The organism is Kitasatospora sp. SolWspMP-SS2h (assembly GCF_003259315.1).
GTDB classification, from domain to species: Bacteria; Actinomycetota; Actinomycetes; order Streptomycetales; family Streptomycetaceae; genus Kitasatospora; species Kitasatospora fiedleri.
Genome location: NZ_QLLT01000013.1, coordinates 167,755 through 224,227 on the forward strand (window position 1 = coordinate 167,755; position 56,473 = coordinate 224,227).

General features: G+C 74.9%; 48 protein-coding genes (2 of these 48 running past the window's edge). 20 read left to right on the forward strand and 28 right to left on the reverse strand.

Annotated elements, in window-relative coordinates; translation table 11 throughout:
- A protein-coding gene (locus K353_RS18080; protein ID WP_158585430.1) for a tetratricopeptide repeat protein crosses the window boundary here: on the forward strand, positions 1–695 show its 3' end. Its footprint begins 1,663 nt before the window's first position; 695 of the gene's 2,358 nt are visible here — the last part of the coding sequence; its start codon lies off the left edge, out of view; its stop codon occupies positions 693–695.
- Here K353_RS18080 and K353_RS18085 read toward each other — a convergent pair.
- On the reverse strand, positions 658–885 hold the full coding sequence (locus K353_RS18085) for a phosphopantetheine-binding protein (protein ID WP_111554644.1): 228 nt from the start codon (positions 883–885) through the stop codon (positions 658–660). The genes K353_RS18080 and K353_RS18085 overlap by 38 nt on opposite strands.
- A gap of 76 nt (positions 886–961) precedes the next feature.
- On the reverse strand, positions 962–1,810 hold the full coding sequence (locus tag K353_RS18090; protein ID WP_111554645.1) for a hypothetical protein: 849 nt from the start codon (positions 1,808–1,810) through the stop codon (positions 962–964).
- Positions 1,811–2,450: 640 nt separating this feature from the next.
- Between K353_RS18090 and K353_RS18095 the strand changes: the two genes are divergently transcribed.
- Genes K353_RS18095 through K353_RS18110 form a run of 4 tightly spaced genes read left to right on the forward strand, consistent with a single transcriptional unit; the run spans position 2,451 to position 7,921 of the window.
- On the forward strand, positions 2,451–3,548 hold the full coding sequence (locus tag K353_RS18095) for a phytanoyl-CoA dioxygenase family protein (RefSeq protein ID WP_111554646.1): 1,098 nt from the start codon (positions 2,451–2,453) through the stop codon (positions 3,546–3,548).
- On the forward strand, positions 3,530–4,849 hold the full coding sequence (locus tag K353_RS18100) for a DUF6271 family protein (RefSeq protein ID WP_111554647.1): 1,320 nt from the start codon (positions 3,530–3,532) through the stop codon (positions 4,847–4,849). Before K353_RS18095 ends, K353_RS18100 begins: the two co-directional genes overlap by 19 nt.
- Before the next feature lie 34 nt (positions 4,850–4,883).
- Complete coding sequence (locus K353_RS18105; protein WP_111554648.1) at positions 4,884–6,608, forward strand: condensation domain-containing protein; 1,725 nt, start codon at positions 4,884–4,886, stop codon at positions 6,606–6,608.
- A complete protein-coding gene (locus tag K353_RS18110) occupies positions 6,605–7,921 on the forward strand; it encodes an MFS transporter (protein WP_111554649.1) in 1,317 nt (438 codons plus the stop codon). The genes K353_RS18105 and K353_RS18110 overlap by 4 nt, the downstream gene beginning before the upstream one ends.
- A gap of 105 nt (positions 7,922–8,026) precedes the next feature.
- Here the strand turns inward: K353_RS18110 and K353_RS18115 are convergent, their stop codons facing one another.
- The 3 genes from K353_RS18115 to K353_RS36570 form a co-directional block, all read right to left on the reverse strand.
- A complete protein-coding gene (locus tag K353_RS18115; RefSeq protein ID WP_111554650.1) occupies positions 8,027–9,016 on the reverse strand; it encodes an LLM class flavin-dependent oxidoreductase in 990 nt (329 codons plus the stop codon).
- A gap of 118 nt (positions 9,017–9,134) precedes the next feature.
- Positions 9,135–10,349 (reverse strand): MFS transporter, encoded by a 1,215-nt coding sequence (locus K353_RS18120; RefSeq protein WP_111554651.1) that lies wholly within the window; start codon positions 10,347–10,349, stop codon positions 9,135–9,137.
- A 99-nt stretch (positions 10,350–10,448) separates the two neighbouring features.
- Positions 10,449–12,521 carry an FUSC family protein gene (locus K353_RS36570; protein WP_111554652.1) on the reverse strand — a complete coding sequence of 691 codons (2,073 nt, stop codon included), beginning with the start codon at positions 12,519–12,521 and terminating at the stop codon, positions 10,449–10,451.
- Between the two features lie 179 nt (positions 12,522–12,700).
- Here K353_RS36570 and K353_RS18130 point away from each other — a divergent pair, with 179 nt between their 5' ends.
- Positions 12,701–12,970: an acylphosphatase gene (locus K353_RS18130; protein ID WP_199528150.1), complete on the forward strand. Its 270-nt coding sequence runs from the start codon at positions 12,701–12,703 to the stop codon at positions 12,968–12,970.
- Positions 12,971–13,126: 156 nt separating this feature from the next.
- On the opposite strand, the gene K353_RS18135 is transcribed toward K353_RS18130, so the two are convergent.
- The 5 genes from K353_RS18135 to K353_RS18155 form a co-directional block, all read right to left on the reverse strand.
- Positions 13,127–14,149 (reverse strand): ABC transporter permease, encoded by a 1,023-nt coding sequence (locus K353_RS18135; protein WP_111554653.1) that lies wholly within the window; start codon positions 14,147–14,149, stop codon positions 13,127–13,129.
- Positions 14,146–15,708, reverse strand: coding sequence for a sugar ABC transporter ATP-binding protein (locus K353_RS18140; RefSeq protein ID WP_233533652.1), 1,563 nt, complete (start codon positions 15,706–15,708; stop codon positions 14,146–14,148). The genes K353_RS18135 and K353_RS18140 overlap by 4 nt, the downstream gene beginning before the upstream one ends.
- Before the next feature lie 112 nt (positions 15,709–15,820).
- Complete coding sequence (locus tag K353_RS18145) at positions 15,821–16,873, reverse strand: substrate-binding domain-containing protein (protein WP_111554655.1); 1,053 nt, start codon at positions 16,871–16,873, stop codon at positions 15,821–15,823.
- Positions 16,874–17,125: 252 nt separating this feature from the next.
- Complete coding sequence (locus K353_RS18150; protein WP_111554656.1) at positions 17,126–18,292, reverse strand: SGNH/GDSL hydrolase family protein; 1,167 nt, start codon at positions 18,290–18,292, stop codon at positions 17,126–17,128.
- Between the two features lie 302 nt (positions 18,293–18,594).
- Complete coding sequence (locus K353_RS18155; protein ID WP_111554657.1) at positions 18,595–20,994, reverse strand: ricin-type beta-trefoil lectin domain protein; 2,400 nt, start codon at positions 20,992–20,994, stop codon at positions 18,595–18,597.
- A 776-nt stretch (positions 20,995–21,770) separates the two neighbouring features.
- On the opposite strand from K353_RS18155, the gene K353_RS18165 reads away from it, so the two are divergent.
- The 6 genes from K353_RS18165 (at position 21,771) to K353_RS18190 (ending at position 28,733) form a co-directional block, all read left to right on the forward strand.
- Positions 21,771–24,380 carry a lectin gene (locus K353_RS18165; protein WP_233533653.1) on the forward strand — a complete coding sequence of 870 codons (2,610 nt, stop codon included), beginning with the start codon at positions 21,771–21,773 and terminating at the stop codon, positions 24,378–24,380.
- A gap of 86 nt (positions 24,381–24,466) precedes the next feature.
- Positions 24,467–25,906, forward strand: coding sequence for a glycoside hydrolase family 76 protein (locus K353_RS35730; RefSeq protein WP_111554660.1), 1,440 nt, complete (start codon positions 24,467–24,469; stop codon positions 25,904–25,906).
- 201 nt (positions 25,907–26,107) lie between these two features.
- Positions 26,108–26,575 (forward strand): hypothetical protein, encoded by a 468-nt coding sequence (locus K353_RS18175; protein ID WP_146616500.1) that lies wholly within the window; start codon positions 26,108–26,110, stop codon positions 26,573–26,575.
- Positions 26,562–27,185 carry a DinB family protein gene (locus K353_RS18180; protein WP_111554662.1) on the forward strand — a complete coding sequence of 208 codons (624 nt, stop codon included), beginning with the start codon at positions 26,562–26,564 and terminating at the stop codon, positions 27,183–27,185. The genes K353_RS18175 and K353_RS18180 overlap by 14 nt, the downstream gene beginning before the upstream one ends.
- Positions 27,186–27,308: 123 nt before the next feature.
- Positions 27,309–28,001, forward strand: coding sequence for an IMP cyclohydrolase (locus K353_RS18185; protein WP_233533654.1), 693 nt, complete (start codon positions 27,309–27,311; stop codon positions 27,999–28,001).
- 84 nt (positions 28,002–28,085) lie between these two features.
- Positions 28,086–28,733, forward strand: a complete 648-nt coding sequence (locus K353_RS18190; RefSeq protein ID WP_146616501.1) for a hypothetical protein — start codon at positions 28,086–28,088, stop codon at positions 28,731–28,733.
- Between the two features lie 96 nt (positions 28,734–28,829).
- Here the strand turns inward: K353_RS18190 and K353_RS18195 are convergent, their stop codons facing one another.
- The 4 genes from K353_RS18195 to K353_RS18210 all read right to left on the reverse strand — a co-directional run bounded on the left by K353_RS18195 (position 28,830) and on the right by K353_RS18210 (position 33,740).
- Positions 28,830–30,221 carry an FAD-binding oxidoreductase gene (locus tag K353_RS18195; protein ID WP_111554664.1) on the reverse strand — a complete coding sequence of 464 codons (1,392 nt, stop codon included), beginning with the start codon at positions 30,219–30,221 and terminating at the stop codon, positions 28,830–28,832.
- A 69-nt stretch (positions 30,222–30,290) separates the two neighbouring features.
- Positions 30,291–30,665 carry a cupin domain-containing protein gene (locus tag K353_RS18200; protein WP_111554665.1) on the reverse strand — a complete coding sequence of 125 codons (375 nt, stop codon included), beginning with the start codon at positions 30,663–30,665 and terminating at the stop codon, positions 30,291–30,293.
- On the reverse strand, positions 30,662–32,200 hold the full coding sequence (locus K353_RS18205) for an APC family permease (RefSeq protein WP_111554666.1): 1,539 nt from the start codon (positions 32,198–32,200) through the stop codon (positions 30,662–30,664). The genes K353_RS18200 and K353_RS18205 overlap by 4 nt, the downstream gene beginning before the upstream one ends.
- Before the next feature lie 199 nt (positions 32,201–32,399).
- The gene (locus tag K353_RS18210) at positions 32,400–33,740 is read right to left on the reverse strand and encodes a PHB depolymerase family esterase (RefSeq protein WP_111554667.1); all 1,341 of its coding nucleotides are present in this window, start codon (positions 33,738–33,740) and stop codon (positions 32,400–32,402) included.
- 227 nt (positions 33,741–33,967) lie between these two features.
- Here K353_RS18210 and K353_RS36880 point away from each other — a divergent pair, with 227 nt between their 5' ends.
- The 3 genes from K353_RS36880 (at position 33,968) to K353_RS18225 (ending at position 37,204) form a co-directional block, all read left to right on the forward strand.
- Positions 33,968–35,104: a PP2C family protein-serine/threonine phosphatase gene (locus K353_RS36880; RefSeq protein WP_111554668.1), complete on the forward strand. Its 1,137-nt coding sequence runs from the start codon at positions 33,968–33,970 to the stop codon at positions 35,102–35,104.
- A 177-nt stretch (positions 35,105–35,281) separates the two neighbouring features.
- A complete protein-coding gene (locus tag K353_RS18220; RefSeq protein ID WP_233533656.1) occupies positions 35,282–36,307 on the forward strand; it encodes a 2-dehydropantoate 2-reductase in 1,026 nt (341 codons plus the stop codon).
- A gap of 42 nt (positions 36,308–36,349) precedes the next feature.
- Positions 36,350–37,204: an aminoglycoside phosphotransferase family protein gene (locus K353_RS18225; RefSeq protein ID WP_111554669.1), complete on the forward strand. Its 855-nt coding sequence runs from the start codon at positions 36,350–36,352 to the stop codon at positions 37,202–37,204.
- A gap of 24 nt (positions 37,205–37,228) precedes the next feature.
- Here K353_RS18225 and K353_RS18230 read toward each other — a convergent pair whose 3' ends face one another.
- The 7 genes from K353_RS18230 to K353_RS18260 form a co-directional block, all read right to left on the reverse strand.
- Positions 37,229–38,167, reverse strand: a complete 939-nt coding sequence (locus K353_RS18230; RefSeq protein WP_111554670.1) for a GNAT family N-acetyltransferase — start codon at positions 38,165–38,167, stop codon at positions 37,229–37,231.
- Positions 38,168–38,252: 85 nt separating this feature from the next.
- Positions 38,253–38,957, reverse strand: a complete 705-nt coding sequence (locus K353_RS18235; RefSeq protein WP_111554671.1) for an HAD-IA family hydrolase — start codon at positions 38,955–38,957, stop codon at positions 38,253–38,255.
- A 205-nt stretch (positions 38,958–39,162) separates the two neighbouring features.
- Positions 39,163–39,510 carry a PRC-barrel domain containing protein gene (locus K353_RS18240; RefSeq protein WP_111554672.1) on the reverse strand — a complete coding sequence of 116 codons (348 nt, stop codon included), beginning with the start codon at positions 39,508–39,510 and terminating at the stop codon, positions 39,163–39,165.
- 185 nt (positions 39,511–39,695) lie between these two features.
- Positions 39,696–40,940, reverse strand: coding sequence for a cytochrome P450 (locus K353_RS18245; RefSeq protein ID WP_111554701.1), 1,245 nt, complete (start codon positions 40,938–40,940; stop codon positions 39,696–39,698).
- Positions 40,941–41,224: 284 nt separating this feature from the next.
- Positions 41,225–41,764 carry a GNAT family N-acetyltransferase gene (locus K353_RS18250; RefSeq protein ID WP_233533657.1) on the reverse strand — a complete coding sequence of 180 codons (540 nt, stop codon included), beginning with the start codon at positions 41,762–41,764 and terminating at the stop codon, positions 41,225–41,227.
- Positions 41,765–41,865: 101 nt separating this feature from the next.
- A complete protein-coding gene (locus tag K353_RS18255) occupies positions 41,866–43,299 on the reverse strand; it encodes an MFS transporter (RefSeq protein ID WP_111554673.1) in 1,434 nt (477 codons plus the stop codon).
- Positions 43,300–43,370: 71 nt separating this feature from the next.
- The gene (locus K353_RS18260) at positions 43,371–43,880 is read right to left on the reverse strand and encodes a MarR family winged helix-turn-helix transcriptional regulator (RefSeq protein WP_233533658.1); all 510 of its coding nucleotides are present in this window, start codon (positions 43,878–43,880) and stop codon (positions 43,371–43,373) included.
- Positions 43,881–44,150: 270 nt separating this feature from the next.
- Between K353_RS18260 and K353_RS18265 the strand changes: the two genes are divergently transcribed.
- Positions 44,151–44,906, forward strand: a complete 756-nt coding sequence (locus K353_RS18265) for an alpha/beta hydrolase (protein WP_111554675.1) — start codon at positions 44,151–44,153, stop codon at positions 44,904–44,906.
- A 48-nt stretch (positions 44,907–44,954) separates the two neighbouring features.
- Here K353_RS18265 and K353_RS18270 read toward each other — a convergent pair whose 3' ends face one another.
- From K353_RS18270 to K353_RS18290, 5 genes are all read right to left on the reverse strand, one after another.
- On the reverse strand, positions 44,955–45,593 hold the full coding sequence (locus K353_RS18270; protein WP_233533659.1) for a hypothetical protein: 639 nt from the start codon (positions 45,591–45,593) through the stop codon (positions 44,955–44,957).
- Positions 45,594–45,781: 188 nt separating this feature from the next.
- The gene (locus K353_RS18275) at positions 45,782–46,546 is read right to left on the reverse strand and encodes a DUF4239 domain-containing protein (RefSeq protein WP_111554676.1); all 765 of its coding nucleotides are present in this window, start codon (positions 46,544–46,546) and stop codon (positions 45,782–45,784) included.
- Between the two features lie 143 nt (positions 46,547–46,689).
- Positions 46,690–47,607 (reverse strand): hypothetical protein, encoded by a 918-nt coding sequence (locus K353_RS34400; protein WP_158585431.1) that lies wholly within the window; start codon positions 47,605–47,607, stop codon positions 46,690–46,692.
- Between the two features lie 259 nt (positions 47,608–47,866).
- On the reverse strand, positions 47,867–49,273 hold the full coding sequence (locus tag K353_RS18285; protein ID WP_111554677.1) for a family 2B encapsulin nanocompartment shell protein: 1,407 nt from the start codon (positions 49,271–49,273) through the stop codon (positions 47,867–47,869).
- A gap of 526 nt (positions 49,274–49,799) precedes the next feature.
- Positions 49,800–50,744, reverse strand: coding sequence for a triacylglycerol lipase (locus K353_RS18290; RefSeq protein WP_111554678.1), 945 nt, complete (start codon positions 50,742–50,744; stop codon positions 49,800–49,802).
- A 445-nt stretch (positions 50,745–51,189) separates the two neighbouring features.
- On the opposite strand from K353_RS18290, the gene K353_RS18295 reads away from it, so the two are divergent.
- On the forward strand, positions 51,190–52,365 hold the full coding sequence (locus K353_RS18295; protein WP_111554679.1) for a helix-turn-helix domain-containing protein: 1,176 nt from the start codon (positions 51,190–51,192) through the stop codon (positions 52,363–52,365).
- Here K353_RS18295 and K353_RS18300 read toward each other — a convergent pair.
- Positions 52,346–52,741, reverse strand: a complete 396-nt coding sequence (locus tag K353_RS18300) for a helix-turn-helix domain-containing protein (RefSeq protein ID WP_158585432.1) — start codon at positions 52,739–52,741, stop codon at positions 52,346–52,348. The genes K353_RS18295 and K353_RS18300 overlap by 20 nt on opposite strands.
- Between K353_RS18300 and K353_RS34885 the strand changes: the two genes are divergently transcribed.
- A complete protein-coding gene (locus tag K353_RS34885) occupies positions 52,713–53,444 on the forward strand; it encodes a hypothetical protein (RefSeq protein ID WP_199528151.1) in 732 nt (243 codons plus the stop codon). The two genes, K353_RS18300 and K353_RS34885, sit on opposite strands and share 29 nt — an antisense overlap.
- Entirely contained in the window at positions 53,438–54,835 is a 1,398-nt protein-coding gene (locus K353_RS18310) for a serine hydrolase (protein WP_111554680.1), read from the forward strand. Before K353_RS34885 ends, K353_RS18310 begins: the two co-directional genes overlap by 7 nt.
- Positions 54,836–54,880: 45 nt before the next feature.
- Here the strand turns inward: K353_RS18310 and K353_RS18315 are convergent, their stop codons facing one another.
- The gene (locus K353_RS18315) at positions 54,881–56,056 is read right to left on the reverse strand and encodes an NAD(P)/FAD-dependent oxidoreductase (protein ID WP_111554681.1); all 1,176 of its coding nucleotides are present in this window, start codon (positions 56,054–56,056) and stop codon (positions 54,881–54,883) included.
- 163 nt (positions 56,057–56,219) lie between these two features.
- Between K353_RS18315 and K353_RS18320 the strand changes: the two genes are divergently transcribed.
- On the forward strand, positions 56,220–56,473 hold the start of the coding sequence (locus K353_RS18320; RefSeq protein WP_111554682.1) for a TetR/AcrR family transcriptional regulator. Its footprint extends 544 nt past the window's final position; only the first 254 of its 798 coding nucleotides appear in the window; the start codon lies at positions 56,220–56,222; its stop codon lies off the right edge, out of view.

The following is a 56,473-nucleotide window of genomic DNA, read 5'->3' on the forward strand; positions in this document are numbered from 1 at the left end:
TCCTGCTGGGCACCGCCCAGGTGCACGCCGGGCGGCCGGTGGAGGCGGAGATCCACCTGCGGCGGGGGCTGGAGCGCTGCGCCGCCGACCGGGGCGACCCGGAGAGCGAGTGCGCGGCCCGCAACCACCTGGCGGAGCTGATGCTCCGCCAGGGCCGGGCCGCGGAGGCCCTGGAGCTGCTGGAGCCGGCCCTGCCGCTGGGCCGGACGATCGGCCACCGCTGGGCGGAGCGGGTCACCCTGACCAACCTGGGCGACGCCTCGCTGCGGCTGGGTCGGCTCGCCGACGCGGAGCGGCTGCTGCTGGAGGCGCTCTCGCTGCGCCCCACCGGCACCGACCACCGCACCGAGGGCCTGGCGCTGCTCCACCTGGGCACCGTGCACCGGGCGCTGGGGCGGCTGCCGCGGGCCGTCGGCTGCCTGCGCCGGGCCCTGGAGCTGCACCGCGCCGCGGGCGACCGGTGGGCGCAGGGCCGCACCCTGGAGCAGCTCGGCCACGCCTTCGCCGCCCTGGAGCGGCCCGCGGACGCGCTGCCGCTGTGGCAGGAGGCGCTCGACCTGATGACCGAGACCGGGGACCCGCGGGCCGCCACCCTCACCGCCCAACTGGCCGGCGTCCGGGGCGGACGGGAGCTGCCGCCGCCGGGGGCGCCGGGCCTCAGGCGGTGGCGAGGAAGCGCTCCCGGACGCGGTTGAGGGTGCGGAAGTCGTCGATGGTGACGTCCTGGAGGTCGATGTTCTCGCCGGTGAGGTCCTCCAGGAGGTCGATGAACTCCAGGAAGTCCATCGAGTCGATCAGGCGGGCCTCGATGAGGTCCTCGTCGGGGCCGATCGGGCCGTCCAGGTCGGGGTTCTTCTCGTGCAGCCAGGCGGCGATGCGGTCCATGCGCGTGGTTCTCCTTTGCGGAAGGGGTGGTGGGCGTCGCGGGCGGGCGGGCCCGGGCGCCCGTCGGTCGGGGCGTTCAGGCCCGGGTGGCGGTGTGGAGCACGTCGAGGGCGGCCTCGGCGCTGCCGTGGGCGAGCTTCATCGCGTGCACCCAGCGCTCCAGGCCGAAGGCGACGCAGGCGCTGTGGGCGGGGCCGTGCTCGCCGGCCCGGATGCCGAGGCGCTCGCCGAAGAAGTTGCGGTGCCGGTTGACGGAGGCGATGGCGGTGCCGTCGGGGGCGCTGAACTCGTGCTTGACGGGGTCGAGCTTCATCAGCTTGGCGCGCGAGCCGCCCTTGTCGTAGAACGGGTCGTCGGCGGCGGCCCGGGTCAGTTCCAGGCCGAGCCGCTCGGCGGTGGCGGTGATGAACCGGGCGCCCTGGTCGAGGTGGTCGGCGGCGCCCTGGTGGGTGCCGAGGTAGAGCACCTCGCGCATGTGGAAGCCCCACAGCCGGCGCAGCCCGTCGTAGTGGGTCTCGTTGCGGAAGCAGCGGCCGACGGCGGACAGCCGGGCGCCATCGCCGACGTCCTGGCCCTCCAGGGAGAGCAGCAGGCCGTAGCAGGTGGCGGAGGGCAGCAGGTGGCCGGTGGGTTCGAGGGGCTGTCCGGCGGGGGCCTGGCCGGCGGCGAGGTCGGCGTGGGTCTCGGGGGTGAAGCGGCCGGCGCTGACGCCGAGGTGCGGGAAGTTGCGGAAGTAGTCGAGCTTGGCGAGGCCGTCGGCGGCCAGCAGCGGCGGGCCGAGCACCTCGGGGGCGGCGAGCCGCGCGGCGAGGCCGGTGAGGAGCTGGTCGAGGCCGCGGAAGAGCGCGGTGTGGACGGGGTCGAGGGTGACCAGTCCGGGTCCGGGGTTGGCGAGGCGGAGGCCGGGCTCGGCGGTGGTGCTCATGGCGGAGGTTCCCTCTCGGCGGGAGCGGTCGGGGTGCGGCGGCGGACAGCACGGCGCGGGACGTGGGCGTCCCGTCGGGTGCGGGGTCGCGGGGAGCGTGCGGGGCGGCGCGGGTGCGGGACGGCGTCGGCGGGGGCGCGGCGCAACGGGAGGGGCGGCGCGGGCCAACGCTCCGTCAGGGACCGGAGCCGATTGGGAGATTAGGACAGTCCCGCGCCAATTGTCTAGACCAGATTGCCACCGCACCGGGTTCGACCCGCGGTCACGGCGGGTCCGGACCACGGTCGACCCGCCGCCGGACCACTGCCGGACCGCCACCGGACCACTGCCGGACCGCCTGCCGGCCCGCCGCCGACCCGGGTTACCGGTCAGGAACTTGACAACATTTGTGGTCTGGACCAATGTGGCGACCGGAGCGACCGCGGCGCCCTGTTCGGCGCCGCCCTTCCCCGTCGCCCCCGTCTCTTGTGCCGGCCCCGCTGCGGGGGCCGTCCGCGCCCGGCCGCCTTCCCGGCCCGGGGCGCGTCCCTGTCCCGCCGCCGCACCCCCGTCCGCCGGGCCCCCTCCGGGCCCGCGCCGCCGACGGGCGGGGCGGCCGTCCACCCGCCTCCGCTTTCTCCTCAGGAGGGGCCGTCCCATCATGACGTCCGCACCGTCCCGCCGCGCCCACCTGTTCCGGGCCGCGAGCGACCGCCCGTACTTCAGCAACGACGGCGAGTCCTACCTCGCCCAGCACACCCTGCGCGAGCTGTCCAAGTCCCGTCCGCTGCGCGTGCTGTCCGAGGAGGACTTCGCGCACTGGCAGACCTACGGCTACGTGATCGTCCGCGAGGCGGTGCCCGCCGAGCACGCCCGCCGGATGCTCGACTTCGCATGGGAGTTCCAGGGCCTGGACCCGCAGGACCCGGCCAGCTGGTTCGCCGACCGGCCGTTCCGCTCCGACCTGGACCAGCAGCTGCACATCTACGGCTTCGTCGAGGCGTACCACCACCAGCTGCTCTGGGACAGCCGGCAGAACCAGCGGGTCTACGACGCGTTCGTGGACGTCTGGGACTGCGAGGAGCTGTGGGTCACCCTGGACCGGCTCAACCTCAACCCGCCCAACCGCGGCAACCGCGACCGGGCGCTGATCGACCCCACCGACCGCGGCTTCGACATCGAGCTGCACTGGGACATCGACACCACGCTGGGCGTGCCGCCGCAGCGGGTGCAGGGCATCATCGCGCTCAACGACACCACGCCGGAGACCGGCGGCTTCCAGTGCAACCCGGAGCTGTTCCGGCGGTTCGAGTCGTGGAAGCTCACCCAGCCGGCCGGCCGGGACCCGATCCGCCCGGACATCGACCGCGCCGAACTGCCGGTGGTCCGGCCCGAACTGCACCCCGGCGACCTGCTGATCTGGAACGGCCTGCTGGCGCACGGCGTCGCCCGCAACCTGTCCGAGCGGGGCGTGCGCGCCGTGCAGTACCTGTCGATGATGCCCGCCCTGGAGGAGCACGAGCGGCTGCGCAAGTCCCGCGTCGACTCCTGGCGCCACCTGCGCACCCCGCGCTGGAACCGCACCCTGGTCGGCGACCCGGTCCTGCACGAGTCCAAGCGCTACCCGACCGCGCAGCTGACCGAGCTGGGCAGCAGGCTGCTCGGCCTCAGCTCCTGGCACGAGCCGGCCGAACCGTCCCAGCCGGCCGCCGAGGCCGCCGCCGCTCCCGGGGCGGACCAGTGCGCCGCGTCTGCCTGACCCTGCCCACCAACCGCGCCTGCGCCCCCGCCCTGCTCGGCCTGCTCGACGAAGCGGCCTACGGCGCACGGGAGTTCGGCGTCGAGGTGGAGGTCCTGGTGCTGGACTCCGCCCCCGCGCCGGTGGTCGCCGAGCACCGCCGGGTGCTCGGCGGCCGGCCGGCCGCGCCGGGGGTGAACGTCCACCACCTGGACGAGGACGCCCAGCGCGCCGTCCTGGCCCGGGCGGCGGCCCGGGCCGGGGTCGCCGACCCGGACCGCCTCCTGGAGCTGCTGCTGCCGGACGCCGTCTCGTACGGGGCCTGCACCGACCGGGCGTTCCTGCTCGCCGAGGCCCTGGGCTGCGCCTCCGTGCACCGGCGCGACTCTGACAGCCGCTACCAACTCCTGGACGGCGCACCGGTGTTCCCGATCCACCAGGAGCTGGTCGCGATCGGCCTCCCGGCCGGGGAGGTCGCCGGGCGGATCGGCCGGGGCCGCCTGGCCCGGCTCGGCCCGGACGCCGCCGGGCTGCCCGTCGCGGTGGTCGGCGCCTCCTTCGTCGGCGAGCTCTCGGTCGACCTCGCGGAGATCCTGGCGCTCGACCCCCGGGTGCACGGCGAACTCGTCGGCCTGGCGCTGCCGCCGTCCACGCCCGCGCTCTGGCGCGAGCAGGCGGTCCGGGAGGCGTTCCGCGGCGCCGGGACGGAGCCGTTCCGCGCCGACCGGGCCCAGCTCGGCGCGGTCGCCCCGAACCGGATCGACATGTGCAACCTGGCACTCTCCCGCGAGCTGTACGGCCGCGTCCCGCTGCCGCCCGCGACCGAGACCATCGGCACCGACTACTTCCTGCTGCACGTCGCCCAGTACGCCGCCCTGCCCGGCGTGCTGCACAACCGGCACATCGTCAACTTCCACACCGGCGAGCGCCGCACCGACTCCGGCCGGCTCGCCTACCACCTGCGGCTGGCGAAGTTCCTGCTGCTGTCGGGGCGGCTCGGCGGCCTCTACACCGCGATGGCCGCGACCGGACCGGCCCTGCTCACCGAGCCCGGACGGCTGGCCGCCCTGGTCCGCGCGGCGGCGGCCGACCCCGCCCCCGACGACCTCCGGCGCCTCACCACCGTCGAGCACGCCTACCGCCGCCTGGGCCCCGCCTGGGCCCCGGTCGCCGACGCCCTGGCCGCCGACCGCCCCCGGCTGCTGCACCGGGCCCGCACCGACCTGGAGGACTTCGCGACCCTCCTGGACGCCTGGCCCGCCCTGCTGGACGCGGCGGGGAGCGCCCCGCGGACGCCCGCCCCGGCGCCCTCCCCCCGGTGAACGCCTCCCCGAACACTCCTCCGCACGCCTCCCCATGAATGTAGGTGCCCTCGTGTCTCCCTCCCCCTCCCGGGTCGTCACCGTCCGCTGGGCGGGCGGTGACGTGCGGCGCGGGCCGCTGACCCTCGGCCAGGCGAACATGGTGCGGTGCATCCTGCGGGACGGCGCCGCGGACGTGGACATCCACGACGTGTGGGCCGTCCCGGCCGGGGTCTCCGTCGCGGCGGTGCTCGACGCGCTGCGGGCGCTGACGCTGCGGCACGAGGCGCTGCGGACGGTGTTCCCGCACCCCGAGGGCACCCTCCCCGAGGAGCAACTCGTGTGCTCGGAAGGGGAGTTCACCGTCCGGGTGGTCGACCACGACCCGCTGCCCGAGGACCCGGCGGCCGTCGCCGACGCGCTGGCCCGGGAGGTCCGGCTGGCACCGTTCGACCTGGGCCGCGACCACCCGCTGCGGGCCGTGCTGCTGACCGGCGGCGGGGTGCCCGTGCAGCTGGGGCTGGTGGCCGGGCACGCCGCCGCCGACGGCAGCGCGCTCTCGGTGCTGCGCGAGGAGTGGCTCGACCTGCTGCACGGCCGTGAACTGCCGCCCCTGGACGGCACCTTGACGCCGCTGGAGCTGGCCGCCGAGGAGGCCGCCCCGGCCGGACGGCGCAAGGCGGAGGCTTCGCTGCGGTACTGGGAGCGGGTGCTGCGCACCGGCCCGCAGGCGATGTTCGCCGAGCCGCGGGCGCTGGTCGCGGGCGGCCCGGCGCCGCGGTTGACGCTGCGCTCGGCGCGCGGCGGCGCGGCGCTGGCCCGGGCCACGGCCCGGCTGGGGGTGCCGGGTTCGACGGTGCTGCTGACCGCGTGGTGCGCGCTGGTGGCGCACCGGGCGGGGCAGGACGCCTACGTCGGCGCGGCCCCGACCGCCAACCGCTACAAGTCCGCGCTGGCCCGCACCGTCACCCCGCTGTCGCAGGACGCGCTGCTCCACCTGGAGGTGGCCCGGGCGGCCGGCTTCGACGCGCTGGTGAAGTCCGCCTGGGCGGCGGCGCTGAACGCCTACCGGCACAGCCGGTTCGACGCGCTGGAGCTGTGGGCGATGATCGACCGGGTGACCGCCGAGCGCGGCAGCCGGTTCGGGCGGGACGTGGTGTTCAACGACGTGTCCGGCCTGCCGGGGGCGCTGCGTCCGGCCGCCGGGACGGCCGACCCGGAGCCCGGGTTCGAGCTGACCTGGGGCCCGGAGCAGGTGCTGCCGACCGCGCTGCTCTGCTTCGTCCACCGCCTGGAGCCGGTGCTGGAGCTGGCGCTGTGGCCGGACCCGCAGCTGTTCGACCGGGACGAGGCGGCGGGCTTCCTGGCCGGTCTGGTCCGGCTGCTGGAGGCGGCGGCCGAGGGCGACGTCCCGCCGGCCGCGCTGGGCGAGGTCACCGGCGTCCGCCCGCCCGAGCGCGGCGGCGACTGGCGCCTGCTGGACGGCTGCTGGGTCTCCCCCGCCGCGGTCGCCGCCGCGCTGTCCGCCGCCCTGGACGGCCGCCCGGTGCACGTCGACGCCGACCTGACCGCGTACCTCCCGGACGCGGCGGGCGAGTTGACGCCCGAGCTGGCGCACGCCGCCCTGCTGCGGCACCTCCCCGAGCGGCCGGGCGTGCTCGCCCCGCGCCGCTACCTGATCGTGCCGGACGCCCCGGCCGAGCCCGGCCTCCCCCTGGCCTGGCAGCAGCAGCCGACACTCCTGGAAGGAAGCGGCCGCCCGGCGGCCGACCCGCGATGACCCTTGACGATGACCTGACGGCGCGTCCCCCGTCCGACTCCCCCTCCGAGCTGTCCGACCCGCCGTCCGACCCGCCGTCCGGCGCCGGGTCCGGCACCCTGCCCAGCCCCTGGCGCTCGCACCGGTTCCGGATGCTGTTCGTGGCCCGCAGCTCCTCGCTGCTGGCGGACGGCATGCTGATGGTGTCGCTGACCGCGGCCGTGCTGCGGACGGGCTACGGCGAGAGCGGGGTCGGCTACGCGCTGGCCGCGTGGATGGCGCCGATCGTGCTGCTGGTGCTGTTCGGCGGCGTGCTGGCGGACCGCTTCACCCCGCAGCTGATGATGGTCGGCGCGGACGCCGTCCGGATGCTGGCCATGCTGGCGCTGGCGCTGCTGCTGGCCACCACCGACGTGTCGCTGTGGCAGATCATGGCGTTGATGGCGCTCTCCGGCGCGGCGACGGCGATGTTCCAGCCGGGCCTGGCGGGCCTGGTGCCGCGGGTGGCCGAGGACGTCCAGCGGGCCAACGCGCTGCTGCGGATCTCCGAGGCGGTCTGCACGCTGCTGGGCCCGGGCCTGGCGGGCCTGGTGGTCGGCTACTGGAACGTGGCCGGCTCGTTCACCGTCATCGCGGCGGCGTTCGCGCTCAGCGCGCTGGGCCTGCTGCCGCTGCGCAACCTGGGCGCGGACAAGGGCGCGGAGGAGCCCGCCGCGCCGATCTGGCAGCGGTTGGCGGTCGGCTGGCGGGAGTTCAGCTCCCGGCCGTGGCTGTGGGGCGTGATCGCGGTGTGGTCGGTGTACGGGCTGCTGGTGTTCGGCCCGTCGGTGCCGCTGGGCGCGGTCGCGCTGACCGACCAGCACGGCAGCTCTGGCTACGGCTGGATCGCCTCGGCGGACGGCGCGGGCACCATCGTGGGCGGCCTGCTGGGCATGCGGGTGCGCCCGGCGCGCCCGCTGGTGGCGGGGGCCTGCGCGATGCTGTTCTTCTCGCTCAACCCGCTGGCCCCGGCGCTGCACTGGTCGTTCGCGCTGACGGCGGCCACCGGGCTGGTCGCGGGCTGCGGCTTCGCGTTCTGGGGCGTGATGTGGTCGACCAGCGTGCAGACCCACGTCCCGCTGAACGTGCTGAGCCGGGTGTCGGCGTACGACGTGGCCGGTTCGATCATGGTGATCCCGGTCGGCCGGGCGCTGTCCGGGCCGGTGGCCGCCGCGTTCGGCATCGACCGGGTGCTGCTGTTCGCCGCGCTGGTGGGCCTGCTGCTGCTGGGGCTGATGATCGCGCTGCCCGCGGTGCGCGGCCTGGGCCGGACGCCGGTGGCCACCGCCGACTGACCCCGGTCCCGGGACCGGGTCCGGGACACAGACCGGCGGACGGGGGTCCGGCCGCGCCGCCGCGCGGTCGGGCCCCCGTCCGTCTGCTCCGCTCCGCCCCCGGGTTCAGCCCCGGCCGGGCAGGGCCGGGGCCAGCGACTCCAGTGCGGCCAGCGGGTCCGGCCCGGCCGGGGTGAGGACCACGCAGGTGGCCCCGGCCGCGTGCCGGGCGGCGATCGCGGCCCGGGCCTGCGCGGGCGTGCCGGTGACGGTGAGCGCGCGGACCCACGCGGCGGGCATGGTGCGGGCGAACCGGGCGCCGTCGGCACTGGCGGCCCGGTGGGCGCGGAACTCGGCGGCGAACGGGAGCGGGTCGATGTGCGGCGCCCAGTCGGGTTCGCCGATCGCGGCCAGCCCGGCCCGGACCCGCTCGACGGCGGCCTCCCCGTCCCCGTGCTCGTCCCCGTCCACGGCCGCGACGTCGTAGGTGATCACCTCGGCGTCGCGGCGGCCCAGGTGCGCCAGCGCGGCGGCGACGTAGGCGGGCGCGGCGGGTTCGGCGAGCAGCAGCCCGTCGGCCGTCTCCCCGGCCAGCGCCTGCGACTTGGGGCCGCGCACGCCCAGCACCACGGGCGGCACCACGTCGGGGGTCTCGGTCAGCCGCACGTCCCGGCAGCGCACGTACCGCCCGTCGGCCGGGCCGGGCTCGCCGCGCAGCAGGGCGCGCAGCGCGGTGGTGTACTCGCGCAGCAGGGTGAGCGGGCTGGCGGGCCAGGCGCCGCCGGACTGCTCCATCCAGGCGCGCATGCCGTGGCCGACGCCCGCGGTGAGGCGGCCGGGGTGGAGCTGGGCGAGGGTGGCGAGCTCCATCGCGGCGAAGCAGACGTTGCGGGCGCCGGCGGGCAGGATGCCGATGCCGACGGTGATCCGGCGGGTGGCGGCGAGCACGGTGGCGGCCTGGGCGATGCCGCCGCGCCAGCCGAGGTCCTCGACCACCCACAGCTCGTCGAAGCCGAGTTCCTCGGCGCGGCGGGCGTACGGGAGGATCTGTCGGACCGGCAGGTCGCGGGGCAGCATCACGCCGACCCGGGCGCGCGGGCGGTCGGTGTCCGTCATCGGGTGCTCCTTCGGGGGGCGCGGGGCCTCCCGCACGAGGGGCCCGGGCGACTCATCAGATCATCGACCGCCGGCCCGCGTCGAGGACGTCGCCGAGGCCGCCGGGGCGGTCACCCGGTCAGCCCGCCGCGACCGCCGGTTCCGAGGGCTCCGCCGCCGTCGGCCGGTCCGCGACGGCGACGGCCGCCGGCCCGCGCCGGTCCACCGCCCAGGACACCGCGGCGATCGCGAACCCGAGCAGCGACAGTCCCGCGCCGACCAGCGACGGCGAGGTCAGGCCGTACCCGGCGTCGAGCGCCAGGCCGCCGAGCCAGGCGCCCATCGCGTTGGCCAGGTTGAACGCGCCCTGCACGGTGGCGGAGGCCAGCGTCGGCGCGGTGCGCGCCTTCCGGATCACCAGGGTCTGCACGGTCGGGACGGTCGCGAAGCCCGCCGTGCCGATCAGCACCACCGTCGCGGCGGCCGACCAGCGGGCGTGCGCGGTCAGCGCGAACAGGGCGAGCGCGCCGGCCATCGCCAGGAAGGCCGCGCAGATCGACGGGCGCAGCGCCCGGTCGGCCGCGTAGCCGCCGATCACGTTGCCGAGGGTCATGCCGACGCCGAACAGGGCCAGCACCAGGGTGACCGAGCCCTCGGCGAACCCGGCGACGCCGGTGAGGGCGGGGGTGATGTAGGTGTAGCAGGCGAACAGTCCGGCGCAGCCGAACACCACGGTGGTCAGCGCCAGCCAGAGCTGTCCGCTGCGGAAGGTGGCGAGTTCGCTGCGCAGGCCCGCGCCGGGGTGGCTGGGCAGGTGCGGGACGAGGCGGGCGATGGCGGCGGCGCCGAGCAGGCCGATCGCCACCACGACGAGCATCGCGGCCCGCCAGCCGAGGTGCTGGCCGAGCAGGGTGGCGGCGGGCACGCCGAGGATGTTCGCCACCGTCAGCCCGGAGAACATCACCGACACCGCCCGGGCCCGCAGGTGCGGGGCGACCAGTTCGGCGGCGGCCACCGCGCCGGCCCCGAAGAACGCGCCGTGCGGCAGCCCGGTGATCCGCCGGGCCGCCGCCAGGAAGGCGAAGTTCGGCGCGATCGCGCACAGCAGGTTCCCGAACGTGAACAGCCCCGCCAGCCCGACCAGCACCGTCTTGCGCGGCAGCTTCGCGGCCACCGCGGTCAGCAGCGGCGCCCCGATCACCACGCCGAGCGCGTAGAGCGAGATCAGCCAGCCCGCCTGCGGGATGGTCCGGTCCAGGCCGTCGGCGATCTGCGGCAGCAACCCCATCGCGGAGAACTCGGTGGTGCCGATCGCGAACGCGGTCACGGCGAGGGCGACGAGCGCCAGGGGCATGCGGGTGCTCCAGCCAACGACAGGGGACGGCGACCGTCCGGAACGGCGCACCGACCGGGCCGCCAACCCCGATGTCAACGTTGTCAGTGCTCACCGATCCTACCCGCCGCGCGGTCCGCCGGTCCGCGCCGTCCGCGCCGCCCGCCCGGCCGGACGGGCGGCAGCAGGTCGCCCGCGCCGACGGTGCACGCCCGCCGGGCGCGGGTCTGAGCCGGTCGCCAGGGCCCGGATGCGGCGCACCTCGGCGGCCACGCCCGCGAGTTCGGAGGGCAGTTCGGCCGGCGGCGCGACGGCGGGCGTCCGGGCGGGGGCGGCGGTCGGGCCGGGGCGGTCGAGGGCGTCGGCGGCGGCGGCGAGGTCCCGGGTGAGGGTGCGGACGGCGGGGGCGGCCGGGGCGGGGGCGCCGTGGTCGCGCTCGACGGCGTACGCGGTGGCGGCGTCGGCGAGCCGTTCGGCGTGCACGGTCAGGCGCAGCCAGTCCGGTCCGGCCGGTCCGCCGGGGCGGAGTTCGGCGGCGGCGGTCTCGGCGGCGGCGCGGGCCTGGGCGAGGGTGCGGTAGGCGGTGCGGCGCAGTTCGGCCCGGTCGGCGGCCGGGGCCCGCTCGCCGTCCCGGTCCGCCGGACCGGCCAGCAGGACGTGGTCGAGGTAGCGCTGGGTGTGCCGGAGCGCGTGCGCGGCGCGCTGGCCGACCCGGGCCCGGGTGTCGGCCAGGCCGGGGAGGTGGCCGACCAGCAGGACCAGGGCGCAGGCGAGCGCGGTGTCGGCGAGCCGGGCGGGGGCGGCGCCGTGGTCGCCGCCGGTGGTGGTGAAGGCCAGCACGGTGACGGTGATGACGGCGGTCTGCGCGGCGAAGTGCCGCTGGGCCACGGGTATCAGCGCGCCGGTCGCGGCCACCGCGGCGACCGGCCACCACGGGCCGGACAGCACCGGCCCGAGCAGCGCGACCAGCAGCACGCCGGCGACCGTCCCGGCGAAGCGGTTGACGACCCGGGAGAACAGCGGCCCCAGGTCCGGCTTGACCAGGAACGCGGCGGTGACGGGCAGCCAGTACCAGTGCCCGGTGCGCAGCGCGAGCGCCAGCGCGGCGCTCGCCGCGACGCACACCCCGACCCGCACCCCGTACGCCCGGCCGGCCCGGCCCCACGGCCGCACGCCCGGCACCGGGCCGCGCCGCTCCCCCGCCGGCGCGCCCAGCACCAGCACGGCCAGCGCCCGCCGCAGCCCGTGCCCGCGCGTCCGGCCGCGGGCGGCGCCGGGACCGGCCGGTCCCGGCGTCCCGCCGAAGGCGAGGGCCGCGTGCAGGACGGCGCGGTCGAAGGCGGCGGTGGCCGGGGTCTCGGCGGCGGGGACGGGCAGCGGGCCGGGGAGGCGGTCGGTGCGGACGGCGGTGGCCAGGCGGCGCGGGCCGGTGGCGAGGCGGGCGGGCAGCGGACGGGCGGCGCGCAGCAGCGCGACGCTCGCCTCGCACAGGGCGGACGCGGCGGCGAGCCGGGTGCGCAGGGCGTGGTCGTGGCCGGTGCGCAGCTGTTCGCCGGCCCGGTCGAGGGCGGCGGTCAGCCGGCGGCGGGCGTTCTCGGCGCGGTCGGTCCCGGCGGCGTCCAGGGCGTCGGCGAGGGCGTCGAAGACCGCGGCGACGGCCTGCCGTTCGGCGTGCAACGGCCGCGGGTGGCTGGTGAGTTGACGCAGCAGCAGGAGCCAGGCGGCACCGGCCAGGTAGCAGCCGGCCCGGGCCCAGCCCGGCAGCGGGACGGGCAGGCCGCAGCCGAGCACGGTGAGCACCGTCAGCTGCACGGCGGCGGCGGAGGCGACCGGCCCGGCGACGCTGACCGCCCCGCAGAGCACCCCGACCGCGCCGAGCAACGGCACCGCCCACCACCCGCCGACGGTACCGACCAGCAGGCCCAGCGCCCCGGCGAACGCGGGGACGGCCTGCTGCACGGCCCCGGTCCGCCGCCCGGCGGGCCGGTCGTTCACCCCCGCGAACATCGCCCCCAGCCCGGCAAGCACCCCTTCGGCGGGCCGCCCGGCAGCCAGCGCGACCCCCAGCGGCACCGCCATCCCGGCCGCGCCCCGCACCGTCGCCGCCCAGGGCACCGGGCCGCGCTGCCAGCGCAGCGGATGGGTCAGCCAGTCCGGTCGCGCCTGTCGCCTGTTCGTGGGAACTCCCTCCACCGGTGAGCCTGCCCCCGCAGCCTAGGCCCGCCTCTTGTCACGCCCGCTGCACCCGCGTTACGCCCGGATGACACCGGTGGTGGCGGGCCCGCCGCCCGCTGCTCCGGCGCGCCCTCCGCTCCCCCGTCCTCCCGGCTGCGGTATACCTGCTGGCAACGGCGGCGAGAGGTGGGTGGCGGGTGATCCGGCGGCGGGTGCTGGTCTCGGGCACGGTGCAGGGCGTCTTCTTCCGCGACTCCTGCCGCCGGACGGCCGCCGGGGCGGGCGTGGCGGGCTGGGTGCGCAACCTGCCGGACGGCCGGGTGGAGGCGGTCTTCGAGGGCGATCCGGCGGCGGTGGAGCAGTTGGTCGCCTGGATGCGGCACGGCCCGTCCCGCGCGGTGGTCGAGCACGTCGAGGTGGTCGAGGAGCAGCCGGAGGGCCTGCTGGTCTTCGCCGTCACCACCTGAGCCCGCTGTCCGGCCCCGCCCGGCACCCCGCCCCGCCGGTCCGCGCCTCTTCCCGGGACGGCGGGGGCCGCCGCTCTCCACGCTCCGAGCTGCCGAACGCGCCGGGCACCGGCCGCCCGGCCCGCCGGTGCCGAGGGCGGCGGGGCCGGGTCGGGGTCAGGCGGGGAGTCCGATGGGGCGTTCGCCGTTGCGGCGCTGCTGGATGACGACGGCGATGACGAGGAGGGCGCCCTGGGCGACGTTCTGCCAGAAGGCGTTGATGCCTTCGACGGTGAGGCCGTTCTCCAGGCAGCCGAGCAGGGCGACGGCCAGGAGGGTGCCGCCGATGCCGCCCTTGCCGCCCTTGAGGGCGCAGCCGCCGAGGGCGGCGGCGGTGATGGCTTTGAGTTCGAGTCCTTCGCTGCCGGAGGTGGGTTGGCCGCTTCCGGTGCGGGCGGTGAGGAGGATGCCGGCGACGGCGGCGACGGCGCCGATGAGGGCGTAGACGGCGACGAGGTACTTGTTGATGTTGATGCCGGCGAGGCGGGCGGCGGTGTCGTTGCCGCCGATGGCGTAGATGTTGCGGCCGATGTCGGTGTACTTGAGCAGGAGGTGGACGGCGGCGGCGGTGAGGATGAGGATCCAGACCATGACGGGCAGGCCGGCGATCTTGCCGCGGCCGAGGAAGATGAAGACGTCGTCGTTGAGGACGTAGCCCTGGGCGCGGCCGTTGGAGACGAGTTGGGCCAGGCCCTTGTAGGCGGCGAGGCCGGCGAGGGTGGCGATGGTGGGGTTGACCCGGCCGTAGACGATGATGACGCCGTTGAGGACGCCGATCAGCAGGCCCACGCCGACGGCGGCGGCCATGCCGGCGAAGGGGTTGGCGCCGGCGGAGGTGAAGGCCATGGCGGAGATGACGGAGGCGACGCCGGCCTGGGAGCCGACGGAGATGTCGAGGCCGCCGCAGATGATGACGACGGTCTGGACGACGGCGAGTAGGCCGGTGATGGTGGCGGCTTCGGCGATGACCTGCATGTTGGACAGGCTGAGGTAGTTGTCGTTCAGGACGCCGAAGAGGGCGAGGACGACGGCCAGGGCGCCGATCAGGCTGAGGTTCTGTCCGCCGACGGAGGCCAGCAGCGAGCGGGCGGTGGTGCCGGTGGGCTTGGCGGGTGCCGCCGGCCGGGTGGTGGTGGTCACGGGGTGGCTCCAGGGGCGGGTGCGGTGGTGAGGTCGTCGGCCATGGCGAGGCTGAGGATGTTCTCCTCGGTGGCGTGGGCGCGGTCGAGTTCGCCGGTGATGCGGCCGCCCTGCATGACGAGGATGCGGTCGGCGAGGCCGAGGACCTCGGGCAGTTCGGAGGAGATGACGAGGATGGCGACGCCCTCGGCGGCGAGGTCGGCGATGATCTGGTAGATCTCGGCCTTGGCGCCGATGTCGATGCCGCGGGTCGGCTCGTCCAGGATGAGGACCTTGGGTTTGCGGGCCAGCCAGCGGGCGAGGACGACTTTCTGCTGGTTGCCGCCGGAGAGTTTGCGGACTTCCGTCTCGATGGAGGGGGTGCGCACCCGCAGGCGGTCGGTGTAGTGCCGGGCGAGTTCGCGCTCGGCGCCGCGGCGCACGAAGCGCAGGCGGCGCAGGCGCTCCAGGACGACGGTGGAGGTGTTGTCGCGGATGGAGCGGTGCAGGAACAGGGCCTGGGCCTTGCGTTCCTCGGGGGCCAGGCCGAGTCCGGCCCTGATGGCGTCGCCGGGGTGTCCGGTGCGCAGGCGCCGGCCGTCGAGGGTGACGGTGCCGGTGTGGACGGGGCGGTCGCCGGCCAGGGCGAGGGCGAGTTCGGAGCGGCCGGCGCCGATCAGCCCGGCCAGGCCGACGACTTCGCCGGCGCGCACCGTCAGGTCGATGTCGTGGACGTCGTCGGTGCTGACACCGCGAACGTCCAGGACGACGCGGTCGGTGGCGACGTGCGCGCGGGAGAACATGGCGGACAGGTCGCGGCCGACCATCAGGCGCACCAGTTCGCCCTCGTCGGTGGCGGCGGCGTCCAGGACGCCGGCCAGGGCGCCGTCGCGCAGCACTGCGATGCGGTCGGCGAGTCGGAAGATCTCCTGCATGCGGTGGGAGACGTAGACGACGGCGATGCCGTCGGCGCGCAGGCGGCGGATGAGGGCGAAGAGCGCTTCGACCTCGTGGTCGGAGAGCGAGGAGGTGGGCTCGTCGAAGGCGATGACCTTGGCCTCGCCGGTCAGCGCCCGCATGATCTCGACCAGTTGGCGCTGGGCGGGGGTGAGTCGGGAGCCGAGCAGGTCGGGGTCCAGGACGCCGGCGAAGCCCAGGCGGTCGAGGTCGGCGCGGATGCGGCGGCGCAGTTCGGCGCGGTCCAGGCGGCGTCCGGCCGCGCGGGGCAGCGAGCCGGCGTAGACGTTCTCGGCGACCGAGACGTGCGGGATGATCTCGGGTTCCTGCGGGATGATCCGGATGCCGGCCCGGCGCGCGTCGATCGGCGAACCCAGGGACAGGGGGCGGCCGTCCAGCAGCACCCGTCCCTCGGTGGGCTGGTGGTCACCGGTCAGGATCTTCAACAGGGTCGACTTCCCGGCCCCGTTCTCCCCCATCAACGCGGTCACCCGGCCGGCCGGGAAGTCCAGGGTGACGGCGTCGAGGGCCCGGACCGGGCCGAACCGCTTGGAGAGGTGGTGCACACCGGCTCCGGCGGTGGGCGGCCGGGGGTGCGGGTTCGGGTCGTGCGCTGTGCTCACGCTGGTCACCTTCGGGTCGTGCGGGAGGACGGGGGCCGCCTGCCGCGCGGGGCGGGCGGGGCGCCGCCCCGGCCCCGCCGGGGCGGTGTGCCGGGGCGGCGGGTGGCCGGGGTCAGTTGCAGGTGACGCCCGCGGACTTCCAGGTGGCCGCGTCGACCATGGTGGTGGGGGCGAAGGCCTCCTTCGGGAAGTCCTTGCTGTTCTTGAGCTTGTCGTACATGGTCTGGACGGCCAGCGCGCCGACGTCCTTGCCGTTGATGAACAGCGCCGCCTTCATGCCCGACGGCTTGCTGCCGCTCCAGTCCTTGCAGGCGAGGTAGGCGCCCAGGCCGACGCCGATCACGTCGTCGGCGCCGATGCCGGCGTTCTCCAGCGCGGTCACGCCACCCTGGACGTTCTCGTCGTTGCAGCCCCACACGACCCAGTGCTTGACCCCCGCGTTGGCGGTGACGGTCGCGGCGATCTTGTCCTGGGCGCCGGTCGGGGTGTTGTCGGTCGCCACGTCGATGCTCTGGATCTGGGCGCCCGATCCGGCCGCGAACGCCTCCTTCGCGGCTTTCACCCGGTCCCCGCAGACGGTGACGTCCTGCTTCCAGGCGGAGATGATCCGGGTGTCGGCGGGGTTCCACCCGGTCTTCTTGAACTCCTCGGCGGCGCGCTTGCCGACTTCGCCGCCCATCTGGGCACCGGAGAAGCCGATCCGCGGCACCAGTTGCTCCTTGTCGCAGGAGGCCGGGTCGGGGCCGGTCGCGCAGATCTGGTCGTCCGAGGTCAGCAGCGCCACCTTCGCGTCCTTCGCGATCTGCACGACCTGCGGGCCCACCGCCGGGTCCGGCACCACGATGATCAGGCCGTTGCTCTTCTGCGCGACGGCCGACTGCACCTCGCTGACCGTCTTGTTGGCGTCGTTGCCCAGGTTGACGACCTTCAGGTCGATCCCCAGCTCCGCGGCCTTCGCCTTCGCCCCGTCCGCCTCCCCGACGAAGTACTCCTGGTCGCCCTGCTTCTGCAGGTACGTCAGGGAGATCCGGCCGTTCACCGGGGCCGCGGGCGCGCCGTCGGACTTCACCGACTCCTTGCCGGTGGAACAGCCGGTGGCCAGGCCGAGGGTGAGCAGCAGGCCGGTCGCGGCGGCGGCGGCCCGGCCGGCGGTGGTGCGGAACATGGTGGCTCCTTGAGCGTGTGCCGGGGTTCGGCATGGGGTGCGGGGACAGCGGTGGCGGCGGGTGGGACCGGTCCGGGGGACTTCGTGGGCTTCGATGACTCGCGCCACCAACAACGAACATCTTCGAACGAGATACAACACATGACACCCTTGTCATGCACTTCCGTCAAGGGGGAGGACGGATCTGTCTCCCCTCGCGGCCACCGGCCCGCGTTCCGGACGGCGGATGCCGCCGGGTGCGGGAGCGGGGGTTCACGCCACGGCCGACGGCGGTGTCCAGCGCTGGTTGGCGCCGCCGTTGCAGGTCCACAGGACCAGCCGGGTGCCGTCGGCGGTGGCGGAGCCGGGGTCGTCCAGGCAGCGGCCGGAGACCGGGTTGCGGTAGCCGCCGTCGTACGGCTGCCACTGCTGGTTGGCGCCGCCGTTGCAGTCCCACAGCTCGACCTCGGTGCCGTCGGCCGTGCCGCCGGCGGTGGCGTCCAGGCACTTGCCGAGGGCGTTCAGGGTGCCGTCGGGGTTCGCGCTCCACTTCTGGGCCGGTGTGTTGTTGCAGGACCAGATCTGCACGGCGGTGCCGTTGGCGCTGCTGCCGGCATTGACGTCGAGGCACTTGCCGGCGATGCCGGACCGCACCGGGCCGCCCACCGTGACCGGGGCGCCGATCCAGCCCGCGCTGTCGGCGGCCTGGACGCCGCTGTTGAAGGCGGTGGCCATCTTGGCGAAGCCGCTGTCGTTGGGGTGCAGCGCGTCGGAGAGGTCGGCGGTGGTCAGGGTGCCCAGGTCGACCAGGCGGACGTGCTTGCCGGCGGCCTGCTTGGCCTGGACGATGCCGGGGAGCTTGGCGTTGAAGGCCGGGCGGTTGGGCTCCTCGGTGGAGCTGGTGGAGACGATCAGGGTACCGACCAGCACGGTCGCGTCGGGGGCGTCCCGGTTGATCTGGTCGATGAGCGCGGAGAGGCGGTCGGCGGCGGTGGCGACCTGGTAGTTCTGGTTGAGGTCGTTGGTGCCGATCTCCAGCGTGACCACGTTGGGCCGGTAGCGGGCCAGCACCGAGTCGGCGATGCCGGCGATCTGGTCGATGCGCCAGCCGGAGTGGCCCTCGTTGTCCGGGTCGGACAGCGTGCCGTTGCGGACCGAGCCGACGAAGTCCTCGGGGTGGCCCTCGGCGGCCAACTGGTTCCACAGCGCGGAGCGGTAGCTGTTGCCGCTGCCGGTGCCGACGCCCCAGGTGATCGAGTCGCCCAGCGGCAGCAGGCGGAGGGCGGCGGGCGCCGCGGCGGCCCGGCTCGTCGCAGTGGCCGTGGCTGCGGCCGTGGTCGTCGGCCCCTCGCTCGCCGCGGCCGGCAGCGCGGTACCCAGGGCCAGGGAGGCGATCAGCGGGATGAGTGCGGTGGCGGTGGTCGCCGTGCGCGTCTTCATGCGTGGTCCTCACGGGAGTGGGGGGATCAAGCCGGTTCCGGCGGAAGCGGCGTGGCGGACCTCGGGTTCGGCGGCGGGGAGGTGCGCGGGCCGCGGCGGCTTCGCGATGGTGGTGCGGCGGACCGCCGGGGTCACGGCACGGCCGGCAGGGTGGTCCAGCGCCGGTTGGCGCCACCGTCGCAGGTCCACACGTCCAGCCGGGTGCCGTCGGCGGTGGCGGAGCCGGTCACGTCGGGGTGCCCGCGCTCCCGGCCGGGGCGGCCGCGGCCGGCGGGGAGGGCGTCACGTGGTGGAGGGGGGCGTCACGTGGTGGGGACGGTCCAGCGCTGGTTGGTGCCGGTGTTGCAGTCCCAGATCTCCAGCTGGGTGCCGTCGGTGGTGCTGAATCCGGGCACGTCCAGGCAGCGGCCGGACTGCGGGTTGACCAGGGCGCCGGTGGAGGCGTTGTAGCTCCACTGCTGGTTGTTGCCGCCGTTGCAGTCCCAGAGTTCGACCAGGGTGCCGTTGGCGGTGCCGCCGTTGCCGGTGACCTCCACGCACTTGCCGAGCAGTCGCAGGGTGCCGTCGGGGGCGACGGTCACCTGCTGGGCGGCGGAGTTGTTGCACGTCCAGATCTGGACCTTGGTGCCGTTGGCGGTCGAGGCCGTGTCGTCGTCCAGGCACTTGCCGCCGTTGGCCGACACGACCGCCCCGGTCCCGCCCGGGGTGCCGCCGGTGCCGCCGCCGGTGCCGGGGGTGATGGACAGGTTGTCGAACTGGTCGGTGCGGTAGCCCTGGATGCCCAGCCCGGCCTGTCCGCTGGCGAAGGAGTTGTCGGTGACGGAGCCGAACTGGGCGCCGTCGAGCTTGGCGCTGATGGTGGCGTCCTGGAAGGTGAGGGACAGGTTGTGCCACTTGCCGGTGCCCAGCGCGGTGGTGGTGCCGGTGGCCAGGGTGTGGTTGGAGCCGTCGGTGTACATCTTCTCGATCCACCACTGCCCGGTGTCGCGGATGCGCAGGTAGTACGCGTTCATGTGCGACTGCGGGCGCTGCTGGGTGTTGGCCCGCCCGATCAGTTCGGTGGTTCCGGCGCCGCGCAGGTACACGTCGGAGCTGACGGTGTAGTTCGCCCAGGTGGTGTCGCCGATCAGCGCGTAGCTGTCGGAGTCGTCCTGCCACTCGATCGGCTTGACCGGCGCCATCTGCTGCACGCACTGGCCGGAGCGGCCGGTGCAGGGCTGGACCTCGAAGGAGCCCTGCATGTCGGAGAGGTACTTCGCCTCGGTGCCGCTGCCGTAGCCGTCGAAGGTGTCGGAGTACGGCAGTGCGAGGGCGTGCGCGGCGGGCGGCGCGGCGGTGCCCTTGCCGCCCCCGGCGACGGTGGTGGCGGTGTAGACGTAGCCGGGCTGCAGGGTCAGTGAGTACGCGCCGTTGTTCGGCGTGATGTCCTGGGTGTGGAGGAACGAGGTGGCGCCGCTGGGGTTGTTGACGTTGGTCGCCCACACATGCACCGTCCCGGTGGACAGGCCGCCCTTGACGGCGAGGTTCACCGTCTGCGCCGAACCGGCCGTGGTGGTCTCCAGGATCGTCGAGTAGTCCGCGGACGTGTTCGACCGGACGGTGACGTAGGTGCCGTTGGACTCGGCCCCGCCGAGGTAGCCCGAGGCCGAGTCGATGAACCGCCACCCCGGCTTGGTGAACTGGGTGACCTGCGCGGTGGCCCAGGTGCTCGCGCCGATCGTGTAGTTGCCTGACCAGGGGGAGTTAGCGGTCGCCAGGCCCACCGTGTTGTAGGGCAGGTTGGGGTAGATCGCCGCCAGCAGCGGCCAGTTGAAGTAGCTGACCATCTTCGCGTCGACGTAGCCGCGGGTGATCGCCCGGATCAGCGAGGGCGCCCCGGTGTTCATGTCCTGCGAGCCGTTCTCGCTGTCCCACAGCGGCTTGCCGTTGTTCTTCGCCGCGGTGCTGCTGGAACAGGAGTTGGCGTTACCGCCGTCACCGCCCTCGCAGGAGTAGTGCGCCCCGATGATGGACACCGCGTTGTTGAACGCCGCGTTGGTGGCCATGTCGTCGGCCACGCCCCAGCCGCTGTCGTCGGCCACCAGCTTGACGCCGGAGTAGCCGGCGTTGTTCAGCGCCGAACGCAGCTGCACGAACCAGTTGGCGTCGTGGCCGCGCTCGTTCCAGCCGCCGAGGTAGCTGATCGTCAGACCGTGCTGCTTGGCGCAGCCCAGCCAGGAGATCAGGTAGTTGATGGTGTCGGTGGACCAGAAGCCGCCGTTGATCCACCCCGGCGCCGCCCAGGCCAGGCCGTACAGGCCGATGTCGGGGTTGCGGGCCTTGGCCTGCTCGGCAAGCCAGAACTCGTACCCGGCGTTGCAGTTGATCACTCCGCGGGAGTGCTCGACGGACGGCTCGGAGCCGTCGGTGGAGTTGGCGTCGCCGCCGATCTCCAGCTTCAGCAACTGCAGGTTCGCGCCGTACCCGGGCTTGAACAGGTAGTCCAGGATCTGGGCCTGCTGCGTCGCCGGATAGTCGGTCAGCAGCCGGGAGTTGCCGCCGCCGCCGCTGATCGCGCCGATCCCGTCGAACGTCCGGCCGCCCTGCGTGCCGTCCACGGTGACGGACGTGGTGGCCGCCTGCGCGGGGACGGTGCCGACGGCGAGCACGGCCGCCAGCAGCGTGAGTACCCACAGCGGGGCGAGTCTCCATAGTCGTGACATGAGTGACATCCTTCGCCGGAGGGATTACCGCTTGGTGTTCATTCATGTGCGATGGCGCGCCGGATGGCGCAAAAAATAGGCACGATCGAACATGGCGCGCCGGTCGGCTCGCGCCGGAGCCGCCGGAGGGCCTGCCCCGCCGCCCCCTGCGGCTGCGGCCGGGGAAGCGGGTTAGACAACGTTGTCAGACATCGGCGACCCGAACCGGCCGACAGGCATGGGAACTGCCCGCCGGAGTGTCGTGGCGAGGGGGGCGCTCCACAGGAGAGAGCGCTCTCCGAAATTAACCAGCAGCTACGGTCGCGTCAATGGTCTGGACAACGGAGGAGACAGCCCGAAACTAGCCAGCAACCATGACCGCGTCAATGGCCTGGACGGGCGGGCGCGCCCCGCCGCCGTCCACGCCGGGGCCGGTGCTCGACGGCCGCGCCTCCCCGGCGACTTGACCAGAATCCGGATCCGGTGCCCTCACCCGGCCCCACGCCGTCCCCGGCAGCCCGTCGCACCCGTCCCGACCTGCGGTCACGAGCGGCACGGGCACCACGGCGCGCACCACGCCACGTCCTTGGATGCCGCTTGACCACTTCCTGCGGGCGCACCACCACACTCGAACAGCACCCCTGCCGCGCCTGTTGATTGTTGTTGTCATTTCGGCCCGGAGCGTTGACAGGTCTTCCGCAACTGCCTTTTGCTGTGCGGGACTTGCCACCCTCGCCCCCACCCCCCACCCCCCACCCGCGCCGCGACAGCCGCGCCGCCCGCATCGGGAGCCGCACGTGAAACGATGGCGCATCCCCCTGGCGAGCTGCCTCCTCCTGCTCGGGTTCGCCGCCCCCACCACCCCCGCCGAGGCCGCCGCACCGGCCGCGGTGTCCGACCCCGCCGGCCTGGTCAACCCGCTGCTGGGCACCTCCAACGGCGGCAACACCTTCCCCGGCGCGGTCACCCCGTTCGGCATGGTGTCGTGGAGCCCCGACACCTCGTCCCGGCCGCCCGGCGGCAACTACGCCTACTCCGACAACGTCGTCACGGGATTCAGCCTCAACCACATCTCCGGACCCGGCTGCGGGGCGATGGGCGACATCCCCGTCCTGCCGACGCTCGGCGGCGTCGACGGCGGCGCCACCCAGACGTTCAGCCACGGGAACGAGTCGGCAGGCGCCGGCTCGTACGCGGTGACCCTCGGCAACGGAGTGCGGACCGAACTGACCGCCACCGCCCGCTCCGGCATGGCGCGCTTCACCTTCCCCGCCAGCACCCAGGCCAACCTGCTGTTCAAGCTGAACGCGGACAAGGCCACCAACCTGCACTTCAACCGGGTCAGCAGCACCGAGGTCAGCGGCTCGGTCGACGCCGGCCTGTTCTGCGCCTCGGCGCCCTCGTACACCGCCTACTTCGACATGGTCTTCGACCGGCCGATGACCTCCAGCGGCACCTTCAACGGCGGCGGTTCGGTCACCTTCGACACCACCGGCAACCAGGTGGTGCAGGCCAAGGTCGGCCTGTCCTACGTCTCGATCGCCGGGGCCGCCGCCAACCGGGCCGCCGAGAACGGCGGTTGGGACTTCAACGGCACCCGCACCGCCGCGCACGACGCGTGGAACTCCGTGCTCGGCCGGATCGCCGTGGCCGGCGGCACCTCCGACCAGCAGAAGGTCTTCTACACCTCGCTCTACCACTCCCTGCTGCACCCGAACCTGCTCAGCGACTCCGACGGCCGCTACTGGGGCTTCGACCACCAGGTGCACACCGTCTCCGGCGGCCAGCGGGCCCAGTACGGCACGTACTCCGGCTGGGACATCTACCGCACCCAGGCGCAGCTGGAGGCGCTGGTCGCCCCCCAGCAGGCGTCCGACAGCGCGCAGTCGCTGGTCAACGACTACGCCCAGGCCGGCTTCTTCCCCAAGTGGTCGCTGAACTCCGCCGAGACGCAGGTGATGAACGGCGACCCCGGCCCGGCGATCGTCGCGGACTACTACGCCTTCGGCGCCCGGAACTTCGACACCGCCGCCGCCAAGGCCGACATGGTCAAGGAAGGCACCACGGCCAACCCGATCCGGATGGGCCTGGACCTGCAGACCAAGTACGGCTACCTGCCCTCCGACGGCAGCTACCCCCGGGACTTCTACGGCTCGGCGGCCACCCTGCTGGAGTACAGCGCCCAGGACTTCGCCACCTCCGCGTTCGCCAAGGCGCTCGGCGACACCACGACCGCCGCGCAGTTCGCCAACCGGGCGCAGGACTGGAAGAACGTCTTCAACCCCGGCAGCGGCTTCATCCAGCCCAAGCAGGCCAACGGCGCCTGGAAGGGCGGCTTCGACCCGACCAGCAGCGACCAGTTCGTCGAGGGCACCTCCTGGCAGTACACCGGCGCGGTGCCGCACAACATCCGCGGCCTGGCCGACGCCATGGGCGGCAACGCCAAGTACGCCGCCTACCTGGACAGCGTGCTGTCGGACGTCCACGGCTCCGGCGGCGCGCACGCCGACCTCGGCAACGAGCCCTCCATCGAACTGCCCTGGGAGTACGACTACGTCGGGCAGCCCTGGAAGACCCAGAAGCTGGTCCGCCAGGTCCAGGACCAGCTGTGGCCGAACGACCCGGCCCGCTGGGGCGTCGGCAACGACGACCTGGGCACGATGAGCGCCTGGTACGTCTGGTCGGCCATGGGCTTCTACCCCGAGACCCCCGGCACCGCCGACCTCGCCCTGGGCAGCCCGCTGTTCACCTCCGTCGACGTGACCCTCGGCGGCGGCGGCCACTTGGTCGTCAACGCCCCGGCCGCCGCCGACAACGCCCCCTACGTCCAGAGCGCCAGGCTCAACGGCGCCACCTGGAACAACGCCTACCTGCCCGCGTCCTTCGCCACCGGCGGCGGCACCCTCGACCTGGTCCTCGGCACCGCCGCGAACACCGGCTGGGCCACCGCCGCCTCGGCCGCCCCGCCGTCCTACAACGGCGACGGCGGCGCCAAGCCGCCCGGCCCGCCGGTGAACGCCACCGGCCCGGTCACCTCCGACAACGGCGGCAAGTGCCTGGACGACAACACCGGCTCGACCGCCGACGGCACCCGCATCCAGATCTGGTCGTGCAACAACTCGGCCGCCCAGCAGGTCACCGTGGGCGGCGACGGCACCCTGCGGGTCGTCGGCAAGTGCGTGGACGTCAGCTTCGGCGGCACCGGCAACAACACCCTGGTGCAGCTGTGGGGCTGCGACGGCACCGGCAGCCAGCAGTGGACCTACAACCGCGCCACCAAGGCCCTGGTCAACCCGCAGTCCGGCCGCTGCCTCGACGTCCCGAACTCCAGCACCACCGACGGCACCCAGCTGCAGATCTTCGACTGCAACAACACCAACGCCCAGCGCTGGAACCTCCCCTCCTGACCGTTCCGGTCCCCCTCCGGTCCGGGCGCGGCCCCCTCCGCGCCCGGACCGGCCACCTCCTCCCCCACGAGAAGTGGAACCGACGCATGAACACCTCCCCAGTCGGACGACGGGCGGCACGGGCCGTCGTCGCCCTGCTCGGCCTGCTGCTGCTGATCCCGAGCGCCCCCGGCGCCCGGGCCGCGTCGTCCCCGGCGGCCGACAGCGTCGCGGTCCTGATGAAGTCGTACGACGCCAACACCGGCCGGATCGACGCGGGCGGCTGGTGGACCGCCGCGGTGTCGCTCAGCACGGTGATGACGTACGAGCAGGCCACCGGCGACCGCGGCTACGACTACGCGATCTCCGGCGCGTTCGCCAAGAACGGCAACTTCACCAACGAGTACATCGACGACACCGGCTGGTGGGCCCTGGTGTGGCTGCAGGCCTACGACCTCACCGGCAACACCGCCTACCTGAACACGGCCAGGACCGCGACCGACTACATGCACGGCTACTGGGACGGCACCTGCGGCGGCGGCGTCTACTGGAGCACCGCCAAGAAGTACAAGGCGTCCATCGCCAACGAGCTGTTCCTCGCCGCCACCGCAGGGCTGCACAACCGCATCGCGGGCGACACCACCTACGGCGGCTGGGCCGGCGCCGAGTGGAACTGGTTCAAGAACTCCGGCCTGATCAAGGGCAACCTGGTCCAGGACGGGCTCAACGTGCCCGACTGCACCTTCAGCACGGCGAACTACTCCTACAACCAGGGCGTCATCCTCCAGGGCCTCGCCGAGCAGTCCCGCGCCACCGGCGACGCCTCGCTGCTGACCACGGCGAAAGGCATCGCCACCGCGGCCGTCGCCCGCTTCAACCGGGGCGGCGTGCTGTACGACGGCTGCGAGCCGAACTGCACCGGCGACGGCTCGGCGTTCAAGGGCATCTTCGCCCGCTACCTGCGCGCCCTGGCCACCGCCACCGGGAGCACCGAGTACGACGCCTTCCTCACCACCACCGCCAACTCCATCCTCGCCACCGACACCAACGCCGCCGGCCAGCAGGGCAACTCCTTCGTCGGACCGTTCGCGCTGTGGACCCCCACCACCCAGGCGAGCGCCGCCGAGGCCCTGGTCGCCGCACTGGGCAGGCCGGGCGGCGCGGGCGTCCTGCGCGGGCAGGAGTCGGGACGCTGCGTGGACGTCCCCAACGCCACCCGGACCAACGGGACGCAGGTCGCGCTGTGGGACTGCAACGGCGGCGGCAACCAGTCCTGGACGTCGGACGCCTCCGGGCGCCTGACCGTCTACGGCGGCGGGAAGTGCCTGGACGTCCGCTCGGCCGCGACCGCCGACGGCACCCCGGTGCAGCTCTACGACTGCAACGGCACCGGCGCCCAGCAGTGGAGCCTGCGCCCGGACGGCACCGTCGTCAACACCCCCTCCGGCAAGTGCCTGGACGCCACCGGCCGCGGCACCGCCAACGGCACCCTCCTGGAGATCTGGACCTGCAACGGCGGCCCCAACCAGCAATGGAGCCGGACGTGAACCAGCGCTGAACCCCTCCCCCGGCGACCGGCGGCCGGCCGGCACCCGTGGTGTCGGCCGGCCGTCCGGCAGGGCCCGGCGGGTGACCCACGAGGTGGCACACCGCGCCGGGCGCCCGACGGGCCGTCAGCCGAGCCACCCGCCGGTGTCGTCCCCGTACGGCCACACGTCGTCCTCGAACACTGGGGCGAACCAGTGCGGTTGGACGTCACGCAGGCGCAGGGCGCGCCGGCGGCGCGGGTGCTCGGGGAGCGGGACGCCGACCTCGACGTCGGAGCCGTGCGCGAACAGCCGCTCCTGGCAGACACCGCAGGGCGCGAGCGCCCAGAAGCCGCGGTCGCCGTCGGCGGCGGTGACGCAGACCGAGGCGACGACGCGGCGGCCGAGCTTGTGCGCCTCGCGGATCGCACCGGTCTCGTGGCACAGCTGGACGGCACCGTCGGGGCTTCGGGCGCGGTGCCGGTCAGGACGGTGCCGTCGTCCGGCCGCAGCGCGGCCGCGCTCGCCCGGTCCCGGCCGGGGAAGCGGTGGCGGGTCAGTTCGATCGCGGCGCCCACGAGGGCGGGGTCGATGGCCATGGCCGGGACGCCACCGGTCCCGGCCGGGCGGCGAAAACGGTTTGTGGACCGGCCCGGACGGCGGCCAGACTCCGCGCATGACGGAGACTGACGACCGACTCGCCGCGACCAAGCGGGAGCTGAAGCTGTACCTGCAGGATGCGCGGAACGCGGTGGTGTGGAAGCTGGAGGGCCTGTCGGAGTACGACGTCCGCCGCCCGCTGACCCCGACCGGGACGAACCTGCTGGGGCTGGTCAAACACCTGACGGGCGCGGAGGCGGCGTACTTCGGCGCCACCTTCGGCCGGCCGTTCGAGGGCGGTCCGGGGCTGTGGGTGGCGGGCGCGGCCGAGCCGAACGCCGACCTGTGGGCCCGGCCGGAGGAGGGCCGGGAGTTCCTGCTCGCCGAGTACCGCCGGGTCTGGGCGCACGCGGACGCCACCGTCGACGCGCTGCCGCTGGACGCGCTCGGGAAGGTCCCGTGGCCCCCGCACGGCGAACTGACGCTGGGCCGGGTCCTGCTGCACGTGGTCGCCGAGACCCAGCGCCACGCGGGCCACGCCGACCTGGTCCGCGAACTGCTCGACGGCGCCGCCGGCCTGCGCCCGGCCGGCGCGGTCCTCCCGGAGGGCGACGCCTCCTGGTGGTCGGCCCACCGGGCCCGGGTCGAGCGGGCCGCCCGCACGGCGGCCACCGCCGCCGGCGAGTCCGTCCCCGACTGACCGGACGAAGGCCGCTGACCGGACGAAGGCCGCCGCCCCGGACGGCCACCGCCTCTGGAATGATCGTCCGGGGGGGCGGTGACCGTCCCCGGACGCCCGCCCCGCCGAAGGGAATCCGTCTCTGTGCCGATCGACCTCGCCGAGGCCTTGGCCGCCCATCCGTACCCGGGCCGGGGCGTGCTGCGCTGCCGCACCGCCGACGGCGCGTCGGCGGCCGCCTACTTCCTGACCGGCCGCAGCCCCGCCTCCCGGGCCCGCGCGCTGCGCCCGGGCCCGGACGGCACGCTGGCCGTCGCCCCGACCGACGTCCGCGCGCACGACGACCTGCGGCACTATCCGGCGGTGCGGCGCGGCGGCGGACGGGTGGTGTACGGCAACGGCGAGCAGGTGGCCACGGTCGCGGACCGGCTGGACGCGGGGCTGTCCCCGCTGGAGGCGCTGGACGGCCTGGACTACGAGCCGGACCCGCCGGTCTTCACCCCGCGCCTGACGGTGGTCGCGGACGTCCGACCGGACGGCCCGACCTGGTTCGGCGCGGCCCGGCGCGGTAGCGCCGCCCGCACCGCCACCGACCGCCTCTTCCTGCGGCTGGACGCCCTGCCGCCCGGCGAGGGCGTCCTCCTGACGACCTACCGGGGCGCCCCGTCCGCCCCCGCCACCGGCGCCCCCTACCTGGAGGTGTCCACTCCGTACCCGGACGCCGCCGCCCTGCTCGACCGCCTCTGGTCCGCCCTGCCGCCCGCGTACCGGGTGGCCGCCGCGGTCTTCGACCCGGCCGCCTTCCCGGAGGTCCTGCTGCGGCACGCCGCGGACTAATCCGAGGGGAACTCCGGCGCGCCGCACGGCTGTTGGCCGGAGGAACGCTGGACGAACGGCGAGTCGGCCGCTCACGATGGCGGTATGTCGGAGAGTGGTCGAACGGAAGAGCCGCCGGAGGCGGGGAGCGGGCGCCGGGCGCTCGACTGGGGGGCGGTGGCGGCCCTGTCGGGGGTGGTGGCGGCACTGGTGGCGCTGGTGGCGTACCTGCTGCCGCCGGACGCGCCCCGTCCCGCGCCGAGCCCGCCGCCCGTTCCGGTGGCGCGGTCCTCGCCGGAGCGGACGTCGGCGCGTCCGCACAGCCCCGCGCCGACGCCCACGCCCGGGCCGGCCGGGTCACCGGAAGCGGAGCCGGAGCCGGAGCCGGATTCCGCGCCGGAGCCGGATCCCGCGCCGGGGTCCTCGCGGACGGCCGACGTCCCGGTCCCGCTGCCCGCGGTGGTGCCGGCGGGGTGCCGGGAGGCGTCGGCGGCGGTGGCCGCGTACCGGCGTGACCAGGGGTCGACCCGGGGCGCGCAGGCGGACGCGGCGAACCTCGCCTACCAGGGGCTGATGCGGGCGGGCACCGACGCGGACCCGCCGGTGCGGCCGACGGTCGTGCGGCTGGCGCAGGAGTTCCAGGAGTTGGGCTTCCGGCTGAGCGGCATGGTGCTGGCGGACCCGAACGAGGTGGTCGCCGACATCAACGCCGACCTGCCGGTCCTGGACCGGCAGTGCGCGGGCGGCTCCTGACCCCCGGCCGCCGATGCCGCCGACGACCACGCGCGGCCGCCCGCCCGCCCGCACGGTGTGCGGGCGGGCGGGCGGCAGCGGTGGCGGCGGCCGGGGTCAGCTGTCGAAGCCGAGGCCGAGCCTGTCCATGGTCTTGAGCCACAGGTTGCGGCGGCCGGCGTTGCGGTCGGCGCGGTCCAGGGACCACTTGGTGATGCCGATGCCGGCCCAGCGGACCGGCTCGGGCGGGAAGGGCAGCGGCTTGCGGCGGACCATCTCCAGCGCGGTGCGCTCGGTGGGCTTCCCGGCCAGCAGGTCGAGCATCACCTCGGCGCCGAAGCGGGTGGCGCCGACGCCGAGGCCGGTGTAGCCCGCGGCGAGGGCGACCTTGCCGTGGTAGGCGGTGTCGAAGAAGGCGGAGAACCGGGTGCAGGTGTCGATCGCGCCGCCCCAGGCGTGGGTGAAGCGCAGGCCCTCCAGCTGGGGGAAGGTCTGGAAGAAGTGCCGGGCGAGGGTCTGGTAGGTCTGCGGCCGCTGGTCGTACTCGGTGCGGACCTTGGCCCCGTAGTGGTAGATCGCGTCGTAGCCGCCCCACAGGATCCGGTTGTCGGCGGACAGCCGGTAGTAGTGGAACTGGTTGGCGCTGTCGCCGATGCCCTGCCGGCCCTGCCAGCCGATCGCGGCGAGCTGCTCGTCGTCGAGCGGTTCGGTCATCAGCGCGTAGTCGTACACCGGCACGGTGTAGGGGCGGATCCGCTTGACCAGCGAGGGGAAGACGTTGGTGCCGAGGGCGACCTGGCGGGCGAAGACCCGGCCGTAGGGGGTGCGCACGGCCATGCCGGAGCCGGACTCGGCGATGTCGAGTGCCTTGGTGTGCTCGAAGACCCGCACGCCGAGCTGCTCGCAGGCCCGCTTGAGGCCCCAGGCGAGCTTGGCGGGGTGGAGCATCGCCACGCCGTCCTTGTCCCAGAGCGCGCCGAGGTAGGTCGGCGAGTCGACCTGGGCGCGGACGGCGTCGGCGTCCAGGAGTTCGTAGTCGCCGTACTCCTTGGCGAGTTCGTACAGTTCGGCGAGTTCCTCGACCTGGTGCGGCTCGGTGGCGACGTCGAGTTCGCCGGTGCGCTCCCAGTCGCAGTCGATCCCGTACGTGGACACCGCGTCCTCGATGGAGCTCAGGTTGCGGGCGCCGAGCTGTTCGAGCGCGGCCAGCTCGTCGGGCCAGCGCTCCAGGCCGTTGCCGAGGCCGTGGGTGAGGCTGGCGGCGCAGAAGCCGCCGTTGCGGCCGGAGGCGGCCCAGCCGGTCTGCTCGGCCTCGATCAGGACCACGTCGCGCCCGGGGTCCCGCTCCTTGGCGATCAGGGCCGTCCACAGGCCGCTGTAGCCGCCGCCGACGACCAGCAGGTCGCAGCGGACGTCGCCGGTGAGGGCGGAGTTGGCGGCGGGTCGGCCCGGGTCCTCCAGCCAGAACGGGGTGGGTTTGGCGTCCCGCAGGGCGTGCACGGGGTCCATGCTCTCGGTTCCTTGCCTCGGGGGTGCGGCCCGGCCGTGGGGGCGGCCGGGCCGTCGGGTGTGTCCGGGTTATCGGTCCTCGCCCTCGGCCGCCTCCGGGCCGAGGTTGACGGTGTAGACCTTGCGGAGCGTCTCGTGGACGGTCCAGGTGGTGCGGTCGCCCTCGCGGAGCACGGCGAGGTCGCCGGGGCCGAGCTCCAGGACGGGGCCGTCCTGGAAGGCGACGGTGGCCCGGCCGCTGAGCACGACGAACATCTCGTCGGCCTCGGTGTCGGTGACCACGCCGGGGGTGATCTGCCAGATCCCCCGGATCTGGCGCCCGTCGGCGGACTCCCAGACGACCTTGCCGGTGACCTCGGGCGTGCCGGAGACGACCTGCTCGGGGTCGAGCGGCTCGGGCTCCAGTTCGGCGTCCGGGACGTGCAGGGCGAAGCTGTTGATCATGCCTCGACGCTATCCGTTCCGGTGCCGGTGGCGGCCCTGTCACTGTGTGCCGAGTCCGGCCGCCACTCTGACAGCCCGTACGCCTTGGTCCCGGCCGCGGCGATCGCGACGGCCCGTTCGGCGTCGGCCTTCTGCCGGGCGGCCTTGCGGGCGGCGAGCAGCGGGTAGAGCAGCAGGGAGGCGCCGACCACGATCAGGCAGTAGACGACGGCCCTGGTCCCCTCCTCGTTGTACTGCTCGATGGCGGCCCAGGCGCTGACGGCGGTCAGGCAGACGGTGATCAGGCCGATGCTCCACCAGCCGCCGGGGATCTTGTAGGGGCGCTCCAGCTCGGGCTCGCGGACCCGCAGCGCGATCAGCGCGGCGACCTCCAGCAGGATGCCGATGTTGGTGAGGAAGACGTCGAAGATCACCAGGTTGGCGAAGCTGGAGAAGCAGAACAGCGCGTAGATGACGGAGGAGCCGATGATCGAGGCGATCGGCATCTTGTAGCGCTTGCTCTCCTTGGAGACCCACTTGGGCAGGTAGCCGTCGTGCGAGAGCGAGGAGGGCAGCCGGGAGTAGGAGGCGAGCAGCGCGGAGAACATCGCGACCGAGGCGAACAGGCCGCCGATGGTGACGGTGTACTGGAGCCAGGGGCCGGCCAGTTCGCCGGCGATGTCGGAGAACGAGCCGTCCTCCCACTTCCGCCAGCCGTCGTCGCCGTCCGCGCCGACCGCGAGGGCGGCCAGCGAGGGCAGCAGGTAGCCGACGATGATCAGCAGGACGGACCAGAACAGCGCCTTGGGCAGGTGCTTCTTCGGGTTCTCCATCTCGCCGGCCACGGTGGAGACCGAGTCCCAGCCCGAGTAGTTCCACATCACGATGAACAGGCCGGAGCCGAAGGCGTTCCAGGTGGACTGGCCCTGCTCGGCGGTCATCGAGGAGACCGGGTTGGTGCCGTCGGTGATCAGGTGCCAGCCGCCGATCGCGGTGAGGATCAGCATCGGGGTCAGGCAGATGATCGCGAACGCCACCGAGGAGTCGCCGACCCAGCCCGCGCCCATCAGGTTCAGCAGCGTGAAGACCACGATGACGCCGACGCAGATCACCCAGTTCAGGTCGACCTGGACGCCCAGCAGCTCGAACAGCACGTGCTTGCCGGGGGCGACGGCGCTGATCAGGCTCGACAGGTACGAGGTGAACATCACCGGGTAGAGCGCCATGTCCACGAAGCTGCACACCCACTGCAGCACGCCCTGCTGGAAGGCCCAGAACCGGCCGAGACCGCGCTTGACCCAGTGGTAGTAGCCGCCCTCGACGGGGATGGCGGTGCCGAGCTCGGCGCAGACCAGGGCGTGCGGCACGCTGTAGATCAGCGGGGCGACCAGGATCAGCAGGATGCCCATGCCGGGGCCCGAGGTCGAGAACAGCGGCTCGATGCCGTAGGCGCCGCCGGAGACGCTGAAGAAGATCAGCGCGACCAGCGGGACCAGGCTCACGCGCTTGGGCGTCGCCCACCGGTTCTCCGGCGGGGCCACGGGGATGGCGGTCATTTTCACCTTGACAATCGGGTGTCGGCACGGATGCGTGGGGGTTGAGGTGCACGAGTCTTGTCGTCCCGTTGACGTAGGGCAATCATTCAATCTGTCAGCCGTCTTGTTGCCCCTCTGACACAGTGCAGGCCCCGCCGACGGATCGGCGGGGCCCACATCGTGCCAGGTCAGACGGTTCTCATCCGTGGCCGGGCGGGTTTCAGGCGCTGCAGCCGGTGTCGGCGACCACGTAGTAACCGGCCGAGGTCTCCTTCAGCGTGTGCGTGACGAACAGGTTCCACAGCCCCATGTTCTGGTTCGACCCGTTCGCGTACGCGTACCCGCCGCTCTGGTGCGCCCGGCCCGCGGCGACCTGGTTGTAGTTGTTGTCCGTCCAGCACCCCAGCGGCCGGGTCGACGGGGACGCGGAGGGCGAGGGCGAGGAGGACGGCGAGGACGACGGGGACGCGGACGGCGACGGCGAACCGGACGGGGACGGGGACGCGGAGGCGCCGTCCAGGCCCCAGAACAGGCCGGTGTAGTACGAGGAGCAGATGGTGTTCAGGAAGTACGCCCCGCTCTGCCCGCAGTTCGCCGTGCCGCTGCCGGGGCTGACCGGCAGGCCGTGGCCCATGCCGGAGACGCTGTACAGCTGGACGGCGGGCCGGCCCGCGCCGTCGTTGTAGACGCTGAGGGTGGTGTTGCCGGGCAGCGACTGGGTCGCGGAGGCGCTCTGCCCGATGCCCCACACGTTGGTCCACTGGTCGCGCAGCTCGGTGGCGTTGACCGGGGCGACGGTGGTGTCGGAGCTGCCGTGCCAGATCGCCACCCGCGGCCACGGGCCGGTGTAGCCGGGGTAGGAGGCGCGGACCTTGTCGCCCCACTGGGCGGGCGTCAGGTTCTGGTTGGAGTTCTGGCAGCCGGAGGCGGCGGCCTGGGTGGTGGCGCACTGCGCGGGCAGGCCGGAGGCGATCGAGCCGCCCGCGAACACGTCCGGGTAGTCGGCGAGCAGGTCGGCGGCCATGCCGGCGCCCGCGGACAGGCCGGTCACGTACACCCGGGACGGGTTGCTGCCGTACAGCGCGACGGCCTTGTCGACCATCTGCTTGACCGACAGCGCCTCGCCCTTGCCGCGGGTGTCCTTGCCGCTGTCGAACCAGGAGAAGCAGGACAGCGCGTTGTTGGAGGAGCCGGTCTGCGGGAAGACCACCGCGAAGCCCCAGCGGTCGGCGAGCTGCGCCCAGCCGGAGTTGTTGTAGTAGTCGGTGGCGGTCTGGGTGCAGCCGTGCAGCGCCACCACCAGCGGCTTCCCGGTGGGCAGCGCGGTCGGGACGTAGCTGTACATCGCCAGGTTGCCGGGGTTGGTGCCGAAGCCGGTGACCTGCCCGAGCCCGGCCGCGGACGCCTGCGGCGCCCCGGTGAGCAGCCCGCCGGCGATCAGCGCGCCCGCCAGCGCCGCGCCCGCCCAGCGCCCGAGGCCCGCGCGCCGCCCGGGCCGCCCCGGGTCCGCCGCCGTCCGCCGTCCTGCCCGTACCAGTCCTGTCAGTCCTGCCAGTGCCATGTGGGGGCTCCGCTCTCCTCGGGTGCTCGCGTGCCGGGTGGGGGTGGCCGAGCACCGTTCGCGGTGAATCATCGGCGCGGGTCCGGCGGCGGCCCATGGGGCGGTGCACCACCGGCGGGGCCCGGGGCATGGCGGCGGCGACCATTGAACGGGCGCCCGACGATGATCACGCGCCCGCCCGCGCCTCCCACACCGGGGCGGCCCGCGCGGGTAGCGTGCACCGGGTCATGCCCACCATCACCGACGACTCCGACTCCGCCCGGTCCCGTCCGATGCTCGGCACGGTCGTCCGGCTGTCGCCGTTCCTGCTGATCGCGCTGTCGGCGGCGGCGGACGCCGAGACCCCGGCCGGGCAGCGCTACGACCGGTTCGTGGTGGCGGCGCCCGCCCTCGCGGCGGCGACCTGGGGCCCGCTGGGGACGCTGCTGATCGGCCTGCTCGCGGTGGTCGCCGAGGTGGTGCTGGCGCTGATCCGGGACGACCGGGTCGGCGCGGCGGCGGCCTCGGTGATCGCCGCCACCGTCACGGTCACCCTGGCCGCCTCGTACACCTCCGGGATGCGGGTGCGCCGCGAACGCGACCTGGCGCTGGTGCGCTCGGTGGCGCGGACCGCCCAGCAGGTGGTGCTGCGCCCGCTGCCGGACCGGCTGAACGACGTCGACCTGGCGCTGTACTACAGCGCGGCGGCGGAGCAGGCGCAGATCGGCGGCGACCTGTACGAGGCGGTGCGCACGCCGTTCGGGGTGCGGATCATCCTGGGCGACGTGCAGGGCAAGGGCCTGCCCGCGGTGGAGATGGCGGCGGCGCTGCTCGGCTCGTTCCGGGAGGCCGCGTACGACGCGAAGGACCTGCCCGCGCTGGCCCGCCGGTTGGAGACCGGCCTACAGCGGTACGCCGAACGGGCCTCCTCGCCGGACGCGGCGGAGCGGTTCGCCACCGCCCTGCTGCTGGAGATCCCGGCCGACCGGCCGGAGGCGCACCTGCTGAACTGCGGCCACCCGCCGCCGGTGCTGCTGCGGGCGGACGGCGCGGTGCTGCCGGTCGAGCCGGAGGTGCCGCTGCCGCCGCTGAACCTGTCGGCGCTGCTGGCCAGCGACTACCGGGCCCGCACCCTGCCGTTCGGGCCGGGCGACCGGGTGCTGCTGTACACCGACGGCGTCAGCGAGAGCCGGGACCGGCGCGGCGAGTTCTACCCGCTGACCGAACGGCTGGCCCGCTGGAGCGCCGAACCGGGCCCGGTGCTGCTGGAGCACCTCCGCGGCGACCTGCGCCGCTACGCGGGCGGCCCGGCCGACGACGACGTGGCCGCCCTGCTGGCCACCCGGCTGCCCCCGCCCGCCGGCACGGCCGTCCCGGACGCCTGACCGCCGCCCGTCGGGGCCGCGACCGCCGCCGGCGCCCGAGCGCCGGCCGTGGCCTCAAGCCCCCGGTCCGGTCCGCAACCGGCGGGCGGTACCCTCTGGGCTCTGTCGCTGACGCCGTTGTCGAAGGAGCCGCCGGTGTCCGAGAACCCCGTGAACCCCGTGCATCCCGTGAATCCCGTGGATTCCGCGCATCCCGCGCCGCCGCTGCGGATCGCCGTGTTCGGGGCGGGCAGCATCGGCTGCCGGCTGGGCGGGGCGCTGGCCGCCCGGGCCGACGTGACGCTGATCGGGCGGCCCGCCGCGATGGCCGAGCTGGAGCGGGTGGGGCTGACCCTGACCGGGCCGGGCGACCGCCGGCTGCACGCCCGGCCGCGCACCGCCACCGACGCCTCGGCCGCGGCGGGCGCCGACTACGTGCTGGTGACCGTCAAGTCTGCGGACACCGCGGCCGCGGCCCGGCTGCTCGACCCGCACCTGGACGGCCGGACCACCGTGGTCAGCTTCCAGAACGGCCTGCACAACGCGCGGGTGCTGCGCGAGGCGCTGCCCGGCCGGACGGTGCTGGCCGGGATGGTGCCGTACAACGTGGTGCGGACCGGTCCGGCCTCGTTCCACCAGGGCACCGGCGGGCAGCTGATGCTCGAACGGGCGGACGCCGCCCGGCGGTTCGCGGCGGTGGCGGGGTCGGCCGGGCTGCCGGTGGGGCTGCGCGCGGACATGCCGCGGGTGCAGGCCGCGAAGCTGCTGATGAACCTCAACAACGCCGTCAACGCGCTCTCCGGCCGGCCGCTGCGCGAGCAGCTCGGCAGCCGCCCGTACCGGCTGGTGCTCGCCCGCTGCCAGCGCGAGGCGCTGGCGGTGTTCGCGGCGGCGGGGCTGTCCCCGGCCCGGTTGACGCCCGTCCCGCCGGAGTGGATGCCGTCCGTCCTGGGCCTGCCGGACGCGGTGTTCCGCCGGGTCGCGGCGGCGAGCCTGCGGGTGGACGCGCGGGCCCGCTCCTCGATGTGGGAGGACCTCCAGCGCGGCCGTCCCACCGAGGTGGACGAGCTCCAGGGCGAGGTCGTCGCGCTGGCCGGGCGCCACCGGCTGCCGGCCCCCGCCAACCGGTGCCTGCTCGATCTGGTGCACGCGGCCGAGGCCGCCGGTACGCCGCCCGCATGGTCCGGTGCCGAACTGCTCGCGGCCCTGGACGCGCTGCCGTAGTCTCGTCTCCCCCCTTCCCACCCAAGGGAGTTGACCGCCGCCATGACCACCCGGTGGACCACCCACGGCGTCGACCTGCTGCCCGGCTCCGTGCGCAAGCGCTTCCGGACCGGCCCGCACGGCGCCCCGCCCGGCGACCCGGGCTGCGAACCGGAACGGGAGTGGCGGGCGCTGACGCTGCTCGACCGGTACGCCCCCGGGCTGGCGCCCCGGCCGCTGGCCCGCGAGGACGGCACGCTCACCATGTCGCGGCTGCCGGGCCGCGCGCTGCGCGGCACCGTGCTGGCGGACGAGCACCTGGACGCGCTGGCCCGCGCGGTGCGGCGGCTGCACCGGGCGGTGCCCGCCGAGCTGGCCGCCCGGCTGCCGAACCGGCGCTGGGACGTCCGGCAGTCCGCCGAGGCGATCCGGGACCGGGCCGCCGGGGCCGCGGCGGTGGGCGGCGACGCCCCCGAGGTGCTGCGGGCCCTGACGGCGGGCCTGCGCTGGCTGGACCGCGCGCAGGCCGGGCTGTGCGCGGACGGCCCGGCGGCGGCGCCCGTGCTGGGGCAGGCCGACGGCAACCTGGCCAACTTCCTCTGGGACGGCACCGGCGTCCGGCTGGTCGACTTCGAGGACTCCGGGCGCTCCGACCACCCGTACGAGCTGGCCGAGGTGGTCGAGCACGTCTCGTCCTGGGTGGACACCGACCTGGACGCGGCGGCCTTCCTGTCCCGCTTCGACCTCTCCCCCGCCGAGGACCGCCGCCTGCTGGAGTGCCGCCGCCTGCTGGCCCTGCTCTGGCTGGTCTTCCTCGCCGGCGACCCCGCCACCGTGCTCCGCAACCCGCCGGACACGCCCGCCCGCCAGGCGCGGCGCCTGCTCGCCCTGCTGGACTCCACCGAGCCGCCCGGCTGAACGGGCCCTCCCGGTCGCTCCGCCTCAGGGCAGCGGGAGGGTCTTCTCCAGCACCACCGAGGTGTAACGGACCGTCATGCCGACCTTGAGGTACAGGTCGAGCGCGCCCGTGCCGGAGTGCGTCCACAGCGTGCAGTGGCTCAGCCCGGCCTCCCGGCAGGCCCGGAAGGCGTGCTGGAGCAGGTGGCGTGCGATGCCGCGGTTGCGGTGGTCGCGGTCGACGGCGAGGCTCTCCACGTACCCGTCCCCGCTGCCGGGCTGGTCCAGCGACAGGGCCGCGCCGACCACCCGGCCGTCGGCCTCCGCGACCGCGAGCGGGGAGCGCTCGGGGGTGAACGTCTCGCGGTGGACGGTGTGTTGGGCCCACTCCGCGAAGTCCATCCGGCGCGCCTTCCAGTCCGCGAAGGCGTCCTCGACGACCCGGTGCGCCGCGCGCGCGTCCCGCGGGTCGCCGGGGCGGAACGGGCGGACGGCGATGCCCGCGGGGGCGGGCCCGGGCTCGGGCAGGTCGGCGAGGGGGATCTCCAGCAGCCAGCTGGCGCCCTTGGGCCGGTAGCCGTAGGTGCGCAGCATGGTCAGGCCGACCGGGTCGAGGTCGGCGACGACCTGGACGAGCTTGCCCACGCCCTGTTCGACGGCGCGGCTCTCCATCCAGCCCAGCAGCGCGGTGCCGATCCGGCGGCCGCGGTGCGCGGGGTGCACCCGGCACTCGCAGCGCCGGTCGCTCCACGCCCAGGCGGCCAACCGTCCGTCCGGGGCGTGCACCAGCAGCGTGTCGGCGGCGGGGTCGAAGCCGGGGCGGGCCAGTACCGCCGCGACCTCGCCGCGGTCGGCCTCGGTCGCCCCGGCCCCGTGCAGGGCCCGCTCACAGCTGGTCAGCAGGTCGAGGACGTCGGGCAGGTCGCGGTCCGGGTCGAGCGCCCGGGCGGTGTAGCCGGCGGACAGGACGAGGGGCTGGGCCATCGGCGGAGGGTCCTTCCTGGTGGACGGCGGGCGGGGACGCGGTGGGCGGCGGGCGGGGACGCGGTGCGCGGTGCGCGGTGGGCGGTCAGCCGGTGGCGGGCGGGTCCAGCAGGGCGGGCAGCTGCCGCATGTCCGCGAACAGCACGGTGTCGTCCGCCCTGTCCCGGAACTCCCCGCCGGTGAGCGCGTCTCCGGTGGGCCCGCCGGTGTAGCCGAAGCGGCGCATGCCCGCCGCGCGGGCGGCGCGCAGCCCGGCGGGGCTGTCCTCGACGACGGCGCAGACCTCCGGGGCGTACCCCGTCCGGGCGGCGGCATGCTGGAAGACGTCGGGGAAGGGCTTGCCGCGGGCGACCTCGGTGGCGCTGAAGATCCGTCCGGCGAACCGCTCGTACAGCCCGGTGCGCCCCAGCGTGTGCCGCATCTTCCCGTGGCTGCCGCTGGAGGCCACGCAGTACGGCAGGCCGCGCGCGTCCAGGGCGTCCAGCGCCGCGACGACGCCGTCCACCGGCTCCAGTTCGGCGTCCACCAGCTCCCGGTGGCGCCGCTCGAACCGGCGCTCCCACTCGGCGGCGGCGACGGGCCCCAGCCGCTCGCCGACCTGGGCCCAGATCGCCGCGTGGCTGCGCCCGATGAACCGCTCCACCACCTCCCCCGCACCGAGCGCCCACCCGAGCTGCGCCCCGACCTCCACCTGCACCCGCACCGCGATCCGCTCGCTGTCCACCAGCACCCCGTCGCAGTCGAACACCACCAGCTCGACGGGCTTCCCCGCCCTGTGCACGCTCCCCATCCCGGCAGCCTAGTGCGTGCCCGCCCGGCCCGGACCGCCGCCCGGTGCGGAACGGGTCACGGACGAAGGCGGACCGGTTCTCGATCCGCCACCGCTGTGCTGCGGCACCACCGCTGTGCTGCGGCACCACCGCTGCGGTGCGGTGGTACCGCCCGGCGCGTTCGAAGCCCCGGACAGCTGTCCGCAGGCCTGCGGGCGGTCAGGCTCAGGCGGTGCCGAGGTAGTAGGCGCCGACGCTGCGGCGGTGGTCGTGGTCGTCGGCCGGTGCGCCCGGGGCGAAGTCGGGTGAGTTCTTGATCTCCTCTGTCGTCCGGCTCGGCCGGACCGACCTGTCGTCGTGGTCGATCCGGGTGACGGTGCCCGCCGGGACGAGCACCACGCGGCCGAAGATCCACGGGCCGGTGTCGACCGACAGGTAGGCGTCGCCCACGTCCTCGCTGTGCTTGTCGACCTTGCCGGTGCGGCCGTCCGCCGCCGCCACCCGGTAGCCCGTCAGGTCGGTGCCGGTGGCGTGCCCTTCGGCGTTCTCCCAGTCCCAGACCCCCTCGGCCATGACAGCCTCCGTCCCTCGTCGGCGGTTCCGTTCCCTGCTGCCACCGGCTACCCCGGCCGCTGCCGCGATGCCCGTCCCGTCCCCGTTCCCCCCGATCGGACGAGTGCGGCACGCGCCCTCCGCGCGCCGCCGTCGGCGGACCGGGGCTGCCGCCCGGGCGGCAGCCCCGGTCGCACGGGCATCCGCTAGCCCTGGGCCGGGCCCTCCAGGAGGACCGGCAGGGTGCGGTGGCCGTTGGAGATCAGCGATTCGACCGGCTCCAGCGCGGTGTCCGGGGCGAGGGCCAGGCGCGGGAAGCGTTCGAACAGGGCGCGCAGGGCGGTGCGGGCCTCCAGGCGGGCCAGGGGGGCGCCGAGGCAGAAGTGCGGGCCGTGGCCGAAGGCGAGGTGGTCCTTGGCCTGCCGGGTGACGTCGAACTCCGCGCCGCCGTCGCCGTGCCGGGCGGGGTGGCGGCCGGCGGCGGCGTAGGAGGCCAGGATCGCCTCGCCGCGGTGGACGGTCGGCCCGCCCGGCAGCGCGATGTCCTCCAGGGCGTAGCGCATCGGGAGGTGCGCCAGGGGCGCCTCCCGGCGCAGCGACTCCTCGACCGCGTCGTCCCAGCCCGCCCGGCCCGCGCGCACCAGGGCGAGCTGGTCGGGGTGGGTGAGCAGCAGGGCGACGGAGTTGTCGATCAGGTTGACGGTGGTCTCGTAGCCGGCGGCGATCACCAGCATGAGGGTGTCGAGCAGTTCGTCCTCGGTGAGGGCGCCGCCGTCGCCCTCGGTGTCGCGGGCGGCGATCAGCAGGGAGGTCATGTCCTCGCCGGGCCGTTCGCGCTTGGCGGCGACCAGCGTCGCGATCACCGCGTACAGGGCCGCGCTGTTGGCCTGGGACCGCTCCGGGGTGAGGGTGGTGTCGAAGACCCCCTCGGCGTACCGGCAGAAGCCGTCGCGCAGCTCGTCGGGCAGGCCGAGCAGGTGGGAGATGACCAGGATCGGCAGCGCGCGGGCCAGGTGCTGCCGCAGGTCGACCGGCGCCCCGCCGGCGCCTTCGGCGGCGACCGCGTCGAGCAGCCCGGCCGTCATCCGCTCGATCCGGTCGGTCAGGGCGGCGACCTGGCGGGGGGTGAGGGCCGCGCTCACCAGGCGGCGCAGCCGGCGGTGGTGCTCGACGTCCGTCGTCGACATGTTGCGGGCCGTCACCCACAGGGCCAGCGGCCAACCGGCCGCCACCTGCGGGTAGTCGGGCCAGTGCCGCGGGCCGTTCTTGGCGACCCTCGGGTCCTTGAGCAGCTCCTCCAGCAGGTCGGGGTCGGACACCGCCCACGCCTGCACCCCGAGGATGTCGGCGGGCACGGCGGGCCCGCGCGCGATCAGCTCGGCGGTCTCGGCGTCCCGGGCCCGCCCGGTGGGGTCCAGGACGAGCACGGAGTGGTCGACCGGGCACTTCAGCGGCCGGTTCAACGGCCGGTTCAGCGGACGATTCGAGGAGTGGTCCGACGGGTGGTGCGACGGGGTCGGCCGGCTCTCCGGGCGGTTCTCCGACTGGCTTTCCACGGGGGCTCCTTCACGCGGGCCGAAGCGACGGGACACGAACGCGTACGCGGCGGTGGTCGGCGACGCACCTCGGCCAACGATCCGGCGCTCCGACGTACCCCGACTACCTCGTACGTGCCCGACCGGGAACGGGAGTTCGCGGACGGCGCCGACGCGGGGCGGACCGGGTGCCGGCCCGGCTACGGCCGGACGTAGCGCCACATGTCGCGCGGGCGGCCGTCCACCACCTGGTGGGCGGGCCGCAGGCCGGTGCACCGGAAGCCGGCGCGTTCGGCGGTGCGGATCGAGGCGGCGTTCCACGGTTCCACGAACAACTCCAGCCCGGGCACGCCCAGTTCGTCGAGCGCCCAGCCGACGACGGCGTCCAGCGCCACCTTGGCGGCGCCCCGGCCGCGGGCCGGGGCGGCCACCCAGTAGCCGACCGTCGCCCAGCCGCGCAGCGGCAGTTCGCCGACCCAGAGGCCGACGTTGCCGACCGCCCGGCCCGCCGGGTCGACGATCACGAACGGGTAGCCCGTCCCGATCTCGGTGCGCCGCCACTGGCGTTCCACGAACGCCGCCGCGCCCGCCCCGGTGTACGGCGCCGGGACGGTGGTGATCAGCGGGATGTACGGGTCGGTCGACGCCTCCCGGATCAGGCCGGTGTCGTCCGGGCTCCAGCGGCGCAGCCGGAACCCGTGCGCGGCCGGCAGCTCGGGCATCGTCCGGGGCAGTTCCATGCCCGCCATCCTGCCGGACCGGGGGTCCACGGTTCCCGTCCGGGCCCGTTCCCGCACCGGTTGGCCCGCCCGCCCGGGTCGAACCGCCGCCCCAGTGGGGGTCAGCGGGCGGCGGACGCGGGGGTGCGCAGGGTGCGCAGGGTGCGGTCGAAGGCGGTGAGGAGCAGGAAGAGCACGGCGGCGACCAGCATGGTCCAGGCCAGCTGGTGCATGCCCGCGGTGCCCGCGTGCGGGCCGTACGCGGCGGCGGTCCCGGCGGAGGCGACCATCGAGCCGAGGTAGGCGAAGGTGCGCAGCAGTCCGGCGGAGGAGCCGGTGCGGGCCGGGTCGGACTGCAGGAAGACGGAGTTCTGCAGGGCGAGCCCGTTGGCGCCCTGCGGGATGCCGAAGACCACGGCGAGCAGCAGCAGCGCCCACAGCGGGCTGTGCCCGCCGAGGGCGAGCATCAGCAGGCAGGCGGCGATCTGGCCGACGGCGCCGGTCAGCAGCATGGCCCGGATGCCGCCGCGCCGCCCGGCCAGGATCGAGACCCCGATGCCGACCAGGAAGGTCGGCGCCTGCACCAGCCCGGCCTGGATCGGGGAGAGGCCGAAGCCCTCCTCGGTCCACTGCGCGAAGCCGTACAGGAAGGCGTACGAGACGACGTACGCGGCGAGGGCGCGGGCGTAGGTGGTGAGCAGCGGGGTGTTGCCGCCGAGCACCTTGACGTCGATGAACGGGTGTTCGGCGCGGCGTTCGCGGACGGTGAAGGCGACGGCGGCGGCCAGGGTGAGCAGCGGCAGGTACCAGCGGTCGGCGTGCGGGTGCATCAGGAACAGCAGCAGCGAGAGCAGCAGGACCGCGAACAGCGCCATCCCGGGCAGGTCGATCCGCCGCAGCGGGCCCGGGTCGCCGGGTCGCCGCTCCGGCCGCTCCTGCGGTTCCTGCCGGGGCAGCCGGAGCGCGCCGAGGGTGACGGCGAGCAGCGACAGCGGGATGTTCAGCGCGAAGGTGCTGCGCCAGCCGCCGAGGCCGGTGAGCAGTCCGCCGAGCAGCGGGCCGACCACGGCGACGGTCTGGTTGGCGACGGCGAGCAGGGTGAGCACTCCGGCGGGGCTGTCGCGTCCGGTGCGCCGGGCCTCGGCGCGCAGCAGGGCCATCGCGGCGGGGTAGCCGGCGCAGGTGCCGAAGCCGAGGACCACCCGGGCGGCGATCAGCGTCCCGAGGTTGGGGGCGAGGGTGCCGACCACCCCGGCGACGCCGACCAGGCTGGTGCTGGCGAGGAACAGTCGGCGCGGCCCGAACAGGTCGATCAGCCGTCCCACCACGGGCTGCCCGAGCGCGGTGGCCAGGTACAGCGCGGACACCAGCCAGGCCGTCTGCGCCGGCGAGGCGCCGAGGGCGGCCCCGATCGGGACGAGCGCGACGGCGATGATGGTGGAGTTGATCGGGTTGAGGACGGAGCCGAGCACCATCGGGGGGACGAGTCGGCGGTCGATCGCGGGCGCCTCGGCCGGTACGGCGGGGGTGCTCGCGACGGTCTTGTGGTCGGTCATGGTGCTTCTGCCGCTCGCTGGGGGTGGGGGGTGGGAGGGGAGGGGGCGCGGTCGGGCCGGTGCCGGTCGGGTCAGTCGTGCACCAGCCGTTCGAGGACGGCCATGGCCGCGATCACGGTCTGCCGCTCCTCCTCGGTGCACTTGCGCTGGAGTTCCGCGGCCAGCCACTCGCCGCGGGCCCGGCGGCCCTCCTCGCCGCGGCGCCGGCCCTCGGCGGTGAGGGCGATCAGCAGCCGGCGGCCGTCCTCGGGGTCGCGCCGCCGTTCGACCAGGCCCTCCGCCGCCAGGGCGGCGATAGTGGTGGCCATCGACTGGTGCCGCATCCCCTCGGCGGCGGCGAGGTCGCTGGTGGTGAGGCCGGCGTCCGCGCTGTCCAGCAGCCGTCCCACGGTGGACGCCTGGGTGAGGGTGAAGTCCCCGGTGCCGGCGGCGGCCCGGAGCCGGCGGCGGAGTTTCCCGATCACCGACCGCACCTGCTGCGAGGCGCGCACCGCGGACGGCTCGGGCCCGGGCGGAGGCGCGGGTACGGGCGCGGGGTCGTCGGGGTCGGGCGCGGCATCCGGCCCGGGGGCTTCGCTCATGCTTCCCACCCTAGGTTTCCGTCCGCCGAATGTACAGTTTCCCTGTAGATTTCCGGCCGGTCCCCGGCCCCGGTCCCCGGCCGCCCGCGCGGGGCCGTTTGGCGGTCCGCCACGGCCGCTGCTAGGTTGCCGGAGGCCGTGCGAGAGACCGAGGAGGTGGTACCCGTGAACGCAGTATCGACATGGGTGCTCCCCTCCGGGGCCACGGTCGGGCGTCAGTAGGTCGTCCGGGAGCGCCGTTCCTGAGCACTCCCGAAAGGCACCACCGCCATGAGCACCCTCCGCTTCACCTCCGAACGCCGTCTCGAGGACGGCGTCCTGGAGCGCGCCTTCACCCTCGGCGACGTCCCCGGCCTGCTGTGGACCCCCGGGTCCGCGCCGTCCGCCGACGGCACCACCCCGCTGATCCTGATCGGCCACCCGCCGCTCGGGCTGAGCCGGATGTACCCGCGCCTGGCGGGCCGGGCCCGGTACTACGCGGCCCGGCACGGCTTCGCCTCCGCCACCATCGAGCTCCCCGGCAGCGGCGAGCGGCCCCGCTGGGAGGCCGTCGAGCAGGCCCGCGCCGAGCTGCGCCGGGTGCTGGCGGCCGGCGAGCCCGTCAGCGGCGAGATCGTCGACGCGCTGATCCTCCCGCTGGTCGAGCGGGCCGTCCCGGAGTGGCGGGCCGCGCTGGACGCGCTGCTCGCCCTGCCCGGCATCGACGGGCCGGTCGGGTACGACGGCGGGGTGATCTCCGTCGGCATCCGGCTCGCCCTGGCCGACCCGCGGATCGCGGCGGCCGTCCTGTTCGCCGGGAGTTTCGTCCCGGCCGCCGTGTTCGAGGAGGCCCGCCGGGTCACCGTCCCGCTCCAGGTGCTGCTCCAGTGGGACGACGAGGGCAACGACCGGCGGGCCGCGCTCGACCTGTTCGACGCCCTCGGCTCCCGTGAGAAGACCCTGCACGCCAACCTGGGCGGCCACACCGGCGTCCCCGCGTTCGAACTCGACGCCGGGGCCCGCTTCTTCACCCGCCACCTGAGGTAGCCCGTCCCGCGGCGCCCCGCCCGCCGGGGCGCCGCCCTCCCCCGGGTCTCAGGGGAGGGCCACGCCGTACCCGGCGAGGCCGTCGCGGAGTTCCTCGCGGTCGGTGCGGACCAGCCGGCCGCCGGTGAAGTGGCGGTCGTCGGTGAGTTCGGCGACGCAGCCGGGCGGCGGGACGAACGTTTCTGCATCCTCGGCGGTGTCGAACTCCGCTTCGGCCAGCACCAGTCCGAGCAGCGGGCCCTCGAAGACGTCGACCCCGAGCGGGGGGACGCTCAGCCGGGTCTTGGTCAGTTCGGGGCCGGGCAGGGCCGCCCGCAGTCGGGCGTACTCCTGCTCGGAGAGGTACAGGTTGGTGATCAGGCCCTGGACCGCGCCGGGTTCGCCCGGGGGGACGGGGACCTTCTGGGTGAGCTTGTACGTGCACTCGCCGGTGTCGAGCCGTTCGACCCGGCGCAGCCGCAGCCGGGTGCCCTCGACGTACCGGTCGGTGATCCGGCGGGCGACGGTGACGGCACCGGGGGCGGGCACCCGGGCGAGCAGGAAGCGGCGCTCCCGCTCGACCCTGGCGTACTTCCCCTCCGCCGCCCCGCCACACGCGTCCGGAACGGCCCCGCCGCACCCGTCCGGAACCGCCCCGCCACACCCGTCCGCCACCGTCGGCGTGCTCGTCGCGCTGTGCTTCCCCATGTCGTGCTTCCCCCTCGTGCTCTCCCCGTCGACCGCCCGCACCAGGCCCCCGTCGGCGTCGCGGGCGGTCGTCTCCAGCGTAGTGCGCGTGCCGCTCCGGTACGGCGCGCGCCACCCGGTGTTCCCCGGCTCCGGTCGGTTCCGTTCACCGGACGGACAGGTGACGCACCGAACCGGACACCGACCGGTCAGTTGTCCAGGAACGGGAACAGGTTGACGAAGGGGTCCGTGGTCACGGACACCCCGCGTCCGAACGGGTCGTCGAAGTCCCAGATCAGGAACAGCAGGAACCCGATCAGCGCGCTGAACGTGCCGGCCAGGACCAACTCGCGCCGCGAGCGGCGGATCTGGAGCGCGAACAGCATCCCGACGGTGACCAGCCCGCCGACGCCGAGGCCGAACCAGACCACCCCGGGCATGGTCGGGCCGACGTTGCCGCCCCGCGAGGTGCGCGCCTCGTCGGCGACCGCGATCTTGTCCATCATCGCCTGGTACGCCTGCGCCTCGATGTCGTTCTGCGGTTCCCGCTCGGCGACGTCGGTGCGCAGCTTGTCCAGCAGCTCGGTGCCCTGGGGGCTGATCTCCCCGTGGGTGCGCATGTAGTGCCACTCGGTGTCCACCACGAACGAGACGTAGGTGTCGACGTCCTTCCGGACCACGGCGCGGTAGTCGGCGGGGAACACCTCGGCCCGGGCGCTGACCTCGTGCAGCGACTGGGCCTCGGTCTGTACGTCGTCCTGCGCGGCGGAACGGGACTCCCAGACGCCGGCGATCGCCAGGCCCAGCACGATCGCGTAGACCACGCCGATCATCATGGTGATGTACTCGATGACGTCCGGCGTCTCCGAGGTGTCCTCGTTCTCGTCGGCCTTGCGGTGTCTCACCAGCACGACCGCGACGACGACCAGGCACGCCCCGGCCATCGCGAGGGCGAGTGCCAGCCATTCGGACATGACGGGTCCTCTCCTGAACAGTGGGATCGTCCGGCCCGGCGGGTCCGGTCCGGAGGGGGAACGGGGGCGGCGCGGGCCGACGGTGGTCGGCACGGGCCGACCGGGATCGACGGGCGCTGCCCGCCCGCCGCCCTGGCGGTGCGTCAGGAACGGCCGCGGCGTCCGGCGGCGCCGGACTTCCCGCGCGGGCGCAGCGCGGCCGCCGCGAGCACGGCGGGGACGGTCACCACCAGCATCCGGGTGGTGGTCGGGGTGCTGCGGTGCTTGGGCGCCGCGGCGGCCGGTGGCGGCGGCAGGTGCACGACCGGCGCGGGCCGGGCGGGTGCCGGGCTCGGGGCGGCCGGTGTCGGCGCGGGGCTCGGCGGCGGCGCGGGCGGCGGCGGCACCTCGGGGGTGGGCCGGGCCGGGCCGGGCGCGGGCTTCACGGGGACCACGGCCCGGGGCGGGGTCGGCGTGGGCGTCGGCACCGGCTTCGGGGTGGGCGTGGGCTTCGGGCTGGGGCTGGGTGTCGGCGTGGGCTTCGGGCTGGGGCCGGGTGTCGGCGTGGGCTTCGGGCTGGGGCTGGGGCTGGGGCTGGGCGTCGGGGTGGGTGTCGGCGTCGGGGTGGGCGTGGGCCTGGGGTGGCAGTGGTGCCCGTGCCCGTCCTCCCAGTGGTCGCCTCCCCATCCGTGGCCCGGGCCGTTCCCGCCCTGCGGGTGGAGCGGGACGTCGACCCCGGCACCGGCGTTCACCTCGACGTGCACACCGGCGGCGTCGACCGAGGTGTGCACCTTGACGCAGATGTCGAGCCGGCCGTCCCCGTGCCCGCCGAGGCCGCGGGCGGCGGACGCGGCCTGGCTGGCGCCGGTGAGCACCGCGCAGACCACGGCGGCGCCCGCCAGGGCCGCGGCGGTGCGCGCGCCGCGCCGCAGCTGCGGGCGGGGGTGCCGCTGCCGGTGCGCCCGCGGGCTGCCGGTACCGGCCCGGGCGTCGGTTCCGGCCCGAGCGCCGGTACCGGCTCGGGAGCGTAAGGCCGCCGCCTCCGTTCCGCCGTCCGCGGGCGGCCGGTCGTTGCGCTGCATGGGCGTGGTCCAACCTTCCGAGTGGCTGTGCGCGATGGGCGTCCGAACTGCGGGGTTCCGGTGCGTCGCGCCCCGTCGCGGAACGGCCGGTCCGGCCGGAGCGCAGTCGAGGGCGCGTCGGAGGACCGGGCCGTTCCGGCTGCGGCGGCAGCGTGCGCCGCTTGTGCAGAAACGGATCGGCATGATCAATCCGACGCACCCTCAACGTGGTGCGCCGCCGTTTGGTTACGGCCGGCGGCAGCCGTGGTCGGGCGGCCGCTCAGCGGTGCGCGATCTCCACGTTCTCCAGCACGCCGAGCGCGTCCGGGACCAGGATGGCCGCCGAGTAGTACGCGGTGACCAGGTAGTTGATCACGGCCTTCTCGTCGATGCCCATGAAGCGGACCGACAGGCTGGGCTGGTACTCGTCCGGGATGCCGGTCTGGTGCAGGCCGATGACGCCCTGGTTGTCCTCGCCGGTGCGCAGCACCAGGATGGAGCTGGTGTTCTCCGGGGTGATCGGGATCTTGCTGCAGGGCAGGATCGGGACGCCGCGCCAGGCCGGGACCTTGTGGCCCTGGAGGTCGACGGTGTCGGGGTACAGGCCGCGGGCGTTGAACTCCCGGCCGAGGGCGGCGATCGCCTTCGGGTGGGCCAGGAAGAACTCGGAGTCGCGGCGGCGGCTGAGCAGCTCGTCCAGGTCGTCGGGGGTGGCCGGGCCGGAGTGGGTCTGGATGCGCTGGTTGAAGGCGCAGTTGGCCAGCAGGCCGAACTCGCGGTTGTTGATCAGCTCGTGCTCCTGGCGCTCGCGCAGCGCCTCTACGGTGAGCTTGAGCTGCTGCTCGATCTGGTTCATCGGCTGGTTGTACAGGTCCGCGACCCGGGAGTGGACGCGGAGCACGGTCTGCGCGATGGAGAGCTCGTACTCGCGCGGCTTGAGCTCGTAGTCGACGAACGCGGTGGGCAGCAGGTGCTCGCCCTCGTGGCCGGCCGACATCGCGATCTCGGCCTCGCCCAGCTCGTTCTGCCGCTGGAGCGGGAGGCTGGCGAAGTCCCGGATGTGGGCCTGGAGGCTGTCGGACTGGGCGAGCACCGCCTCGAAGTCGGCCCGGCTGAGGGTCAGCAGGGTGCCGGCGGTCTTGGCGGTGGCGGTGTAGTCCCAGGTGGCGTCGGCGTCGAGCAGGGCGTTCTCGCCGAACCGGTCGCCGTCACCGAGGACGCCGACCACGGCGTCGTCGCCGTACTTGCCGGTGGAGACCTGGTTGATCTTGCCGTGCGCGACCAGGTGGATCTTGTCGGACGCGGCGCCGCGCTCGACCAGCACCTCGCCGGCCCGGAAGTCGCGCTGCTGGCAGCGGTCGGCCAGGGCGGTGAGCACCTCGTCGTCCTCGTAGCCGCGCAGCAGGGCGAGTTCGCCGAGCTCCCGGGGGATGACCCGGACGTCGCCGCCGGTCTGGATGAATTCGACCCGGCCGTCGCCGACCGTGTAGGTCAGTCGGCGGTTGACCCGGTAGGTGCCACCGGAGGTCTGCGTCCACGGGAGCATCCGCAGCAGCCAGCGGGAGGTGATCTCCTGCATCTGGGGCGCGGACTTGGTCGTGGTGGCCAGGTTGCGGGCCGCGGCGGTGGTGAGGCTGGTCTGCTGGCGCTGCGCCTGCTGAGTCTCCGGGCTGCTGTCCACGGACATCGGGCCGGGCTCTCCTTCGTCTCGCACGAAAACTGACGGTCCGTCAGATCCGTGAGTGTGCTGGGGCATGGGCGGGGTACGGGCAGGGAAGGCGGAAGTGTCGGCGGGGTTCGGAGCCGCACTGTCCGGCGCGCTCACCGCCGCCTCCGGAACACTAGATCGTTCCGGACCGCGGATCGCCCGTGCGGCCCATCGTGCACCCGATTAGGTGAACCTCGACCTGCGGAGGGTTGGCCGAACTGACACCGCGTCAGTCCGCGCGCCCGGGTCCGGCCCGGCTCCGGCCTGCGCCGCCGCCCGTCAGCGGGGCCGGACGCGCGAACGCCCCCGGCGGGCGGGGGCGCCGGGGGCTCGGGAGGGCGCGCGACGGCGGCGGCGTTCACCACCGCCCGCCGGGCGCGCGGCGGGGCCCGGCTTCCGAGCCGCCGGGCCCCGCCGTCACCGCCCACCGCTGTCGCCACCGTTCACCGCTGCGGCTTCGGCTTCGGCTTCGGCTTCGGCTTCGGCTTCGGGGCAGCGGACCGGTCTAGAGCAGCGGCCCCGTCACCGGCAGCACCACCTGGCACGGCACCGGCCGCGGGTGCGCCGGGTCCAGCGCGTTCAGCACGTCCGTCAGCGCGACCGGGTCGTAGCCGATCTCCAGGTGCTCGGTGGCGTCCAGCGCGCACTGGTCCTGGACCAGGATGTTGGTGACGTGCGGGCCGGGCGGGAGGAAGGAGTTGGTGTACGGGGTGACCACCTCGTCGTACCTGGTGGCGATCACCGTGTACTCGACGCCGGGGACGGTCCCGCCGCCGGCGTTCAGCGCGGTGAGGAACGGCGAGCCGATCTCCTGCTCCACGCAGGCCGGGCAGGGGCCGGACAGGAGGTCGTTGGCGGGCTCCAGGATGCGCAGCTGGCGGCCGAGTTCGGTGAGGCCGTCCAGGGTGGTGCCGTAGTTGCTGGGGGCCAGGGCGACCAGCTTGCCGACCTTCGCCGCGCCGCCGAGGTTCTTCAGGTAGTAGCGCGGGAGCATCCCGCCCTGCGAGTGGCCGACCACGTCGACCTTCGCGGCGCCGGTCGCGGCCAGAACCCGGTCCACGAAGGCGGCCATCGTCCGGGCCCCGTCGGCGATCGGGCCGGTGCCCTGGGCCGGTGAACCGGCCGACGGGCCACCGTAGTTGAACGCGTAGACGCAGTACCCCTGGTTGGCCAGCAGCGGGGCCGCGCCGCCCCAGTTGTCGTTCTGGTTCTCCAGCGTGCCGTGCACCAGCACCACCGGGTCCGGGTGGGCCGCGGACGGCCGGCAGGACCAGTCGTTGGCGCCGTCCGGACTCGCGCCGGGGAAGAGGAAGCCCTTGACGAAGCCGATCGAGAAGTGGGTCTCCACCGGCCGGTTGCCGCTCGCCGCCGCGGGCGGGGCCCCGGCGGCCAGCAGCGCCGTCGCCGCGAGTGCCGCGAGCACGGCCGCCCGTACGCTCTTTCTCCGCATTCCGTACACCCTCCGCCTGGTCGTCCGCTCGGCCGCCCGCACCGCGGTCCGCTCCGGCCGGCTCCGGTGCGTGCCGCCGTCCGTTTCGGTGCCGGAATTCGGCCGGCCGCCCCCGGGCTTTCCCGGGTCGCCATGAAGCTAGGAGCGGCTCGACGCGTCGTCAACACACGGCGCACGCGTTCCCGGAAAGTGCATCCGAAGGTGCCAGGAATTCCGTCCCCCCTCCGGCGGAACTGTCATGCCGGTCAGCGTTTCCGCGTGCGCCGGGCGCCGTACGGGGCCGCAAGCTTGTGCCGAACCTATTGACCGGCCGGTAACCCCGCCGCATACTCCCCCTGTCCCGGCGGAACCGGCCGCGCCTCCGCCGGAACGCCACCGGAACACCGATCGACGGATGCCGGACGGACGCCGGACGGACGGATTATCGCTACCCCGAGGAGCGGAATTGGGCGGACCGTGGGAGGGGCTGCCGCGCGATTTCTCCGCCGAACTCAGGGCCGAACAGCAATCCCTCGCGACCGAGATCATCCGGGAGATCAGATCCGCCGTCCCGGAATTCTCCCGGCCGCTCTCCGGGAAATTCGGCACCGGAATCCAGCAGGGCGTGGAGACCGCGCTGGCCGAGTTCACCGACCGGGTCGCGGGGCTGCCCGCGCCCGGCCCGCGCCAGTTGCGGGTGTACCGCTCGCTCGGGCGCGGCGAGCTCTCCGAGGGCCGCAGCCTGGACGCGCTGCAGGCCGCGTTCCGGCTCGGGGCCCGGATCGCCTGGCGCCGGTACGCCCGGGTGGCCCGGCGCCGCGGGCTGGCCGCGGAGCAGCTGGTCACCCTCGCGGAGGCGGTGTTCGCGCACATCGACGAGGTCGCCGCGGCCAGCGTCCAGGGCTACGTGGACGCCCGCACCGACCGGGCCGGCGCGCTCGGCCGGGCCCGCCACCGCCTGCACGACCTGCTGCTGGCGGGCGCCGACCCGGCCGAACTCGCCGCCGCCGCCCGGCTCGCGGACTGGCCGCTGCCCGCGCAGGTCGCCGCCGTCTCGCTCGACCCGGGCCCGGCGCACCGGCAGCCGTCCGCGCCGCCGGCCCGGCTGCCCGAGTACGTGCTGGCCGGGCTGGACGTCCCGCAGCCGCACCTGCTGCTGCCCGATCCGGCCGCCCCGCTCGCCGACCCGCAGCTCGCGGCGGCGCTGCACGGGCGCGGCGCGGTGATCGGCCCGGCGGTGCCGCCCGCCCTCGCCGCGCAGTCACTGCGCTGGGCCCGGCTGGTCCGGGCCTCCCTGCCGGAGCCGCCGCAGCGCCCGGTCGACTGCCGCGAGCGCTACGCGGACCTGCTGCTGCTCACCGACCCCGCGCTGGTCCGCCTGATCGCCGAACGCCGCCTGGCCCCGCTCGCCCCGCTCACCCCCAAGCAGCGCGACCGGCTCGCCGCCACCCTGCTGGCCTGGCTCCAGACCGGCCGGGGCACCGCCCCCGAGGTCGCCGCCCGCCTCGGCATCCATCCGCAGACCGCCCGGCAGCGGCTGCACCGGGTCCACCAGCTCTTCGGACCCGCCCTCGCCTCCCCCGACACCCGTCTCGAACTGGAGATCGCCCTCCGCGCCACCGCTACCACCACCACCCCTTGACGGCCCGGGACGCGGTGGCCAGTCGGCGGCGGGGCCCTGGAGGGTCCAGCCCGCGGCGGCGACCTCGGGGTGGATGTCGTTGGGGGTCGACGGTTCCGCCGCGGTGGTCGCGGACCCGGCGCAGGGCGGAGTCGTGCTCGTGGTGGCGCAGCCGCATGGGCGGCTCGGTGGTGAGCCGGCGGTCGCCCCGGCGCAGCGGTTCGCGGATGACGCCGAGCAGGTCGCGGCCGGCTGCGGTGAGGTAGTAGCCGTCGTGCCGGGGGTCGTCGGGCAGTGGGCGGCGTTCGAGGATGCCGTCGGCGACCAGGCTCTTCGGCCGGGCGGAGAGGCGGTCGGTGGGGGCGGCGGTGTTCTCGGCGATCCGGTGGATCGTCAACCTGGCCCTGCCCGCCACGGGCACCTCGTTCAGCACGGCCCGGGGCCGGGCCGTCACCCTGGGTTCCCTGTCCCGGATCCTCAACGCCTACGCCATCGTCCTCGCGGCGCTCCTGGTCGTCGCCGGGCGGCTCGGGGACCGGCCGGGCCGGCGGCCGGTGTTCCTCGCCGGGGTCGCCCTCTTCACCCTCACCTCGCTGCCTGAGCACCGGGCGGCCACCGGGTCCGCCCTGGTCAACTCGGTGCGGCAGATGTCCGTGACCGTCGGCGTCGCCCGGCTGGTCGCCGTCGTCGGAGCCGAGACCGGCCCCGCCCGGCGCCAGGACTTCCGCCTCGCCTGGCTCGTCGCCACGGCCCTCGCCCTCGTCACGGCCGGCCTCGGTCCGCACCTCGCCCGTGCCACCGCCCGCGCGGGCGAGGAGGCGGGCAAGGGCGCGGGCGCGGGTCGGGACACCGGCGGGGCCGCGCTCGCCGCGTCGGACGCGGGCGGTCCGTTGGCGGCGACGGCGTCCGGACCGGCCGGCACCCGCCGACCCGGGTCCGACGCCCGGCCGGGCACCCGACCTGCCGTCAGGTCACCCTCAGGTCGGGTGCCCGAGCCGCGCGCAGGCGGCCGACCCGCCCCCACCCCCGCCGCCGACCGTTCGTCGGCGCAGCACTACCATCGGGCCGACCGGGACGGCGGGAGGGCCACAGGATGCTGAACGGGCTGGAGTTGCCGGATTCGCTGGAGTCGCTGGAGTCACTGGACGAGGTGTGCGGGCGGGTGCTGGCGGAGACCGGCTGCCCGTCGGTGAGCGTGGCCGTCGCGGCGGGCGAGGAGCTGGTGCTCGCCCGGGCGTACGGGTGGGCGAACGTGGCGGCGGGGCGGGCGGCGACGCCCGGGACGGCGTACGGGCTGGCCTCGACGACCAAGGCGTTCACCGCACTCGCGGTCTGCCTGGCCGCGGACCGGGGCCTGCTCGACCTGGACGCGCCGCTGCCGGGCCGGTTCGAGCGTACGGCCCCGACCGCCCGTCAACTGCTGTGGCACCGCGGTGGTTTCCCCGGCTACTACGACTTCCGCTACACCCCCGGCTCCCCCGACGCCGCGCCCGCCCCCGGGTACGGGCCGATCGACATCGACCGCTACCGCAGGCAACTGCATGAGCCGGGCGGCGAGTTCGAGTACGCCAACCTCGGCTACCACGAGCTGGCCCGGCTGCTGACGGCCGTCACCGGGCGGGAGGTGGGCGCGCTGCTGCGGGAGTGGATCGCCGAGCCGCTCGGGCTGGACGGCTTCGCCTTCGCCGCCGCCCACCCCGGGCCGGGACCGGCCGCGGTGCGGTACACCCCGGACGGGCGGGTCTACCCGACCTGCCACACCGGGCATCCGGCGGCGACCTCCGGCTGGGCGACGGCCGGTGACGTCGCGCTGTTCGCCCGTCGCTCGCTCGGGCTGCTGACGCCCGGGACGGCCGCGGCCGTGCACGACGCGCCCGCGATCCTCGGTGCCGGGGGCCTGGGGTACGGGCTGGGGCGGGTCGTCCAGCGGACGGCGGACGGGGCGGTGATCAGCAGTCACGGCGGCGGAATGGGCGGTGTCGCGTCGATGATGGTCGACCTGCCCGGGTGGGGGCTCTCGGTGGCCGTCCTCGCCAACTCGACCGACAAGTCCGCCCGGGACGCCGTGGTCACGCACCTGATGGGCGCGCTGGCCCCCGAGTTCGATCCCCGCCACTGCGCCCCGGGCGTCGAACCGGACCTGCCCCTCACCCTGGCCCCGGGCACCTGGTCCGGGCAGGTCAGCGCCCCCGGCGCCACCGTCCCGCTGACGGTCGCCGTCCTGCCGGAGGGGCGGGTCGAGGTCCGGTTGGCCGACCACCCGCCGGTGACCGTCCCGGCCGCGGCCTCCGCCCGCTGGGACGTCCGCCTCGTCACCCCGCTCCAACTCCCGACGCCCGACGCCCTGTTCAACAGCCCCGCCACCGGGCTCGAACTACGGCTTCGGGACGGCGACCTGACCGGCCGGGCGACCGCGTTCAAGGGCGGCGACCGGGACGGCCTCCTCGGCCCATACCTCCCCCACCCCTGCGAACTGCGCCGCGTGGCCTGACACTTCCCCCCACGAACTGTCCGAACTGCCCGCGCTGCCCGTACCTTACTCCCCGCGGAAGAACGCGGCGACGGCCTGCGCTCCCCCCGGGGCGGTCATCATCGCCAGGACTCGGGCCGCCCCGTCGGCGGCCCGGGCCGTCCGGGTGAACATCTCCTCCTCGTAGGCGCGCAGCGCGGCGTCGGCCTCCTCGGTGCCACCGGTCTCGCCGGTGAGCGCGGTGGCCAGTTCCAGCGCGTCGCGCATCGCGGCGTTGGCGCCGACGCCGACGGGGGGCATCAGGTGGGCGGCGTCGCCAAGCAGGGTGAGGCCGGGGCGGTGCGGCCAGCGCAGGCCGACCGGGAGGGCGGTCAGCGGGCGGGGGGTGAGCGGGCCGGTGCAGGCGGCGATCAGGGCGCGGCACTCGGGCGTCCAGTCCGCGAACAGCGGGAGCAGCGCGGCCCGGGCGGCGTCGGGGCGGTCGAACGGGATGCCGCAGGTGGTGAGCCAGTCGGCGGCGCCGTCGGCGGGGCCGTAGAAGGACAGGCCGACCCGGACGGAGCCGTCGCCGCAGCGCTGGGCGGCGAGCGAGCGGCCCTGGCCGATCACCCAGTAGGTGCCGCGGCCGACGACGGCGGCCAGCTCGGGGTGGGTCAGGTCGATGGCGGGGACGGCGCCCTCCACCGTGTTGACGCCGAGGTGGTCCGGTACGGCCGGGGTGAGCAGCGGCCGGACCCGGGAGCGGGCGCCGTCCGCGCCGATCAGCAGGTCGCAGTCGGCCCGGCTGCCGTCGGTGAACTCCAACTGCCAGCCGTCGGAGCCGTCTTGGGCCGGGGTGGCGGTGCGCAGGGCGCGGCCCCAGGCGACCGTACCGGGCGGGAGGGAGTGGAGCAGCAGGTCGCGCAGGTCGGCGCGGTCGATCTCGGGGCGGAGCGCGGGTGCGTCGTCGGGGGTGTCGTCGCGGTGCAGCAGGGTGCCGGTGTGGTCGAGCAGCCGCATGTCCTCGCCCTCCGGGCGGGCGTGCCGGCGGAACGCCCGCGTCAGGCCGGCCGCGCGCAGGGCGAGTTGGCCGGTGTCGGCGTGCAGGTCGAGTGTGCCGCCCTGGGTGCGGGCCGTCGGTCCGGCGTCGCGTTCGTAGACTGTGGTCCGGATGCCGCGCAGGGTGAGCAGCCGGGCCAGCGTCAGCCCGCCCGGCCCGCCTCCGACGATCGCGATGTCCACCCCGCCTGCCGTGCCCGCCATGTCCGGCTCTCCCCGTTCACGTGTCCGCCCGTCCGTCCGATACACCGTATCGTGCAGATACGGTGTATCGCCAGCGTTCGCCGTATCGTGATCACCGCCGTCCCCCTCCCCTCCCTGCCCCGCCCCTGCTCCCGCCCCGCTCCCTACGATCGGAGACCGCCCCATGTCCTCCCGTCACGACGACGACGCCGCCGGAGCCGGACTGGTCTGGGAGCGCCCGGAGCCGCCGGCGCGGCGGACGCCGGGGCCGCTGAGCCGGGCGCTGATCGTCGCGGCGGCGCTCGAACTGGCCGACGCGGACGGGCTGGAGGGGGTGTCGATCCGCCGGGTCGCGGCGGCGCTGGAGGTCGGCCCGATGCGGCTGTACGGGTACGTGGAGACCAAGGCCGAGCTGCTGGAGCTGATGGTGGACGCGGT

Coding starts and splice junctions, on each gene's coding strand:
- K353_RS18225 (WP_111554669.1), top strand. CDS start 36,350: ATGACCACCCGGTGGACCACCCACGGCGTCGACCTGCTGCCCGGCTCC.
- K353_RS34400 (WP_158585431.1), bottom strand. CDS start 47,607: ATGCAGCGCAACGACCGGCCGCCCGCGGACGGCGGAACGGAGGCGGCG.
- K353_RS18200 (WP_111554665.1), bottom strand. CDS start 30,665: ATGATCAACAGCTTCGCCCTGCACGTCCCGGACGCCGAACTGGAGCCC.
- K353_RS35730 (WP_111554660.1), top strand. CDS start 24,467: ATGAACACCTCCCCAGTCGGACGACGGGCGGCACGGGCCGTCGTCGCC.
- K353_RS18235 (WP_111554671.1), bottom strand. CDS start 38,957: ATGGGGAGCGTGCACAGGGCGGGGAAGCCCGTCGAGCTGGTGGTGTTC.
- K353_RS18205 (WP_111554666.1), bottom strand. CDS start 32,200: ATGACCGCCATCCCCGTGGCCCCGCCGGAGAACCGGTGGGCGACGCCC.
- K353_RS18095 (WP_111554646.1), top strand. CDS start 2,451: ATGACGTCCGCACCGTCCCGCCGCGCCCACCTGTTCCGGGCCGCGAGC.
- K353_RS18085 (WP_111554644.1), bottom strand. CDS start 885: ATGGACCGCATCGCCGCCTGGCTGCACGAGAAGAACCCCGACCTGGAC.
- K353_RS18155 (WP_111554657.1), bottom strand. CDS start 20,994: ATGTCACGACTATGGAGACTCGCCCCGCTGTGGGTACTCACGCTGCTG.
- K353_RS18285 (WP_111554677.1), bottom strand. CDS start 49,273: ATGTCCGTGGACAGCAGCCCGGAGACTCAGCAGGCGCAGCGCCAGCAG.
- K353_RS18265 (WP_111554675.1), top strand. CDS start 44,151: ATGAGCACCCTCCGCTTCACCTCCGAACGCCGTCTCGAGGACGGCGTC.
- K353_RS18230 (WP_111554670.1), bottom strand. CDS start 38,167: ATGGCCCAGCCCCTCGTCCTGTCCGCCGGCTACACCGCCCGGGCGCTC.
- K353_RS36880 (WP_111554668.1), top strand. CDS start 33,968: ATGCCCACCATCACCGACGACTCCGACTCCGCCCGGTCCCGTCCGATG.
- K353_RS18290 (WP_111554678.1), bottom strand. CDS start 50,744: ATGCGGAGAAAGAGCGTACGGGCGGCCGTGCTCGCGGCACTCGCGGCG.
- K353_RS18315 (WP_111554681.1), bottom strand. CDS start 56,056: ATGGCGGGCACGGCAGGCGGGGTGGACATCGCGATCGTCGGAGGCGGG.
- K353_RS18090 (WP_111554645.1), bottom strand. CDS start 1,810: ATGAGCACCACCGCCGAGCCCGGCCTCCGCCTCGCCAACCCCGGACCC.
- K353_RS18250 (WP_233533657.1), bottom strand. CDS start 41,764: ATGGAACTGCCCCGGACGATGCCCGAGCTGCCGGCCGCGCACGGGTTC.
- K353_RS18180 (WP_111554662.1), top strand. CDS start 26,562: ATGACGGAGACTGACGACCGACTCGCCGCGACCAAGCGGGAGCTGAAG.
- K353_RS18105 (WP_111554648.1), top strand. CDS start 4,884: ATGAATGTAGGTGCCCTCGTGTCTCCCTCCCCCTCCCGGGTCGTCACC.
- K353_RS18260 (WP_233533658.1), bottom strand. CDS start 43,880: ATGAGCGAAGCCCCCGGGCCGGATGCCGCGCCCGACCCCGACGACCCC.
- K353_RS18195 (WP_111554664.1), bottom strand. CDS start 30,221: ATGGACCCCGTGCACGCCCTGCGGGACGCCAAACCCACCCCGTTCTGG.
- K353_RS18275 (WP_111554676.1), bottom strand. CDS start 46,546: ATGTCCGAATGGCTGGCACTCGCCCTCGCGATGGCCGGGGCGTGCCTG.
- K353_RS18110 (WP_111554649.1), top strand. CDS start 6,605: ATGACCCTTGACGATGACCTGACGGCGCGTCCCCCGTCCGACTCCCCC.
- K353_RS18240 (WP_111554672.1), bottom strand. CDS start 39,510: ATGGCCGAGGGGGTCTGGGACTGGGAGAACGCCGAAGGGCACGCCACC.
- K353_RS18115 (WP_111554650.1), bottom strand. CDS start 9,016: ATGACGGACACCGACCGCCCGCGCGCCCGGGTCGGCGTGATGCTGCCC.
- K353_RS18270 (WP_233533659.1), bottom strand. CDS start 45,593: ATGGGGAAGCACAGCGCGACGAGCACGCCGACGGTGGCGGACGGGTGT.
- K353_RS18255 (WP_111554673.1), bottom strand. CDS start 43,299: ATGACCGACCACAAGACCGTCGCGAGCACCCCCGCCGTACCGGCCGAG.
- K353_RS18190 (WP_146616501.1), top strand. CDS start 28,086: ATGTCGGAGAGTGGTCGAACGGAAGAGCCGCCGGAGGCGGGGAGCGGG.
- K353_RS18120 (WP_111554651.1), bottom strand. CDS start 10,349: ATGCCCCTGGCGCTCGTCGCCCTCGCCGTGACCGCGTTCGCGATCGGC.
- K353_RS18210 (WP_111554667.1), bottom strand. CDS start 33,740: ATGGCACTGGCAGGACTGACAGGACTGGTACGGGCAGGACGGCGGACG.
- K353_RS18145 (WP_111554655.1), bottom strand. CDS start 16,873: ATGTTCCGCACCACCGCCGGCCGGGCCGCCGCCGCCGCGACCGGCCTG.
- K353_RS18310 (WP_111554680.1), top strand. CDS start 53,438: ATGCTGAACGGGCTGGAGTTGCCGGATTCGCTGGAGTCGCTGGAGTCA.
- K353_RS18150 (WP_111554656.1), bottom strand. CDS start 18,292: ATGAAGACGCGCACGGCGACCACCGCCACCGCACTCATCCCGCTGATC.